The sequence below is a fragment of the Nonomuraea sp. NPDC005692 genome (genome assembly GCF_040631115.1).
Taxonomy (GTDB): Bacteria; Actinomycetota; Actinomycetes; order Streptosporangiales; family Streptosporangiaceae; genus Nonomuraea.
On the sequence record NZ_JBEXYU010000003.1, the window covers coordinates 223,747 to 281,417 of the forward strand.

Annotated in this window: 53 protein-coding genes and 1 riboswitch (2 of these 54 only partly in view); of the genes, 48 read left to right on the forward strand and 5 right to left on the reverse strand. The window is 72.4% G+C overall.

What is annotated here, in order from left to right:
- The 31 genes from ABZ459_RS09320 to ABZ459_RS09470 form a co-directional block, all read left to right on the forward strand.
- Positions 1-769, forward strand: partial view of a dihydroorotate dehydrogenase electron transfer subunit gene (locus tag ABZ459_RS09320; RefSeq protein ID WP_357968488.1) — the 3' portion only. 98 nt of this gene lie to the left of the window's left edge; the window shows 769 of its 867 coding nt (coding positions 99-867); its start codon lies beyond the left edge, outside the window; its stop codon occupies positions 767-769.
- Positions 759-1,736 carry a dihydroorotate dehydrogenase gene (locus tag ABZ459_RS09325; RefSeq protein WP_357967948.1) on the forward strand — a complete coding sequence of 326 codons (978 nt, stop codon included), beginning with the start codon at positions 759-761 and terminating at the stop codon, positions 1,734-1,736. The genes ABZ459_RS09320 and ABZ459_RS09325 overlap by 11 nt, the downstream gene beginning before the upstream one ends.
- Positions 1,733-2,431 carry an orotidine-5'-phosphate decarboxylase gene (gene pyrF, locus ABZ459_RS09330; protein WP_357967951.1) on the forward strand — a complete coding sequence of 233 codons (699 nt, stop codon included), beginning with the start codon at positions 1,733-1,735 and terminating at the stop codon, positions 2,429-2,431. Before ABZ459_RS09325 ends, pyrF begins: the two co-directional genes overlap by 4 nt.
- A gap of 716 nt (positions 2,432-3,147) precedes the next feature.
- Positions 3,148-3,471 carry an integration host factor, actinobacterial type gene (gene mihF / locus ABZ459_RS09335; protein ID WP_020541698.1) on the forward strand — a complete coding sequence of 108 codons (324 nt, stop codon included), beginning with the start codon at positions 3,148-3,150 and terminating at the stop codon, positions 3,469-3,471.
- Between the two features lie 121 nt (positions 3,472-3,592).
- A complete protein-coding gene (gmk, locus tag ABZ459_RS09340; RefSeq protein ID WP_357968491.1) occupies positions 3,593-4,180 on the forward strand; it encodes a guanylate kinase in 588 nt (195 codons plus the stop codon).
- A 5-nt stretch (positions 4,181-4,185) separates the two neighbouring features.
- The gene (gene rpoZ, locus ABZ459_RS09345; protein ID WP_043638590.1) at positions 4,186-4,455 is read left to right on the forward strand and encodes a DNA-directed RNA polymerase subunit omega; all 270 of its coding nucleotides are present in this window, start codon (positions 4,186-4,188) and stop codon (positions 4,453-4,455) included.
- Between the two features lie 8 nt (positions 4,456-4,463).
- Positions 4,464-5,657 (forward strand): bifunctional phosphopantothenoylcysteine decarboxylase/phosphopantothenate--cysteine ligase CoaBC, encoded by a 1,194-nt coding sequence (coaBC, locus tag ABZ459_RS09350; protein WP_352353182.1) that lies wholly within the window; start codon positions 4,464-4,466, stop codon positions 5,655-5,657.
- Between the two features lie 125 nt (positions 5,658-5,782).
- The gene (locus tag ABZ459_RS09355; protein ID WP_352322592.1) at positions 5,783-6,106 is read left to right on the forward strand and encodes a hypothetical protein; all 324 of its coding nucleotides are present in this window, start codon (positions 5,783-5,785) and stop codon (positions 6,104-6,106) included.
- A 152-nt stretch (positions 6,107-6,258) separates the two neighbouring features.
- Complete coding sequence (metK, locus tag ABZ459_RS09360) at positions 6,259-7,446, forward strand: methionine adenosyltransferase (protein ID WP_352322591.1); 1,188 nt, start codon at positions 6,259-6,261, stop codon at positions 7,444-7,446.
- A 630-nt stretch (positions 7,447-8,076) separates the two neighbouring features.
- On the forward strand, positions 8,077-10,575 hold the full coding sequence (locus tag ABZ459_RS09365) for a primosomal protein N' (protein ID WP_357967955.1): 2,499 nt from the start codon (positions 8,077-8,079) through the stop codon (positions 10,573-10,575).
- A gap of 49 nt (positions 10,576-10,624) precedes the next feature.
- Complete coding sequence (locus ABZ459_RS09370; RefSeq protein ID WP_357967957.1) at positions 10,625-12,094, forward strand: hypothetical protein; 1,470 nt, start codon at positions 10,625-10,627, stop codon at positions 12,092-12,094.
- A gap of 37 nt (positions 12,095-12,131) precedes the next feature.
- Entirely contained in the window at positions 12,132-13,478 is a 1,347-nt protein-coding gene (locus tag ABZ459_RS09375) for a hypothetical protein (RefSeq protein WP_357967960.1), read from the forward strand.
- A gap of 38 nt (positions 13,479-13,516) precedes the next feature.
- Positions 13,517-14,065 (forward strand): peptide deformylase, encoded by a 549-nt coding sequence (def, locus tag ABZ459_RS09380; protein ID WP_357967963.1) that lies wholly within the window; start codon positions 13,517-13,519, stop codon positions 14,063-14,065.
- A 2-nt stretch (positions 14,066-14,067) separates the two neighbouring features.
- A complete protein-coding gene (fmt, locus tag ABZ459_RS09385) occupies positions 14,068-14,997 on the forward strand; it encodes a methionyl-tRNA formyltransferase (RefSeq protein WP_357967966.1) in 930 nt (309 codons plus the stop codon).
- Positions 14,984-16,498 carry a transcription antitermination factor NusB gene (locus ABZ459_RS09390; protein ID WP_357967969.1) on the forward strand — a complete coding sequence of 505 codons (1,515 nt, stop codon included), beginning with the start codon at positions 14,984-14,986 and terminating at the stop codon, positions 16,496-16,498. Before fmt ends, ABZ459_RS09390 begins: the two co-directional genes overlap by 14 nt.
- A 94-nt stretch (positions 16,499-16,592) precedes the next feature.
- Positions 16,593-17,246, forward strand: coding sequence for a ribulose-phosphate 3-epimerase (gene rpe / locus ABZ459_RS09395; protein ID WP_352353174.1), 654 nt, complete (start codon positions 16,593-16,595; stop codon positions 17,244-17,246).
- 1,001 nt (positions 17,247-18,247) lie between these two features.
- Positions 18,248-19,225, forward strand: coding sequence for an ABC transporter permease (locus ABZ459_RS09400; protein ID WP_357967972.1), 978 nt, complete (start codon positions 18,248-18,250; stop codon positions 19,223-19,225).
- Positions 19,226-20,065, forward strand: coding sequence for an ABC transporter permease (locus ABZ459_RS09405; protein ID WP_357967975.1), 840 nt, complete (start codon positions 19,226-19,228; stop codon positions 20,063-20,065). It abuts the gene before it with no gap.
- The gene (locus tag ABZ459_RS09410; RefSeq protein ID WP_357967977.1) at positions 20,062-22,131 is read left to right on the forward strand and encodes an ABC transporter ATP-binding protein; all 2,070 of its coding nucleotides are present in this window, start codon (positions 20,062-20,064) and stop codon (positions 22,129-22,131) included. Before ABZ459_RS09405 ends, ABZ459_RS09410 begins: the two co-directional genes overlap by 4 nt.
- Positions 22,128-23,837 carry an ABC transporter family substrate-binding protein gene (locus ABZ459_RS09415; protein WP_357967979.1) on the forward strand — a complete coding sequence of 570 codons (1,710 nt, stop codon included), beginning with the start codon at positions 22,128-22,130 and terminating at the stop codon, positions 23,835-23,837. Before ABZ459_RS09410 ends, ABZ459_RS09415 begins: the two co-directional genes overlap by 4 nt.
- 88 nt (positions 23,838-23,925) lie before the next feature.
- A complete protein-coding gene (locus ABZ459_RS09420; protein WP_357967981.1) occupies positions 23,926-24,738 on the forward strand; it encodes an oxygenase MpaB family protein in 813 nt (270 codons plus the stop codon).
- A gap of 77 nt (positions 24,739-24,815) precedes the next feature.
- Positions 24,816-24,946, forward strand: a riboswitch (FMN riboswitch).
- A gap of 105 nt (positions 24,947-25,051) precedes the next feature.
- Complete coding sequence (gene ribD / locus ABZ459_RS09425; protein WP_357967983.1) at positions 25,052-26,236, forward strand: bifunctional diaminohydroxyphosphoribosylaminopyrimidine deaminase/5-amino-6-(5-phosphoribosylamino)uracil reductase RibD; 1,185 nt, start codon at positions 25,052-25,054, stop codon at positions 26,234-26,236.
- Entirely contained in the window at positions 26,236-26,826 is a 591-nt protein-coding gene (locus ABZ459_RS09430) for a riboflavin synthase (protein ID WP_357967986.1), read from the forward strand. The genes ribD and ABZ459_RS09430 overlap by 1 nt, the downstream gene beginning before the upstream one ends.
- Entirely contained in the window at positions 26,823-27,467 is a 645-nt protein-coding gene (locus ABZ459_RS09435; RefSeq protein ID WP_357967989.1) for a nicotinamide mononucleotide transporter family protein, read from the forward strand. The genes ABZ459_RS09430 and ABZ459_RS09435 overlap by 4 nt, the downstream gene beginning before the upstream one ends.
- On the forward strand, positions 27,464-28,714 hold the full coding sequence (locus ABZ459_RS09440; protein WP_357967992.1) for a bifunctional 3,4-dihydroxy-2-butanone-4-phosphate synthase/GTP cyclohydrolase II: 1,251 nt from the start codon (positions 27,464-27,466) through the stop codon (positions 28,712-28,714). Before ABZ459_RS09435 ends, ABZ459_RS09440 begins: the two co-directional genes overlap by 4 nt.
- Positions 28,711-29,178 (forward strand): 6,7-dimethyl-8-ribityllumazine synthase, encoded by a 468-nt coding sequence (gene ribH / locus ABZ459_RS09445; RefSeq protein ID WP_357967995.1) that lies wholly within the window; start codon positions 28,711-28,713, stop codon positions 29,176-29,178. The genes ABZ459_RS09440 and ribH overlap by 4 nt, the downstream gene beginning before the upstream one ends.
- A 19-nt stretch (positions 29,179-29,197) precedes the next feature.
- Positions 29,198-29,656 (forward strand): PH domain-containing protein, encoded by a 459-nt coding sequence (locus ABZ459_RS09450; RefSeq protein WP_357967998.1) that lies wholly within the window; start codon positions 29,198-29,200, stop codon positions 29,654-29,656.
- Positions 29,657-29,752: 96 nt separating this feature from the next.
- Positions 29,753-30,619 (forward strand): MoxR family ATPase, encoded by an 867-nt coding sequence (locus tag ABZ459_RS09455; RefSeq protein ID WP_357968000.1) that lies wholly within the window; start codon positions 29,753-29,755, stop codon positions 30,617-30,619.
- Positions 30,612-31,685 carry a VWA domain-containing protein gene (locus ABZ459_RS09460; RefSeq protein WP_357968003.1) on the forward strand — a complete coding sequence of 358 codons (1,074 nt, stop codon included), beginning with the start codon at positions 30,612-30,614 and terminating at the stop codon, positions 31,683-31,685. Before ABZ459_RS09455 ends, ABZ459_RS09460 begins: the two co-directional genes overlap by 8 nt.
- Positions 31,678-32,769 (forward strand): XdhC/CoxI family protein, encoded by a 1,092-nt coding sequence (locus tag ABZ459_RS09465; RefSeq protein ID WP_357968006.1) that lies wholly within the window; start codon positions 31,678-31,680, stop codon positions 32,767-32,769. Before ABZ459_RS09460 ends, ABZ459_RS09465 begins: the two co-directional genes overlap by 8 nt.
- Complete coding sequence (locus ABZ459_RS09470; protein WP_357968493.1) at positions 32,769-33,320, forward strand: nucleotidyltransferase family protein; 552 nt, start codon at positions 32,769-32,771, stop codon at positions 33,318-33,320. The genes ABZ459_RS09465 and ABZ459_RS09470 overlap by 1 nt, the downstream gene beginning before the upstream one ends.
- Here the strand turns inward: ABZ459_RS09470 and ABZ459_RS09475 are convergent.
- Positions 33,317-34,204 carry an endonuclease/exonuclease/phosphatase family protein gene (locus tag ABZ459_RS09475; protein ID WP_357968009.1) on the reverse strand — a complete coding sequence of 296 codons (888 nt, stop codon included), beginning with the start codon at positions 34,202-34,204 and terminating at the stop codon, positions 33,317-33,319. The two genes, ABZ459_RS09470 and ABZ459_RS09475, sit on opposite strands and share 4 nt — an antisense overlap.
- 93 nt (positions 34,205-34,297) lie before the next feature.
- Between ABZ459_RS09475 and ABZ459_RS09480 the strand changes: the two genes are divergently transcribed.
- Entirely contained in the window at positions 34,298-35,338 is a 1,041-nt protein-coding gene (locus ABZ459_RS09480) for an LLM class F420-dependent oxidoreductase (RefSeq protein ID WP_357968010.1), read from the forward strand.
- A gap of 252 nt (positions 35,339-35,590) precedes the next feature.
- Positions 35,591-36,892: a dicarboxylate/amino acid:cation symporter gene (locus ABZ459_RS09485; RefSeq protein ID WP_357968013.1), complete on the forward strand. Its 1,302-nt coding sequence runs from the start codon at positions 35,591-35,593 to the stop codon at positions 36,890-36,892.
- A 43-nt stretch (positions 36,893-36,935) separates the two neighbouring features.
- Here the strand turns inward: ABZ459_RS09485 and ABZ459_RS09490 are convergent, their stop codons facing one another.
- Positions 36,936-37,148, reverse strand: coding sequence for a helix-turn-helix domain-containing protein (locus tag ABZ459_RS09490; protein WP_357968496.1), 213 nt, complete (start codon positions 37,146-37,148; stop codon positions 36,936-36,938).
- A 260-nt stretch (positions 37,149-37,408) separates the two neighbouring features.
- Here ABZ459_RS09490 and ABZ459_RS09495 point away from each other — a divergent pair, with 260 nt between their 5' ends.
- From ABZ459_RS09495 to ABZ459_RS09530, 8 genes are all read left to right on the forward strand, one after another.
- A complete protein-coding gene (locus ABZ459_RS09495) occupies positions 37,409-38,983 on the forward strand; it encodes a protein kinase (protein ID WP_357968014.1) in 1,575 nt (524 codons plus the stop codon).
- A 100-nt stretch (positions 38,984-39,083) separates the two neighbouring features.
- A complete protein-coding gene (locus ABZ459_RS09500) occupies positions 39,084-40,178 on the forward strand; it encodes an aminopeptidase P family protein (RefSeq protein ID WP_357968016.1) in 1,095 nt (364 codons plus the stop codon).
- A gap of 25 nt (positions 40,179-40,203) precedes the next feature.
- Positions 40,204-40,764 carry an elongation factor P gene (efp, locus tag ABZ459_RS09505; protein WP_352326968.1) on the forward strand — a complete coding sequence of 187 codons (561 nt, stop codon included), beginning with the start codon at positions 40,204-40,206 and terminating at the stop codon, positions 40,762-40,764.
- A gap of 1 nt (position 40,765) precedes the next feature.
- Positions 40,766-41,176 (forward strand): transcription antitermination factor NusB, encoded by a 411-nt coding sequence (gene nusB, locus ABZ459_RS09510; protein WP_357968019.1) that lies wholly within the window; start codon positions 40,766-40,768, stop codon positions 41,174-41,176.
- Positions 41,177-41,387: 211 nt separating this feature from the next.
- Entirely contained in the window at positions 41,388-41,726 is a 339-nt protein-coding gene (locus ABZ459_RS09515; protein ID WP_357968021.1) for an MmcQ/YjbR family DNA-binding protein, read from the forward strand.
- Positions 41,727-41,820: 94 nt separating this feature from the next.
- Entirely contained in the window at positions 41,821-42,576 is a 756-nt protein-coding gene (locus tag ABZ459_RS09520) for a methyltransferase domain-containing protein (protein WP_357968023.1), read from the forward strand.
- Between the two features lie 32 nt (positions 42,577-42,608).
- Positions 42,609-43,850 (forward strand): DNA polymerase IV, encoded by a 1,242-nt coding sequence (gene dinB, locus ABZ459_RS09525; RefSeq protein WP_357968026.1) that lies wholly within the window; start codon positions 42,609-42,611, stop codon positions 43,848-43,850.
- Positions 43,851-44,090: 240 nt separating this feature from the next.
- Positions 44,091-44,486: a DUF3040 domain-containing protein gene (locus tag ABZ459_RS09530; RefSeq protein ID WP_357968029.1), complete on the forward strand. Its 396-nt coding sequence runs from the start codon at positions 44,091-44,093 to the stop codon at positions 44,484-44,486.
- A 93-nt stretch (positions 44,487-44,579) separates the two neighbouring features.
- On the opposite strand, the gene ABZ459_RS09535 is transcribed toward ABZ459_RS09530, so the two are convergent.
- Genes ABZ459_RS09535 through ABZ459_RS09545 form a run of 3 tightly spaced genes read right to left on the reverse strand, consistent with a single transcriptional unit; the run spans position 44,580 to position 49,239 of the window.
- Positions 44,580-47,006 (reverse strand): DUF3488 and transglutaminase-like domain-containing protein, encoded by a 2,427-nt coding sequence (locus ABZ459_RS09535; RefSeq protein WP_357968030.1) that lies wholly within the window; start codon positions 47,004-47,006, stop codon positions 44,580-44,582.
- The gene (locus ABZ459_RS09540; protein WP_357968033.1) at positions 47,003-48,265 is read right to left on the reverse strand and encodes a DUF58 domain-containing protein; all 1,263 of its coding nucleotides are present in this window, start codon (positions 48,263-48,265) and stop codon (positions 47,003-47,005) included. The genes ABZ459_RS09535 and ABZ459_RS09540 overlap by 4 nt, the downstream gene beginning before the upstream one ends.
- Positions 48,262-49,239 carry a MoxR family ATPase gene (locus ABZ459_RS09545; protein WP_352326975.1) on the reverse strand — a complete coding sequence of 326 codons (978 nt, stop codon included), beginning with the start codon at positions 49,237-49,239 and terminating at the stop codon, positions 48,262-48,264. Before ABZ459_RS09545 ends, ABZ459_RS09540 begins: the two co-directional genes overlap by 4 nt.
- 466 nt (positions 49,240-49,705) lie before the next feature.
- Between ABZ459_RS09545 and mraZ the strand changes: the two genes are divergently transcribed.
- The 7 genes from mraZ to mraY all read left to right on the forward strand — a co-directional run.
- Entirely contained in the window at positions 49,706-50,137 is a 432-nt protein-coding gene (mraZ, locus tag ABZ459_RS09550; RefSeq protein ID WP_352326976.1) for a division/cell wall cluster transcriptional repressor MraZ, read from the forward strand.
- Positions 50,138-50,357: 220 nt separating this feature from the next.
- Positions 50,358-51,323: a 16S rRNA (cytosine(1402)-N(4))-methyltransferase RsmH gene (rsmH, locus tag ABZ459_RS09555; RefSeq protein WP_357968036.1), complete on the forward strand. Its 966-nt coding sequence runs from the start codon at positions 50,358-50,360 to the stop codon at positions 51,321-51,323.
- On the forward strand, positions 51,313-51,804 hold the full coding sequence (locus ABZ459_RS09560) for a hypothetical protein (RefSeq protein ID WP_357968039.1): 492 nt from the start codon (positions 51,313-51,315) through the stop codon (positions 51,802-51,804). The genes rsmH and ABZ459_RS09560 overlap by 11 nt, the downstream gene beginning before the upstream one ends.
- Positions 51,801-54,467 carry a penicillin-binding transpeptidase domain-containing protein gene (locus tag ABZ459_RS09565; protein WP_357968041.1) on the forward strand — a complete coding sequence of 889 codons (2,667 nt, stop codon included), beginning with the start codon at positions 51,801-51,803 and terminating at the stop codon, positions 54,465-54,467. Before ABZ459_RS09560 ends, ABZ459_RS09565 begins: the two co-directional genes overlap by 4 nt.
- A 40-nt stretch (positions 54,468-54,507) precedes the next feature.
- Complete coding sequence (locus ABZ459_RS09570; RefSeq protein ID WP_357968498.1) at positions 54,508-56,040, forward strand: UDP-N-acetylmuramoyl-L-alanyl-D-glutamate--2,6-diaminopimelate ligase; 1,533 nt, start codon at positions 54,508-54,510, stop codon at positions 56,038-56,040.
- Positions 56,037-57,467: a UDP-N-acetylmuramoyl-tripeptide--D-alanyl-D-alanine ligase gene (gene murF / locus ABZ459_RS09575; RefSeq protein ID WP_357968043.1), complete on the forward strand. Its 1,431-nt coding sequence runs from the start codon at positions 56,037-56,039 to the stop codon at positions 57,465-57,467. Before ABZ459_RS09570 ends, murF begins: the two co-directional genes overlap by 4 nt.
- Positions 57,464-57,671, forward strand: the 5' end (the start) of a protein-coding gene (gene mraY, locus ABZ459_RS09580) for a phospho-N-acetylmuramoyl-pentapeptide-transferase (protein ID WP_352325068.1). The gene runs 851 nt beyond the window's last position; only the first 208 of its 1,059 coding nucleotides appear in the window; the start codon lies at positions 57,464-57,466; its stop codon lies off the right edge, out of view. The genes murF and mraY overlap by 4 nt, the downstream gene beginning before the upstream one ends.

The window sequence follows — 57,671 nt, forward strand, 5'->3', positions numbered from 1 at the left end:
GCGTTACCGTCCCGGCCACTTCGTCTCCGTGGCGGTCGGCGGGGCCCACACGTCGATGGTGACGCGCCGCGCGCTGTCCATCCATGACGTCAAGTCCGACTACGGCGGCACGGTCGAGCTCGTCTTCACCGCCGCCGGGCCGGGCACGTCCTGGCTGGCCGAGCGGCGCGCCCGCGACACGCTCGACCTGGTCGGGCCGCTCGGCCGGCCCTTCCCGCTGCCGCGCGACCCGGTCAACTGCGTGCTGGTCGGCGCCGAGTACGGCTCGGCCGTGCTGTTCCCGCTGGCCGACGCGCTGCTGGCGCGCGGCTGCCGGGTCGACTTCGTGCTCGGCGGCGCCGGGGCCGACCGCGTCTTCGGCGCCATGCGGGCCCGCCGCATCGCCGAGACGACGACCCTGACCACCGAGGACGGCTCGCTCGGCCTGCGCGGCAAGGTCACCGACGCGCTGCCCTCGGTGATCGCCGACACCCGGGCCGACGCCGTCTACGCCTGCGCGCCCATGCCGGCGCTGCGGGCGGTGACGGCGGTGGCGATGGAGTTCGACATCCCGGTGCAGGTGGCCGTCGAGGAGTCGATGGCCTGCGGCATCGGGGTGTGCATGACGTGCGTCATCCCCGTCATCGGCGACGACGGCGCGACCAGGATGGTCCGCGCGTGCGCGGAGGGACCGGTGTTCCGGGGGGAGCGGGTGCGCTTCGAGGACGTGGGAACGATCCCGTTCGACGCGCTCGGCGCCCCCGGAGGCGGTGCACGACATGTCAGTTGATATGCGTACGTTTCTGGCGCACGTCGAGCTGGCGAACCCCGTCACCACGGCCGCCGGCTGCGCGGGCTCCGGACGCGAGCTCGCCCAGTTCTTCGACCTCCACCGGCTCGGCGCGCTGACCACCCGGTCCATCACCATGGCCCCCCGGGCGGGCCGGCCGACGCCGCGCATGGCCGAGACGCCCTCCGGCATGCTCAACGCCGTCGGGCTCCAGGGGCCGGGCATCGAGGCGTTCCTGGAGCGCGAGCTGCCCTGGCTGGCCCAGCGCGGCATCAAGACCATCGTCTCGATCGGCGGCGGCACCGTCGCCGAATACTCCGAGCTGGCCCGCAGGCTCGCCGACGCGCCCGGCGTGACCGCGCTGGAGGTCAACCTTTCTTGCCCGAACATGGAGGACAGGGGGCGTGTCTTCGCGCGCGAGGGCAGCGCCGCGGCCGAGGTGATCGCCTCGGTGCGCTCCATCATGCGCTACGACGTCCCCGTGGTGGCCAAGCTGGCGCCCGACGTGGCCGACATCGTCTCGGTCGCGCGCGCCTGCGTGGACGCCGGGGCGGACGCCCTGTCCATGATCAACAACCCGCTCGGCATGGCCATCGACACCGAGGCGCTGCGCCCGTCGCTGGCCGCCGTCACCGGAGGGCTGTCGGGGCCCGCCATCCTGCCCCTGGCCGTCCGGTGCGTGTGGCAGGTGCACGCGGCCCTGCCCGGGGTGCCGCTGATCGGCATGGGCGGCGTGATGACCGGCAGGGACGCCTTCCAGCTCATCCTGGCGGGCGCCTGCCTGGTCGGGGTGGGCACCGCGCTGTTCCACGACCCCTACGCGTGCCTGCGCATCGAGCGCGAGCTTGAGGACCTGCTGCGGGCACGCGGCTTCCAACGCCTCGCCGACGCCGTCGGCCTGGCCCACCGGCCGCCGGGGAGCGCTCCCCGGCACCTTCCAGTCGACTCCGAGGAGAGCTCCCCTTGACGCCCGCACCCATCGCCGTCGCCCTCGACGCCCCCGACCTGGAGACCGCCGCCAGGTGGGCGAGCCTGGTGACGCCGCACGTCAGCACCATCAAGGTGGGCCTGGAGCTGTACCTGCGCTACGGCCCCGACGTGATCGCCTCCGTGCGCGGCGCCAGCGGCGTCCAGATCTTCCTCGACCTCAAGCTGCACGACATCCCCAACACCGTCGCGGGCGCCGCCAAGGCCGTCGCCCGCCTGCGTCCGGCCATCCTGACCGTGCACGCGGCCGGCGGCGCGGCCATGATCCGGGCCGCGGTCGAGTCCGCCCCGCAGACCAAGATCGCCGCTGTGACGATCCTCACCTCGCTGAACGAGTCCGACCTCGACCGCATGGGCCTGGCCGGACCGGCCGACGAGGCCGTGCGCCGCCTGGCGGCCCTGTCGGTCGAGGCCGGGGCCACGGCGCTGGTGTGCTCGCCCAACGAGGTCGCGGCGGTGCGGGCCGAGGTGGGGCCCGGCATCACCCTCATCACGCCGGGCGTGCGCCCCCAGGGGGCCGACGTCCAGGACCAGGTGCGCGTGGCGACGCCCGAGCAGGCGCTGGCCGACGGCGCCGACCTGCTGGTCATCGGCCGTCCGATCACGGGCGCGGCGGACCCGGGAGCGGCCGCCGCCGCCATCGCCGCCTCACTGCGCCGCACGACCGCCTCCTGAACCGCCGCACGACCGTTGCCTGAACCCGCGCCCGGGGCACCCCCCTCGGGCGCCCGTCTGCGGCCCGCGGGAGGCGGGGGCAGGTTCTCCGCGCGTGGAGACGTGCCTTCCCGCGCGGGCCGAGGCCGGCTTCTGGGGCGCGCGGAGGTGAGCCTGCCCGCATGGGCGGGACACGCGCCGTGCGTACGCGGAGATGCGCCTGTCCGCGTGGGCGGAGGCGCGCTTCCGGCACGCGCGAAGGTGAGCTTCTCCGCGCGGGCAGAGACGCTTCCGGCATGCGGCGGAGGTGTTCTTCTCCGCGGGCGGGGACAAACTCTTCGCGTGCGCGGAGGTGTTCTTCTCCGTGCGGGCGTGGGCATGGCGGCAGGTGTCGCCGGACCGTTCGCGCAGCCCTCGCTCACAAGATCGTAATGCATCCGCCGGACGTTCGCGCACGCTTCGCGATTCTGGTTTCGGTCCTGGTCCGGCCCTGGTTTCGGACATCGTCCGGGGCCGCGCGGGCGATCTTCGCCCTGCTCCGGGACGCCGTCTGGGGCGGACCCGCGAAGCGGGAAGTGAGGGCGATTTGATCAGCAGTGTGTAATTTTACGCTCACGGACAGTGATGAAGTGGATTTTGTGAGGAGAGAAACCGCTCTTGACGTTGCTTAGGGGGCGATGACCAGCTAGTTTCCCTTCCCGTCCGAGTACATCGACAGAAATTCGAGGTGACCCGGCGTGGCTCTTCCTCCCCTGACCCCTGAGCAGCGCGCCGCAGCCCTTGAGAAGGCTGCCAAGGCCCGTAAAGAGCGTGCCGAGGTCAAGAACCGGCTCAAGCATGGCGCGGTTTCTCTGGCTGAGGTGCTCAAGGATGGGCAGACCGACGACGTCATCGGCAAGATGAAGGTGTCGGCCCTGTTGGAATCGCTCCCCGGCGTGGGCAAGGTCCGCGCCAAGCAGCTCATGGAGCGGCTTGCCATCGCCGAGTCCCGCCGCGTGCGGGGTCTCGGCGCGAACCAGAGGGCTTCCCTCGAGCGCGAGTTCGGTGGCAACGAGAGCTAATCTCTGTTCCACAAGAAAGCGCAGGTTCAACGGGGGGTAGGAAGTGACCGACAGGTCCTGGTCCGGCGAAGCAAGGGCCCACGAGGCAGTCGGATCGGGAGCGAAGGTCGGCTTCCTCCCCCTGAGCAGGAGGCGTCTGACGGTCCTGTCAGGGCCGTCGGGCGTCGGCAAGTCCACGGTCGTCGCCGAGCTCCGGCGGGCACACCCCGAGGTGTGGCTGTCGGTCTCGGTGACCACCAGGAGGCCCCGTCCCGGCGAGGTCAACGGGGTCCACTACTTCTTCGTCGACGGCGAGGAGTTCGACCGGCTGGTCGAGGCCGGCGAGCTGCTGGAGTGGGCCGAGTTCGCGGGCAACCGCTACGGCACCCCGCGCGAGCCGGTGCTGGACAAGCTCGCCCAGGGCGTGCCGACCGTCCTGGAGATCGACCTGGAAGGCGCCAGGCAGGTGCGCACCACCATGCCGGACGCCCTGCTGGTGTTCCTGGCCCCCCCGACGTGGGAGGAGCTGGAGAAGCGGCTGCGCGGCCGCGGCACCGAGCCGGAGGACGTCATCGAGCGCCGGCTGCAGGCCGGGCGGGTCGAGATGGCGGCCGAGTCGGAGTTCGACCTCACGCTGGTGAACACGAGTGTCCATGAAGTGTGCCACCGGCTGATAGCCTTGATGACTGACCCTCAGGGGGTCACCACCACCATCAACCGAGAGGTCTGACAATCGTGGCAGGCACCACCCCGGCCGCGGAGGGCATCACCAACCCGCCGATCGACGCGCTGCTCGACATCGTCGACAGCAAGTACTCCCTGGTGATCATGGGCGCCAAGCGCGCCCGCCAGATCAACGCCTACTACTCCCAGCTCGGCGAGGGCCTGCTGGAATACGTCGGGCCGCTGGTCGAGACGCACGCTCAGGAGAAGCCGCTGTCCATCGCGCTGCGCGAGGTCTCCGAGGGCCTGCTCAACGCCGAGCCCATCGAAGGCGCGGTCTGACCCCTTCGATGAAGGTCGTCCTCGGCGTCAGCGGCGGCATCGCCGCGTACAAGGCATGTGAGCTGCTGCGGCTGTTCACCGAGTCAGGTCACGAGGTGCGGGTCGTGCCGACCCGCGAGGTCCTGCGTTTCGTGGGCGAGCCCACGTGGGCCGCCCTGTCGGGCAACCCCGTGACCGCCGACGTCTGGGACGACGTTCACGAGGTGCCCCACGTCCGCATCGGCCAGCGCGCCGATCTCGTCGTGGTGGCGCCGGCGACCGCCAACACCCTGGCCAAGGCGGCCCACGGGCTCGCCGACGACCTGCTGACCAACACGCTGCTGACGGCGCGCTGCCCGGTCGTGTTCGCCCCGGCCATGCACACCGAGATGTGGCAACATCCGGCCACCCGCGCCAACGTCGCGACCCTGCGCGAGCGTGGGGCCGTCGTCATCGACCCGGCCGTGGGGCGCCTCACCGGCGCCGACACCGGCCCCGGCCGCCTGCCCGACCCCGCCGAGATCTTCCAGGTCTGCCTGCGCGTGCTGCGCGGCAGGCCGCGCGACCTGGCCGGGCGCAAGGTGGTGATCTCCGCCGGGGGCACCCGCGAGGCGATCGACCCGGTGCGCTACATCGGCAACCGCTCGTCCGGCCTCCAGGGGTACGCCCTGGCCCGCACGGCGGTCGCGCGCGGCGCCGAGGTGACCCTCGTGGCGGCCAACGTCGCACTCCCCGATCCCGCGGGGGCCGCCGTGGTGCGGGTGGGGTCCACGGCCGAGCTGCGCGAGGCGGTGCTGGCCGCCACGGAGAAGGCCGACGCCGTCGTCATGGCGGCCGCGGTGGCCGACTTCCGCCCGGCGTCCCGGCACGAGACGAAGATCAAGAAGACCGACGGCGAGCCCGACCCCATCCACCTGACGAAGAACCCCGACATCCTGGCCGAGCTGGGCCGGCTGCGGCGCGAGGGCGGCGCGGGTCCCCGGGTGATCGTCGGGTTCGCGGCCGAGACCGACGACGTGCTCGCCAACGGGCAGGCCAAGCTGGCCAGGAAGGGCTGCGACCTGCTGGTCGTCAACCAGGTGGGGGAGGGGCTGGCGTTCGGCACGCCCGACAACGCCGCCACCGTCCTCGTCGCCGGCGGCGAGCCGGTCGAGGTGCCGCGCGGCCCCAAGGACGACGTCGCCGACGCCGTCTGGGACCTGGTCGCGCCCCGCCTGTCCTGACGCGCGTTTCGCGCAAGAACGATTACCTGATCGCCAGTTGCGGCACCCCGGACGCCTACCGATACTTGGGGGCAAAGGGGGACGGAATGCCGGTGGGTTCCGCTGTCAGGGATCGTTGCAGGAGATTGCTGGAAGATCAGGGAGGTATCCGTTACGTCTTCCCCGCGTTGTCCGTGGGGCCGACGGGAACGGGCCACTTCCTCATCGTCGTCACCGATTCGTCCGTCTCGGTGCTCACCACCAGGACCCTCAGGAGCGACCGGCCGGTCGCGGTGTTCGCCACGTACCCGCGGCACACCAGGCTCGGCCCGATCCTGCCCGGTCCGTTCATCGAGCTCGGCAACACCGTGTTCGAGTTCGACGAGGAGTACGCGGCGGTGGTGTCCGCCGCCGACGCCGAGGTCTTCGCACCGGAGACGCTGCCGCCGGATCCCCTTCCCGACCTGTGACCGGAGACGTGGCCGGACACGTGACCGGACACGGACACCGGACGGTTTCGCGACCGGACGCCGGGTGGGGCTAGACTTCGGCGAGGCCCTGGCGTGTTCTTCCGTCCCGGGCCCAACATCCGTCAGCAGCCGCTGCATGAGGAGCCACTGAGTTGTCACGTCGCCTGTTCACCTCCGAGTCGGTCACCGAAGGCCACCCGGACAAGATCGCCGACCAGATCAGTGACGCGATTCTCGACGCCATGCTCAAGGACGACCCCAAGAGCCGGGTCGCCGTCGAGACGCTGATCACTACCGGCCAGGTCCATGTCGCAGGCGAGGTCACGACCGAGACCTACGTCGACATCCCCGGCGTCATCCGGGAGAAGATCCTGGAGATCGGCTACGACGCTTCCCACAAGGGCTTCGACGGCGCCTCCTGCGGCGTGTCGGTGTCCATCGGCGCGCAGTCGCCCGACATCGCCCAGGGTGTCGACGACGCCTACGAGCACCGCGTGGGCGGCGACGCCGACGAGCTCGACCGCCAGGGCGCCGGCGACCAGGGCCTGATGTTCGGCTACGCCTGCCGCGAGACGCCGGAGCTGATGCCGCTGCCGATCACGCTCGCGCACCGGCTCGCCCAGCGCCTGTCCGAGGTCCGCAAGACCGGCAAGGTTCCCTACCTGCGCCCCGACGGCAAGACCCAGGTCACCATCGAGTACGACGGCGACAAGCCCGTACGCCTCGACACCGTGGTCGTCTCCACCCAGCACGCGGCCGAGATCGACCTCAAGGAGATGCTCGCCCCCGACATCAAGGAGCACGTGGTCGACCCCGTGCTCGACGGGCTGGAGATCGAGACCGAGGGCTACCGGCTGCTGGTCAACCCGACCGGCCGCTTCGAGATCGGCGGCCCGATGGGCGACGCCGGCCTGACCGGCCGCAAGATCATCATCGACACCTACGGCGGCATGGCACGCCACGGCGGCGGCGCGTTCTCGGGCAAGGACCCGTCCAAGGTCGACCGCTCGGCGGCCTACGCGATGCGCTGGGTGGCCAAGAACGTCGTCGCGGCCGGGCTGGCCGATCGGTGCGAGGTGCAGGTCGCGTACGCGATCGGCAAGGCGCAGCCGGTGGGTCTGTTCGTCGAGTGCTTCGGCACCGAGAAGCTGCCGGTGGAGCAGATCCAGGCCGCCGTGCTGCGGGTCTTCGACCTGCGTCCGGCCGCGATCATCCGCGACCTCGACCTGCTGCGCCCGATCTACTCCGAGACCGCCGCCTACGGGCACTTCGGCCGTGAGGGCTTCTCCTGGGAGTCCACCGACCGCGCCGAGGCTCTTCGGACGGCTGCCGGTCTCTGACCTACCCGGTCTCCGGTTTCTTGCAGGTGCCGCATCCGGCCCGTTGAGGGTCGGGTGCGGCACTTGTCGTCGGCTAGGGTGGTTCGGTGCGGGCGTTGGGCTGATCTCTCGGGGGTCCCAGGCTCGCCGGCGACTGTCGGCTGATCTCTTGGGGTCCCGGGCTCGCCGGCGACTGTCGGGCTGACTTGCTCTTCCGTCGCGCCTGGGGCTCGGGGGCGATGCCGGGCTGGTTCCTTGGGCGTCGGAGCCGGTGGGCGGGCGTCAGGGTTCGTCGGCGGTGGTCGGTGTGGGGCGAGGGGAAGGCGGCTTCTGGTGGGGGCCTCGCTTCTTCGGTGAGGTGGGCTGGTCCGCCTTCGCGAGGTCGTGGCCGTCGGTGGGCGCGGTTCTGCGTGCTTGGCCCGTCCTGTGCGCTGTCGGCCCGCGGGGGCGGTGTTCCTGGCGGGGAGCGCCTTGGCGTGCGGCAGGCCCCCTTGGGTGATCTCCGAGGGGTTCGTGTGGTGGGCGTTGTCCGGGGCGTTCGGGCTGGTGGGCTGCTCGGGTGGCCGGTGGGGGCCGGTCGCCGGGGTGATGCGGGGCCGTGCGCCGGTGGTGTGGGGATGGCGGGGCGCGGGGTCTGGTAGACGTTAGTGCGTGACCCACTCCGACGACGCCCTCCTGCCGCTCGACGCCGTGCGGCCTCCTGCGTCGTCCAAGGACACCAAGGGGGCGGTGGTCGCGGCGCCCGAGCGGCCCGTGGCGCGGGTGGTCGTCGACAGCCCGCTGCCGCACCTCGACCGGCCCTTCGACTACCTGGTGCCCGCCGCCATGCACGAGGCGGCCCGGCCGGGGGTGCGGGTGCGGGTGCGGTTCGCGGGCAAGCTGATCGACGCGTTCCTGCTGGAGCGGGTGGACGAGAGCGATCACGAGGGCAAGCTGACGCCGCTCGAACGGGTGGTCTCTCCCGAGCAGGTGCTCACGCCGGAGATCGCCGGTCTGGCGCGGGCGGTGGCCGACCGTTACGCCGGCACCCTCACCGACGTGCTGCGCCTGGCCGTTCCGCCACGCCACGCCAAGGCCGAGGCCGAGGTCCCGCCCCCCGCTGACCCGGCCCCGCCGCCCGCCCCCTCCGGCGAGGCGGCGCAGAGTGCTTCCGCCACCGTGGCGCCGGCCGTTGGCAGCGAATCTCCTGCCGTGACCCACGCCGGCGGGAGCGGGTCTCCCGCCGTCGCGGTCGCGCAGGTCGCTCCGGGCGCGCCTGCTGAGGACGGGGGAGCGCAGGGCGTGGCGGGCTCGTCCTTCCCGGGACGGGTGCCGGAGCCCGCGGCGTCGCCTCCGGTGAACGAGCTGGCCGAGCAGGACGGCGCCCGGCAGGCGGCGACCCGCGCGGACGGCCGGGCGGCGGCCGGTCCGGCCCACGTGAACGGGGACGCCCCCGAGCGGGCGGCAGAGGGCCGCAAGAGCGCCTGGGACGCCTACCCGACCGGCCCCTCGTTCCTGGACGCGCTGCGCCACGGCCGCGCCCCCCGGGCCGTGTGGTCGGCGCTGCCCGGCGCCACGGGATGGGCCGGGGCCATGGCGGAGGCGGTGCTCGCCACCCTCGACGGCGGGCGGGGAGCGGTCCTCGTGGTGCCCGACGGCAAGGACGTCGCGCTGGCGGACGCCGAGTTCGAGCGGCTGCTCGGCCCCGGCAGGCACGTGGCGCTCACGGCCGACCTCGGACCGGCCGAGCGGTACAGGCGATGGCTGAAGGTCCTCAGAGGCCAGGTGCGCGCCGTCGTGGGCACCCGGGCCGCCATGTTCGCCCCCGTCGCGGAGCTCGGCCTGGTGGCCATCTGGGACGACGGCGACGACCTGCACGCCGAACGCCTGGCCCCCTACCCCCACGCCAGGGAGGTCCTCGGCCTGCGCGCCCACCGGACGGGCGCGGCCATGCTGATCGGCGGCTACGCGCGTACGGCCGAGGCCACCCAGCTCATCGCGGCGCGCTGGGCCAGGCCGATCGTGGCCGCCCGCACCATGATCAGGAGTTTGGCCCCGCGGGTGCGTCCCGCCGGTGAGGACGCCGAGCTGGCCAAGGACCAGGCGGCCCGGCAGGCGAGGCTGCCCAGCCTGGCCTGGCGGGCGCTGCGCCAGGGGCTGGAGAGCGGGCCGGTGCTGGTGCAGGTGCCCAGACGCGGTTACCTGCCGGCGCTGGCCTGCCGCCACTGCCGTGCCCCGGCGCGCTGCGTCCTGCCGCCCACCAGAGTCGCCCCGCACCTGGCCGCACCGCCGGCCCTGGTCGAGGCGGGAGCACGCGCCGAGGCGGAGCCGGAGGCCGGGACCCTGGCCACCGCCACGGACGCACCGGGCGCGACGCCGGAAGGACACGGGAGCGGGGAGTCGCAGTGCCACGGGCCGCTCGCGCTCAGGGCCGGGCACGCCGCCCCCTACTGCCGCTGGTGCGGCCGGGTCGACGCCGACTGGCGGTGCCCGTCCTGCGGCAGCCCCCGGTTGCGTGCGGTCGTCACCGGCGCCAGGCGCACCGCCGAAGAGCTGGGCCGGGCCTTCCCGTCGGTGCAGGTGCGCACCTCGGGCCGCGACGGCGTGCTGGCCGGTGTGCCGGCCGCGCGCGCCCTCGTGGTCGCCACGCCCGGCGCCGAGCCGGTGGCCGAGGGCGGCTACGCGGCGGCCGTGCTGCTCGACGGATGGGCGCTGCTCGGCCGGGCCGACCTGCGGGCGGGGGAGGAGACGCTGCGCCGGTGGATGAACGCCGCCGCGCTGCTGCGGCCGTCCGCCGAGCTGGTGGTGCTCGGGGACGCCGGGCTGCCGGCCGTGCAGGCGCTGCTGCGGTGGGACCCGATCACGCACGCCGAGCGCGAACTGGGCGACCGGGCCGAGCTGGGGTTCCCGCCCGCGGTGCGGATGGCGACGCTGACGGGTTCGGCGAGCGCCGTCCGGCAGATGCTCGACGAGGTGCGCCTGCCGCCGGACGCCCAGGTGCTCGGCCCCGTCCCGGTGGACGAGTCGGGCCTCGAACGGGCCATGATCCGGGTACGGCGCGGCGGCGGGGCGGCGTTGTCGGCCGCGCTCAAGGGGGCCAGTGGGGTGCGTGCGGCGCGTAAGACACCAGATGTCGTGAGGGTGAGTGTCGACCCACTCGACCTGATTTAGACCGTTTCCCCGATTCGCTCATCTGTTGGTCAGCCGTTAGCGTGCCCCTGTGTCGATCGAATGGGTGAACCAGGCCATCGACGACCTGCGCGCATGGGGGCGCGCGCGGGAAGTCGAAGTGGACGCGGACGAGGTCCGCCTGCTCTGCGACTACGCCAGCGACTATCTCAACGTCAACGAACTGCGCGACTTCACGCCGGAGACCTTCGACGAGCTGCTGCTGTCCATCTACCCGCGCAAGGTGATCGCGCCGCCGGAGAGCGCGCCCGAGACCGTGGCGGCCGCCCGCACTCTGGTGGACTACCTCGGCGAGGCCGGCCACGTCAGCCCGGCCACCGTGGCCGGCATGCGGGCCCGGCTCGACGACATCGGCCCCCGCATGCCCGAGGCCCTGGCCGACCCGGCCAACTTCGGCATGGCCAAGAGCCTGTTCAGCTCGATCGGGCCCGAATCGCTCGAACAGGCGGTGCCGATCCCGTCCGGGGAGCTGCCCGACCTGGGCGAGGCGCCCTGCGACTGTCCGGGCTGCACCCCGCTGCCCGCCGTCCGGCTGGCCTCGGAGGAGGAGCTGGCCGAGGCGCTGCGGACCGTTCCGAAGCTGGCCGGCGGCCCGCCACCGGGCGACGGCGAGCCGCTGGGCGCCTGGGCCGAGACCGTGGCCCGCCTGCTGGAGGACGACACCGGCGGCGAGATCACCGGCCACGCCGAGCTCGACGAGGGCCTCTACGACCTGTTCGACATGCTCTACCGCCTCCAGGCGCCGGTGCCGCTCCAGGTCGTCGCCGACTACCTGGAGGAGGTCTCGGGCGAGGGCGGCATCGACGTGGCAGGGGCGCTCGACCGGCTGGCCGGGTGGGGCATGGTCCGCCTCGACGGCAAGGCGGCCGAGCTGACGCCCCTGGCGGTCTGGGGGCTGCGCGAGCACTACCTCTCGCTCGGCCTCGACGCCCCGATCGCCCCCGACCTGGGCGAGGCCGACGCGCGCGGCCTCATCGAGGGGCTGCTCGAAGGGCTGCCCGCCGAGCTGGCCGAGCAGGACATCACCCGCTGGCTGTCCGGCCGCGCGCCGGGGGAGGCCGCGGCCGAGCTGCTGACCGCCGCCTCCGGCGCGCCCGCCGTGGCCCGCGGCATCGCGATCACCATCGTCGACCGGCTGGGCGCCGAGGCCGAGCCGCAGGTGCGCGACCACCTCGACGACCAGGAGCTGCGCCCGCACGTCATACACTGGCTGGCCGCACGTGGTCTGGGCGCGCCGCCGCTCACCCAGGACGAACTGCTCTGGGTCAGCGTCGACATGCTCGCCCTGGCGATGCCGGCCGCGCGGGAGGATCCGGAGATCTTCGCCGAGAACATGGCGGCGTCCGGTCCGCCGGCCCATCTCATCGAGGAGATGTGGCGGGTCGACCACCCCGACGTCGTCGAGGTTCTGGAGCTGCTCGGACGCTCCATCCCCGACGACACGGTGGCCAAGGCGGCGCGCAAGGCGGCGTTCAAGGCGCGCTCCCGGGCCATCCGTTGAGTACGCCCTTGTGACTGCTGTGCAGTAAGTTTCCTGGGTGGCAAACAATGTCTTCGACCTCGCCGAGCTGCGCAAGCTGATCGATGAGCAGGCCGCCGTGCCTCCACGGCCACCTGAGGAGACCTCCGTGGAGCACGAGGCGCTGACCTTCCCGCCCGTCCTGCTGGCGAGCGACGCCGAGCTGGCCCGCGCGGTGCCCGCGGTGCCGCTCGTCGCCGACGCCATCCGCCTGACCGCCTGGACGGGCAGCCGCGAGGTGGGCGCCGACGGCATGCTCGGCGAGTCCGACGCCAGGGCCGCCGCGGAAGAGCTGGGGCTCCAGGAGTCCCGGCTGCCGCTGATCTGGATCGTCGCGGTCAACACCGGCCTGCTGCGCATCCTCGGCGGCCGGGCCTCGCGCGGCCCGCTGTCGATGCAGCTCACGGTCGAGGCCACGCTGGAGTTCTGGGACGGCGTGGTGATGGACGTCCTCGACCGCGCCGACGAGGGCCTGACCGGCTCCTCCGTGGTCGACGACCACTTGGCCGAGATGCTGGCCACGATCTACTCGGTGCGCTCCGGCGTCGCCGTGGGCAACCTGGCCAGGGGTATCCTGCAGTCGCACGAGGTCGCCTGCGCGCCGGGCCAGGTCGAGATGCGCAGGCTGGCCGCCGCGCTGCCGGCCGAGCTGCTGGAGGCGGTCTCGCTGCTGACGTACTGCGGGCTGGTGGAGCAGACCGAGGCCGGGCGCACGGCGCTCACCCCGCTCGGGGTCTGGGCCGTCCGGCGCGACCTGCTGCGCGAGGGCCACGACGCGCCCACCGCCGCCGAGGTGCAGGTCTTCGCCGACCTGTCGGCCGCCGAGCTGGTCGAGGCGCTGGTGAAGGGCACCGCCACGCAGAGCGCCGTGGCGGGCTGGCTGGAGCGGCGGCCCCCCGAGGCGGCCGCCCGCGAGCTGATCGAGATCGCCGCCTCCGGCACCGCCGGGCAGCGCGGCGCGGTCGGCGCCATCCTGGAGGAGCTGGGCCCCGAGGCCGAGCAGCCCGTGCGGCAGGCGCTCGACCACCCGCTCACGCGCCGCTACGCCGCCTCCTGGCTGCACATCCGCGACCTGGAGGCCCCGCCGCTCAGCCCCGAGGACCACACCTGGATCGCGGTCGACAACCTCGCCGCGCTCATGCACCTGTCCGGCCCGGCCGCGGGCCGCCTCGACATGCCCGAGCCGGGCGAAGACCTGATCAAGCTCGTCGGCGAGATGCCCGCGGTCGGCCACCCCGACACGCTGGCCGTGCTCGACATGCTCGCCGGCACCCACGACGACCGGGCGGTGGCCAAGGCGGCGCGCAAGGCCGCCATGAAGGCCCGCTCCCTGCGCCACGACCGGCCGCCGGCCCACCGCCGGTAAACTGGGCTGATCCACGTTCGAGAACAGGAGTGAGCCCCTTGGCGATCCAGTCGATCCGGCTGTTCGGAGATCCGGTGCTGCGCACCCCGGCGGCCCCGGTCGTCGACTTCGACAAGGAGCTGCGCAAGCTGGTCAAGGACCTCACCGACACGATGATGGACGCCCCGGGCGCGGGCCTGGCGGCCCCGCAGATCGGCGTCGGCCTGCGGGTGTTCACCTACTACGTCGACGACCGGCTCGGCCACCTCATCAACCCCGACCTCGACCTGTCCGCCGACCTCGACGAGGAGGGCGAGGAGGGCTGCCTGTCCTTCCCCGGCCTGTCCTACCCGACGCCGCGGGCCGTCCGCGCCGTGGCCAAGGGCTTCGACATGCACGGTGAGCCGGTCACGCTGGAGGGCACCGACCTGATGGCCCGCTGCTTCCAGCACGAGACCGACCACCTCGACGGCATCCTGTTCATCGACCGCATGGACCCCAAGCAGCGCAAGCTGGCCATGAAGGCCATCCGCGAGGCCGAGTGGAGCGGCCTGTCCGCCCCCGTGATCAAGATGTCGCCGCACGCCACCGGCGGAAGGGCGCTCTGACGATGCGGCTGGTCTTCGCGGGCACACCCGAGACGGCGCTGCCGTCGCTGCGCATGCTGATCGACTCACCGCGGCACGAGGTCGTGGCCGTCATCACCCGTCCCGACGCCCAGTCAGGGCGGGGGCGCAAGGTCCACCCCTCGCCGGTGGCCGAGCTCGCGGAGGAGGCCGGCATCGAGGTGCTGCGCCCGGCCAAGGTCGGCGACCCCGCCTTCCTCGACACGCTGCGCGCGCTGGAGCCCGACTGCTGCCCGGTGGTGGCCTTCGGCGCGCTGTTGCCGCAGTCGGCCCTCGACGTGCCCCGTCACGGCTGGATCAACCTGCACTTCTCGGTCCTGCCCGCCTGGCGCGGGGCGGCGCCCGTCCAGCACGCGGTGCTGCACGGCGACGAGATCACCGGCGCGACGACGTTCCAGATCGTCAAGGAGCTCGACGCGGGCCCGGTCTACGGGGTCGTCACCGAGGAGATCCTGACCCACGACACCAGCGGCGCCCTCCTCGAACGCCTGTCGGTCTCCGGCGCCGGCCTGCTGGCCGCCACGCTCGACGGCGTCGAGGACGGCGCGCTGGAGGCCCGTCCCCAGCCGCTCGACGGCGTGACGATCGCGCCCAAGATCAACGTCGCCGACGCGCGGGTCGACTGGTCCAAGCCCGCCATGCGGGTCGACCGCCTGATCCGCGCCTGCACCCCCAGCCCGGGGGCATGGAGCGAGTTCAGGGGCCAGCGGGTGAAGCTCGGCCCGGCCAAGGTCGCCGTCCAGGCCGACCGGCTCGCGCCCGGCCGGATCCTGGCCACGAAGAGCCACGTGCTCGTCGGCACCGCCACCGACCCGGTCGAGCTGGGCGAGGTGCAGCCGCAGGGCAAGCGGGCGATGGGCGCCGTCGAGTGGGCGCGCGGCGTCCGGCTTGCGGGTGACGATGTCTTCGCGTGATCCCCGGCGGTTGCCGGGCGGGCCCACGGGCACCAAGCCGCGCGGCGCCGGCCGTCCGCGCCGACCGGCCCGCGACCACGCCCGCAACGCCGCCTTCGACCTCCTGCGGGCCGTCGACGAGCGCGACGCCTACGCCAACCTGCTCCTGCCGCGAATGCTGCGCGAGCGTGACATCCGGGGGCGCGACGCGGCGCTGGCCACCGAGCTGGCCTACGGCACGCTGCGCGGCCTCGGCACCTACGACGCCATCATCGAGATGTGCAGCGACCGCGCGCCCGACCCGGCCGTGCGCGACGCCCTGCGGCTGGGGGCCCACCAGCTCCTGCGCATGCGCGTCCCGCCGCACGCCGCCGTCGGCACCACCGTCGATCTCGTACGCCTGCGCATCGGGCAGGGCGCGGCCAAGTTCGTCAACGCGGTGCTGCGCAAGATCGGCTCGCGCGAGCTGGAGGACTGGATCCCCATCGTCGCGCCCGACTCCGACCAGGACCCGGTCGGCCATCTGGCCGTCGCCTACGGGCATCCCCGGTGGATCGTCTCGGCCTTCCGCGACGCGCTGGGCGGTGGCGGGGAGCTGGCCGATCTGCTCGACGCCGACAACGTCCGGCCGCTGGTGACGCTGGTCGCCCGGCCGGGGCGCAGCTCGGTGGCGGAGCTGGCCGAGGCCGGTGCCGCGCCCGGCCGTTACTCGCCGTACGCGGCCTACCTGCGCGAGGGCGACCCCGGGCAGATCGAGGCCGTGGCCGAGACCCGCGCGGCCGTCCAGGACGAAGCCAGCCAGCTCGTGGCGCTCGCCCTGACCCGCGTGCCGCTCGACGGCGAGGACGAGCTCTGGCTGGACATGTGCGCCGGGCCGGGCGGCAAGGCGGGCCTGCTCGACGCCGTCGCCACGTACGGCGACCTGGCCGGCCTCGACGGCGAGCGCCGCACAGGCGACGGCCCGGCGGCGGGCGACGGCGGTGCGGCGGGCAGTGGTGCGGCGGGCGACGGCCTGGTGGCGTTCCCCGGCGGGGCGCGGGTGCTGGCCGCCGACGTGCAGTACCACCGGGCGCGGCTGGTCTGGCAGACCACCAGGAGCGCCTCGGTCGTCACCGCCGACGGCACCGAACCCGCCTGGCGGCCCGGGGTGTTCGACCGGGTCATGCTCGACGCCCCCTGCACGGGACTGGGCGCGCTGCGGCGGCGTCCGGAGGCCCGGTGGCGGCGCGACCCGGCCAGCATCGCCGAGCTGGGCGCGTTGCAGCGGCGGCTGCTCGGCACGGCCCTCGACGCCGTGCGCCCGGGTGGGGTGGTGGCGTACGTGACCTGCTCGCCACACCTGGCCGAGACGCGCGTCGTGGTCGGCGACGTCATGGGCCGCAGGGACGACGTGGAGCAGCTCGACGCGCGCGACTACCTGCCTGAGGTCGACGGGCTCGGCGACGGCCCGCACGCGCAGTTCTGGCCCCACCGCCACGGTACGGACGCCATGTTCCTCGCCCTCCTCCGCAAACGTCCCTGACCGCCTCCTCGCCCGCGTGCCCGTGTGGTGGCGGGGGCGAGGCGGTGGGAGGGGGCGTCGAGGGGGAGCGGGCGGTTCAATAGACTGGCGCATCATGGCCGTACAGATCTCGCCCAGCATCCTCGCCGCCGACTTCGCGCGGCTGGCCGACGAGGCCGCCGCCGTGCCGAACGCCGACTGGCTGCACGTGGATGTCATGGACTACCACTTCGTGCCCAATCTCACCCTCGGGCTGCCCGTGGTGGAGTCCCTGCGCAAAGCCACCCAGACACCCCTCGACTGCCACCTCATGATCGCCGACCCCGACCGCTGGGCCCCCCAGTACGCCGAGGCCGGGGCGGGCAGCGTGACCATCCACGCGGAGGCGTCCAAGGCGCCGGTGCGGACGCTGCGCGAGATCCGGTCGCTCGGCGCCAGGGCGGGGCTCGCGCTCAATCCGGCCACGGCGGTGGAGCCGTTCGAGGGGCTGTTCGGTGAGATCGACATGCTGCTGCTGATGACGGTCGAGCCGGGGTTCGGGGGGCAGAAGTTCCTCGACATGGTGCTGCCGAAGGTGCGGGCGGCGCGGGCGATGATCGAGCGGCACGGCGGGTCGGTCTGGCTGCAGGTCGACGGGGGTGTGACGGCCGAGACGATCGAGCGCTGCGCGGAGGCGGGCGCCGACGTGTTCGTGGCCGGCAGCGCCGTCTACGGGGCCGCAGACCCGGTGGCGGCCATCGACGCCCTCCGCGCCGCCGCCACCCGTTGACCGTCCCCCGCCATCCGCCGACCTTTCCCCACCACCGTTGACCCTTCCCGCCACGGGCGTGCCTCGCGCGCTCCCGTGGCCCCTCCACCCCTCGGTGAGGTGTCCTCCGCGCAGGGCCGTTGCTCCATCGCCTCTCCAGGAGGCGTGCCCGCGCGCTGGTGCGGAGCCTTTGCGAGGTGCTCGGGCACTCCCGTGGCCTGTCCGTGAGGTGCGCACCGCAGCCCTGCCGCAGCGCCTCGGCCCCCGTCTGTCAGGTGCGGGTCCATCGGGGTGCGGGCCCGTTGCGGGCGCGGGCCCAGGGAGGGTGCAGGTCCGCTCGGGGTGCGCGCTCACTGGGGGCGCGGGCTCACTGAAGGTGCGAGTCCGCTGGGGGTGCGCGCTCACTGGGGGGTGGGTCCGCTGGAGGGGCGGGCTCACTTGGGGGAGGCGGGCCTGCTGGGAGTGTGAGGTCCGCTCGGGGTGCGGGGCTCGGCGGGTGGGAGGCGAGCTTCCGTGGAGGGATGGCGGAGGGGCGGGGCCGGGGTGGTGAGCGGAGCGTGAGCGTGGGGTGATCGTCCCGGGGACGCCTTCGGGGCGGGCGGCAGCGTGCCCTCGGACCGATCCACTTCGGTCACCCGCCTGAGATCAAAAGCCGCGACGTCGCGAAATATCAATCCCCGACCTATTGATCAGTATGACGTGCGTCACTTTGAGATTGGGTTATTTTTTGTCAGGATTCTGTGACATACGCTGATCCGATAGCGCCGGTTACCGATCTTGATAGCGCACGTTCCCCCTGGTCAACCCCCATATAGGGCCATGATCGACGGCCGGGTGCCGCAGCGCTTAGTGACCTTACCGTTATGTCGAACTATTGCTGACTGTGATGTTTGGCTAGATATCCTGCGTTTTGATCGCCGTTCCGCGTCATGACTTTTCGCGGCGTAAGACGGTCTTTTTCCATTGCGGGGGTCTTCTCCTACCGGGGTTTCCGGGCCCTCGTTCAGTGCGAACGGAGGGTAATGGGCAAGTACCTGCTCCGCAGGTTGGCGATCAATCTGATCTTGGTCGCGATCGCGGCCAGCTTGGCTTACATGCTCGCCGCGACGACCATGAACCCCCGCGGCGCGTATGAAGGCCGCCAACCTCCCGTCGCCGAGGAAGTCATCGACGCCACCCTCGACAGCTACAACCTCAACGACAAGACGCCCGTCCTGGAGCGCTACGGGACCTGGGTCAAGGGCGTCGTCACGGGGGACTTCGGCAAGACCTGGAACGGCGGTTCGGTCAACGACGAGATGGGCCGGCGGATCTTCGTCAGCCTCCGGCTGCTGCTGGTGGGCACGATCCTCGGGTTCGTGTTCGGAGTGGCGCTCGGCGCCCTGTCGGCGATCAAGCAATATCGGGTGACCGACCGGGTGATCGGCGTCGGCTCGTTCGTGATCATGGCGATTCCGGTGTTCGTGCTGGCCACGCTGCTGGCGATCAGCGCCTACAACCTCAACCGCGGCCTCGGCTTCACGCTGATCGAGTTCACCGGCGAGTACAACCCCAAGCTGTCCGGCTGGGACCAGTTCGCCAACCGGCTGAACCACCTGATCCTGCCGACCATCTCGCTGAGCCTCGGCTCGATCGCCTTCTACAGCCGCATCCAGCGCAACATGATGCTCGACGTGCTCGGCCAGGACTTCGTCCGCACCGCGATGGCCAAGGGCCTGCGGCGCAGGACGGCGCTGGTCAAGCACGCGCTGCGCACCGCGCTGATCCCGGCGGCCACGTACTTCGCCTTCGCCTTCGGCACGATGCTCACCGGCGCCACCTTCACCGAGAAGATCTTCGCCTGGAACGGCATGGGCGCCTGGCTGGTCGACTCGATCAACCAGAACGACGTGAACTCGGTCGCCGCGGTCAGCATGTTCGCCTCCGTCTGCGTCCTGTTCGCCGGCTTCCTGTCGGACCTGCTGGTGGCGGCCCTCGACCCACGAGTGCGGGTGAGCTAAGTGCGTTCCAAGGTTGTTCTCGGGCGGATGCTGCGTAACCGGCAGGCCCGCTACGGCTTCATCGCCCTCCTGCTGCTGGTGGCGCTGGCCTACATCGGCCCCTTCTTCGGCGCCTACGACTGGACGGACAAGGACTTCCTGTCCTTCCTGTCGGCCCCCTCGTCCGACCACTGGTGGGGCACCACCACGATCGGCCAGGACATGTACGCCGTCACCCTGCGCGGCATGCAGAAGTCGATCATCATCGGCCTGCTCGTGGCGCTCATCTCGACCGGTCTGGCCGCCATGGTCGGCGCCTTCGCCGGGTACTTCGGCGGCTGGGTGGACCGCGTCCTCATGTGGGGCGTGGACCTGCTCCTCGTCCTGCCCAGCTTCCTGATCATCGCGATCGCCTCGCCGCGCCTGCGCGGCGCCTCCTGGCTCTGGTTCGTGGTCCTGCTGGCGGCGTTCGCCTGGATGATCACCTCCAGGGTGGTGCGCAGCATGACGCTCTCGCTCCGTGAGCGCGAGTACGTGCAGGCGGCCGTCTACATGGGCATCCCCCGCTGGAAGATCATTTTCCGGCACATCGTGCCGAACCTGTCCTCCTTGCTGATCATCGACGCCACCCTCAACGTGAGTGGCGCGGTCATCGGCGAGGCCGCGCTGTCCTTCTTCGGCTTCGGCATCCAGCCGCCCGACGTCTCGCTCGGCACGCTGATCGCCGAGGGCTCCCGCAACGCCACCGGCTACCCCTGGCTGTTCGCCTTCCCCGCCGGGCTCCTGGTGCTGCTGGTCCTGAGCATCAACCTCATCGGAGACGGCCTGCGCGACGCACTCGACCCGGGGAGCAACTCATGAGCATCCTGGAGGTTCAAGACCTCACCGTGACGTTCCCCGGCGGCATCGAGGCCGTGCGCGGCGTCAGCTACGAGGTGGCCCGCGGCGAGGTCCTGGGCATCGTGGGCGAGTCCGGTTCGGGCAAGTCCGTCACGTCCCTGGCGATCATGGGCCTGCTGCCGCGCAACGCCCAGATCAGCGGCTCGGTCAAGCTCCACGGCCAGGAGCTGATCGGGATGAAGGAAGACGACCTGGTCAAGGTCCGCGGCAAGTCGATGAGCATGATCTTCCAGGATCCGCTGTCGGCCTTCACGCCCGTCTACACGATCGGCGACCAGATCTCCGAGGCGCTGCGCGTCCACCAGAAGCTGAACAAGGACAAGGCCGCCAAGCGCGCGGTCGAACTGCTCGACCTGGTCGGCATCCCGCACCCGGACGTCCGGGCCAAGGCGTTCCCGCACGAGTTCTCCGGCGGCATGCGCCAGCGCGCGATGATCGCGATGGCCATCGCCAACGACCCCGACCTGCTGATCTGCGACGAGCCGACCACCGCGCTCGACGTGACCATCCAGGCCCAGGTGCTGGAGGTGCTCAAGACCGCCCAGCGCGAGACGGGCGCCGGCATCGTCATGATCACGCACGACCTGGGCGTCGTCGCGGGCATGGCCGACCGGGTGCTGGTCATGTACGCCGGCAAGCCGGTCGAGCAGGGCAACGTCGACGACATCTACTACCGGCCGCGGATGCCGTACACGATGGGACTGCTCGCCTCGATCCCCAGGATCGACGGCGAGGAGGGGCCGCTGGTGCCGATCGAGGGCAACCCGCCCTCCCCGGCGGCGCTGCCGCCGGGCTGCCCGTTCGCGCCGCGCTGCCCGATGAAGATCGACTCGTGCGACGACGAGGAGCCCCCGCTCACCGACGTCGGCGGCGGCAGGCACGTCGCCTGCATCCGCTCCCGCGAGATCGAGTACAAGGGCCTGACCGGCACGGACGTGTTCCCGGTCCCGGTCATCCCGGTCAGCGAGGTGGTCCGCGTGCCGCGCGAGCAGCGCGCGACGGTGCTGGAGCTGGACAACCTCATCCGGCACTACCCGCTGATGAAGGGCGCGGTGTTCAAGCGCCGCGTCGGCACCGTGCACGCCGTGGACGGCATCAGCTTCGACATCGCCGAGGGCGAGACGCTGGCCCTGGTCGGCGAGTCGGGCTGCGGCAAGACCACGACCCTGCAGCAGATCATGCAGCTCGCCCCGCCGCAGAGCGGCCGGATCGTCGTGCTCGGCCAGGACAGCGCCAAGCTTGGCCCGTCCGGGCGCAAGGCGCTCAGGGGCGACCTGCAGATCGTCTTCCAGGACCCGATGGCGGCGCTCGACCCGCGCATGCCGGTGGGCGACATCATCGCCGAGCCGCTGCGCGCCCACGGGCGCAAGAACGTCAAGCAGCGGGTCGCCGAGCTGCTCGAACTGGTGGGCCTGGCGCCCGAGTACGCCGAGCGCTACCCGCAGAGCTTCTCCGGCGGCCAGCGCCAGCGCATCGGCATCGCCCGCGCGCTGGCCCTGGAGCCCAAGCTGCTCGTCCTGGACGAGCCGGTCTCGGCACTGGACGTGTCCATCCAGGCCGGCGTCATCAACCTGCTGGACGAGCTGAAGAACACCCTGGGGCTGTCGTACCTGTTCGTGGCGCACGACCTGGCCGTGGTCCGGCATCTGGCCGACCGCGTCGCGGTCATGTACCTCGGCAGGATCGCCGAGATCGGCACGGTCGAGGAGGTCTACGACCGCCCCGCGCACCCCTACACGCAGGCGCTGCTGTCAGCGATCCCGCTGCCCGACCCCGAGATGGAGCGCACGCGCAAGCGGATCCTGCTCGAAGGCGACCTGCCCAGCCCGGCCGACCCGCCATCGGGTTGCCGGTTCCGCACGCGCTGCCCCAAGTTCGCCCTCCTCACCGAGGCCGAACGCCGGCGCTGCGTGGACGAAGAGCCCTCGGTTGCCCGGCTCGCGACCGCCGTGGACCACGGCGCCGCCTGCCACTACGCGGAGGAAGTCGAGGTCATCACGGCCTCGGACGATCAGGAGGAAAAGTGAAGGTTCGTTACCGGGCGGCGGCGGGAATCGCCGTCCTCGCCATGGCCGCGGCGGCTTGTGGCGGTGGTGGCGGCGAGGCCAAGAAGCCGAGCGCCGAGCAGTCGCAGCAGGCTCAGCAGCAGATGTCGCAGACCCCTGGCATCTCGATCAACCCCGTCGCGTACGAGCAGGTCAAGGACGGCGGCACGCTCACCCTCTCGGTCGGCCAGTGGCCGAGCCAGTGGAACGGCAACCACGTCGACGGCAACCAGCGCGACACGGCGGACATGCTGGACTCGCTGATGCCGCAGCTGATGGTCGCCGACTCCGAGGCCAACTTCAAGGCGAACCCCGACTACCTCACCGACGTCAAGATGGACCTGTCGTCGGGCAAGCAGGTCGTCACCTACACGCTGAACGAGAAGGCCCAGTGGTCGGACGGCACGCCGATCACCTGGAAGGACCTCGAGGCGGCGTGGAAGGCCAACAGCGGCAAGGACAAGAAGTTCAAGCCGGCCTCCACCGACGGCTGGGACCGCATCGAGTCGGTCACCAAGGGTGACAGCGACAAGGTCGCCATCGTGACGTACGGGAAGAACTACCCCGAGTGGATGGGGCAGTTCTCGCGCTCGCCGCACCTGTACCCGGCCTCCCACATGGAGACCCCGGAGAAGTACGAGAAGGACTACCTGCAGAAGATCCCGGTCACCGCCGGGCCCTTCAAGGTCGAGAGCATCAACGAGGGCACCAAGACCCTGACCGTGGTGCGCGACGACAAGTGGTGGGGCAGGAAGGCCAAGCTCGACAAGGTCATCTTCCGTACCATCGAGACCCCCGCCGCGCAGGTCAACGCCTTCGCCAACGGTGAGCTCGACGCGGTGGAGATCCCGCCGGGCAGCCCGGCCGACCTCAAGCGGGCCAAGGAGGTCCCGAACGTCGACGTCCGCAAGGCGCTCAGCCCGAACTGGCGGCACATCACCGTCAACAACCAGAGCGAGTTCCTGAAGGACAAGTCGGTCCGCCAGGCCGTCGCGTACGCGATCAACCGTGACGTGATCACGCAGTCCGACCTCAAGGACATGGACTGGCCGCTGCAGACGCTCGGCAACCACGTCTTCATGAACAACCACAAGGCGTACGTCGACAACTCCGGCGAACTGGGCAAGTACAACCTGCCCAAGGCCAAGGAGCTGCTCGACGCGGCCGGCTGGAAGCAGGAAGGCGACGTCCGCAAGAAGGACGGCAAGGAGTTCTCGCTGAACTTCGTCGTCCCGGCGGGCCTGCCCTACGCCAAGACCGAGGGCGAGCTCACCCAGGCCATGCTCAAGGAGGCCGGGATCAAGCTGACGATCCGCCCGGTCCCCGATGACAAGTTCTTCACCGACTTCATCATCAAGGGCGACTTCGACCTGGTGCCGTTCTCCTGGATCGGCACGCCGCTGCCCCTCGGCGGCCTGCCCCAGATCTACAAGACCGGCTCCGAGTCGAACTTCCCCAAGGGCAGCGACCCGGCGCTGGACGCCGCGATCGACGCCGCGGTCAGCGAGATGGACCCGACCAAGGCCTACGAGCTGGCCAACGCGGCCGACAAGCTGATCTGGGACCAGGTGCACACCATCCCGCTGTACCAGCGTCCTGACATCCAGGCCACCAAGAAGACGCTGGCCAACTACGGCGCCTTCGGCTACCAGGCCGCCGACTACACGGCGATCGGCTTCACCGGCTGATCTCCGTAGCCTCGTCGAAAACCCCTGGCCGGTTCCCGGCTGGGGGTTTTTGGCATGGTTTGTCGTCCCACTGGGTAACTGTTCACTTATGGACGACGACTATGGGATCTTCGGCCCCGAGTCGGTGACCTGGCGGGTGATGGGGGAGCCGATCCAGCTCGTCGGCGGCTTCCGGGCGCTGCTGATGCAGGGGCTGCACCCCAGGGCGATGCGCGGCGTGCTGCAGAACTCGGCGCTGCTCGACCCGGCCGAGGCGTGGTCGCGCTTCCTGCGGACCAGCGAGTTCGTCCGGGTGCGCACGTACGGCACGCGCGCGGAGGTCGAGCGGGCCGGCCGCCGGGTGCGCAAGATCCACGCCACGCTGACCGCCCGCGACCCCGACACCGGCGAGACCTACCATCTCGACGACCCCGAAGCGCTGCGCTGGGTGCACGTCGGCGAGGTCGACTCCTACCTGACGGTGGCCCGCCGCGCCGGCGTGCGGCTGTCCGACGCCGACGCCGACCGGTTCGTCGCCGAGTGGCGGGGCGCCGCCGAGGTCGTGGGCCTGGACCGGGACGACGTGCCCGGCTCGGTGGCCGAGCTGCGCGACTACATCGACGGCCGGCGTCCGGGGCTGCGGCTCGTGCCCGAGGCCGCCCATCCGCTGCGGTTGTCGCTGCACACGCCGCTGCCCGGCGCGCTGTCCGCGCTGCGGCCCGCCGTGCCCGCGCTGACCGTGCTGGCCCTGGCCACGCTGCCGCGCTGGGCCCGCCGTCTGTACGGCCTGCCCGCCACGCCCGTCGGCGACCTGTGGGCCTCGGCCACGCTGCGCGCCCTGCACACCGGCATCGGCCTGGTCCCCGAGCAGGTCCGCTACGCGCCCTCGGCCCGCCGGGCGCGCAAGCTGATGGCTGCCTGAGCGAGCGCTTGTTCAAAAAGCGCGGGGGCGGTCGCGCTTTCCGTAATCGGCATGGCAAACTGGTACAAGAAGAGAGCTAGCGTGCTCCGGGGTCGGTGAAAGTCCGAACCGGCGGTTACAGTCCGCGACCCGGCCGATGCCATCGGCCGGTTGACCTGGTGAAATTCCAGGACCGACGGTTAAAGTCCGGATGGGAGGAAGCGCGCGAGGTGTCCGGCGTCCCAGCCGGGCTCCTGACGTGGTGCCGTGACGGCACCAGAAAACCCCCCGGGGCCCGCCGTGGCTTGAAGCTACTGGCGAGTAGGAGACCCGGGTGGACATCTCAGCCGCCGACGCCGCGCACATGGCGCGCGCCGTCGAGCTGGCCGCGCGAGGACACGGCGGCACCAGCCCGAACCCCGTCGTCGGCTGCGTCGTGCTGTCGGCCGCCGGGCAGGTCGTCGGCGAGGGCTTCCACGCGTACGCGGGCGGGCCGCACGCCGAGGTCGTGGCGCTGGCGCAGGCGGGCGAACAGGCGCGGGGCGGCACGGCGTACGTTACGCTGGAGCCCTGCGACCACACCGGCCGCACCGGGCCGTGCAGCCGGGCGCTGCTGGCCGCGGGCGTGGCCCGGGTGGTCGTCGCCGTGGCCGACCCCAACCCCAAGGCCGCCGGCGGCGCGGCGCGGCTGCGCGCGGCCGGGGTGAGCGTGACGCAGGGGGTGCTGGCCGAGGCGGCCGAGCGGGTCAACGAGGAATGGCTCACCTATGCCCGGCTCGGCAGGCCGCACGTGACCTGGAAGTTCGCCGCGACCCTCGACGGCAGGTCGGCCGCCGCCGACGGCACCAGCCAGTGGATCACCTCGCCGCAGGCGCGGGCCGACGTGCACCGGCTGCGCGCCGCCTCCGACGCGATCGTGGCCGGGATCGGCACCGTGCTCGCCGACGACCCCCACCTCACCGTCCGCCTGCCCGAGGACGTCGCGGCGGGCACCGGGGCGAACGTGGCGGAGGGCGACGCGGGGGCGCTGCTGGCCGGCAGCCCGCCGCTGGCCGGCCGGCCCCTGGGCGCCCGGCCGCCGCTGCGGGTCGTCGTGGACACCGAGGGCAGGACGCCGCCCGCGGCCCGCGTCCTCGACGACGAGGCCCCCACGCTGGTCGCCGTCGCCGACGACGCCGTGACGGGGCTCAAGGCCGGCCTGCTGCGCCTGCCCCGGCACGCGGAGGGCGGCCTCGACCTGCACGCCCTCCTGCGCGAGCTGGGCGCCCGCGAGGTGGTCGGCGTGTTCCTGGAAGGCGGTCCTGCCCTGGCCGGCGCGTTCCTGCGGCAGGGCCTCATCGACCGCGTGATCGCCTACCTCGCCCCCGCCCTCCTCGGCGAGGGCAGGGCCGCGCTCGGCCCGGCGGGCGTCGGCACGATCAGCGGCGCCCACCGCCTCACCTTCGACGAGTTTTCCCCCATCGGGCCGGATCTGCGGCTGACCGCGCGGCCCGCTCCGCATCAAGGCAGGGAGAAGTGATGTTCACCGGAATCATCGAGGAGAAGGGCGAAGTCGTCGCCATCGAGCCGGCGGGCGGCGGCGCCCGCCTGTCCGTACGCGGCCCGCTCGTCACCTCCGACGCCGCCCACGGGGACTCGATCGCCGTCAACGGCGTCTGCCTGACGGTCGTCGAGGTCAAGGACGACGTGTTCACCGTCGACGTCATCAGGGAGTCGCTCGACCGCAGCTCGCTCGGCGGCCTCACCGCCGGCTCGGCGGTCAACCTCGAACGGTCCGTACGCGCCGACCAGCGCCTCGGCGGCCACATCGTCCAGGGCCACGTCGACGGCACCGCCCGCCTGCTGTCCCGCGCCCCCGGCGAGAACTGGGACGACCTGCGCTTCTCCCTGCCCGGCCCGCTCAGCCGGTACGTGGCCGAGAAGGGCTCGATCGCCATCGACGGAATCAGCCTGACCGTCACGACGGTTGACGACGACAGCTTCGGCGTGAGCCTCATCCCGACCACGCTGAAGCTGACCACCATGGGCGACCGCCAGGTGGGCGACGTGGTGAACCTCGAGGTCGACGTGATCGCCAAGTATGTGGAGAGGCTGGTGGGCACCCGATGAGCTGGGTGGACGCATCGATTGACATCTTCGGTCTGCCGGTGAAGTGGACCGACCTGCTGGGCAACGTGTTCGCCCTCGCCACGGTGGCGTTCGCGATGCGCAAGTCCATGTGGACCTGGCCCGTGCAGTTCACCGGCTCGGTGCTGCTGTTCCTCGCCTCGATCAGCGCGCACGTCACCGGCAACGCGCTCAAGCAGGCCCTGTTCGCCGTGCTGGCCGTCTACGGGTGGTGGAAGTGGCGGCAGGGCACCCAGGAGCACGCCCTGTCCGTCCGGCCCGCCACGGGCGGCGAGCGGTGGCGGATGCTGGCGGCGCTCGCGGTGGGCACCGCGGTGGTGACGGTCCTGTTCAAGGCGTTCGACCTGTCGTGGTACCCGGGCGCGCCGGTGGCCGTCGTGGCCTCCGACGCCTACATCTTCGTCGGCGGCGCGGTCGCCACCTGGGCGCAGGGCCGCGCGCTGGTCGACTTCTGGATCGTCTGGGTGCTGGTCGACCTGGTGGGCGTGCCGGTGGCGTTCAACTCCGGCCTCTACGTCTCCGGCGCCGTCTACGCCGTGTTCTTCGTCATGGTCCTCACGGGCTTCGCCAAGTGGCTGCGCGAGTACCGCGCCGCCCGTCCGGAACTGGTGGCAGCGGCATGAGCGAGTTCAAGCTCGACCCGATCGAGCGGGCCATCGAGGACATCCGCAACGGCCGACCCGTCGTGGTCGTCGACGACGAGAACCGCGAGAACGAGGGCGACCTGATCTTCGCCGCCCAGAAGGCCACGCCGGAGCTGTGCACGTTCCTGATCCGGCACACCAGCGGCATGATCTGCGTGGCCATGGACGGCAAGGAGCTCGACCGGCTCGGGCTGCCGCTCATGGTGGCCCAGAACCGCGAACGCCTGCGCACCGCGTACACGGTCACCGTGGACGCCCGTGACGGCGTCACCACCGGCATCTCCGCCGCCGACCGCGCGAGGACCATCCGCACCCTCGCCGACTCGGCCACCGAGCCCAACGAGCTGGTCCGGCCCGGCCACGTCTTCCCGCTGCGCTACCGTGAGGGCGGCGTGCTGGCCCGGCGCGGCCACACCGAGGCGGCCGTCGACCTGGCCAAGCTCGCCGGGCTCTCGCCGGCCGGTGCGCTGGCCGAGGTGGTCAACGACGACGGCACCATGGCCAGGCTGCCCCAGCTGCGCCGCTTCGCCGACGAGCACGACCTGGCGCTGGTCTCCATCGAGCAGCTCGTCGACCACCGCCGCCGCGCCGAGAGCATGGTCACCAGGGTCGCCGAGACCCGGCTGCCCAACGCGTACGGCATGTGGCGGGCCTACGGCTACGCCAGCGCCCTCGACGGCGGCGAGCACGTCGCGCTGGTCTACGGAGACCTCGGCGGCGGCGACAACATCCTGGTCAGGGCCCATTCCGAGTGCCTGACCGGCGACGTGTTCGGTTCGCTGCGCTGCGACTGCGGCGTGCAGCTCGACCACGCCATGGGCGCCATCGCGCAGGAGGGCCGCGGCGTCGTCGTCTACCTGCGCGGCCACGAGGGCCGGGGCATCGGCCTGCTGGCCAAGCTCAAGGCCTACAGCCTCCAGGACAACGGCAGCGACACCGTCGACGCCAACGTCGAGCTGGGGCTGCCGGTGGACGCCCGCGAGTTCTCCAACGCCGGGCAGATCCTGGCCGACCTGGGCGTGCGCTCGGTGCGGCTGCTCACCAACAACCCGGCCAAGCTCAAGGGCATGGACGGCTACGGCATCAAGGTGCTCGGCCGCGAGCCCATGCCCGTGGCCCTGAACCCGCACAACGAGCGTTACCTGGAGGCCAAGCGCGAGCGGCTCGGCCATGACATCGCGGACATCGCGGCGGGCGTCCCGCACGACATCTCGGAGGCATCATGAGTGGCGAAGGCCGTCCCGGCGTGGCCGTGGTGGACGCGGCGGGCCTGGTCGTGGGCGTGGTGGCGGCCAGCTGGCACGCCAAGATCACCGACCAGCTCGTGGCGCGGGCCGTGCAGGCGTGCGACGACAGCGGCGCCACCGCGACCGTGGTCCGCGTGGCCGGCTCGCTGGAGATCCCCGTCGTGGCCCAGGCCCTGGCCCGGCGTTGTGACGCGGTGGTCGCCCTCGGCGCGGTCATCAAGGGCGAGACCGCCCATTTCGACTACGTCTGCGACTCGGTCACCAGCGGCCTGACCCGCGTCTCGCTCGACGAGGAGACACCCGTCGGCAACGGCGTGCTCACCTGCGAGACGATGGATCAGGCGCTCGACCGCTCCGGGCTGCCCGGCAGCAAGGAGGACAAGGGCTACGAGTCGGCCCTGGCCGCCCTGGAGACCGCCCTCCTCCTGAGGGACCTCCACTGACCTGCGGTAGGTTTCCCTCGTGCCCGAGCCCGTGACCCCGCCGCCCCTGCCCGTGACCTGGCGTCCCCGCCGGGGCCGGATCGTGCCCTACGCCTTCGCCCTGGTGGTGGTGGCGGGGGCGGTTCTCATGGCGGTCTTCATCGCCGACCCGTTCAAGCTGCCCGACCGGGTGGCGATCGTGGGCTTCGGCCTGGCGGTGGCGTACGTGCTGCACCTGCTGGGCCGGGTCCGGGTGGAGGCCGACGAGAAGGGCCTGACCGTCGTCAACGCCCTGCGCGTCCACCGCTACACCTGGCCCGAGGTCATCGACGTGACCCTCCTGGTGGGCGACCCGTGGCCGAAGATCGACTTCTCCGACGGCCGGACGATCGGCGCCATGGGCATCCAGGGCTCGGAGAAGGCCCGCGCCCGCCGGGCCACGGCCGAGCTGGCCGCGCTGATCCACGAGCGCGGCGAGGCGTCCGAGTCCGGCGACTGAACCGCGCGACTGAAACCCGTTCCGAGGGCGAGCCGATATCGCCGGAGCGGGGTTGCGACGTAGCCTGAAGGCGTGCTGCGGCGGACAATCAGGGCAATGGACATCGAGTCGCCGGACAAGCTCATCGAGCTGCTCGACCGGCACGACTACCTGGCCGACCGGGGGCTGGCCACGGCCGCCTTCCTGGCGCTGCGGATGGGGCGGCCGCTGTTCCTGGAGGGGGAGGCGGGCGTCGGCAAGACCGAGCTGGCCAAGACCCTCGGGACGCTGCTCAAGGCCCCGCTGATCCGGCTGCAGTGCTACGAGGGACTCGACGCGTCCCAGGCGCTGTACGACTGGGACTTCGCCCGCCAGCTCCTCCACCTCAAGGCCGCCGAGGCCGCCGGGATCACCGACGCCGCCCGGCTGGAGGGGGAGATCTACGACCGCCGCTTCCTGATCGCCCGTCCGCTGCTGAAGGCCGTGGAGACCCAGCCGAGCGTGCTGCTGGTGGACGAGATCGACCGGGCCGACGACGAGTTCGAGGCGTTCCTGCTCGAAGTGCTCTCCGACTTCACCGTCTCCATCCCCGAGCTGGGCACGATCAGGGCCGCGACGCCGCCGGTCGTCGTGGTGACCTCCAACCGCACCCGCGAGGTGCACGACGCGCTCAAGCGGCGCTGCCTCTACCACTGGCTGGAGCACCCGAGCTTCGACCGCGAGGTCGCGATCCTGCTGCGCCGCCTGCCCGGCTGCACCGAGGAGCTGGCTTTGCAGGTGGCACGGGCGGCCGAGCGGCTGCGCCGGGCCGACCTGGTCAAGCCGCCGGGCGTGGCCGAGACGCTCGACTGGACCGAGGCGCTGCTCACGCTCGGGGCCAGGGAGCTCGACCCCGACCTGGCCGCGGCCACCCTGGGCGCCGCGCTGAAGTACCGCGAGGACGTCGCCGCCGTCCTGGCCGACGGGCTGCTGTCCGGTGGATGAGCTGGTCCGGACCGTGACGGGCTTCGTCAGGACCTTGCGCGCGGCGGGCGTGGACGCCGACCACGAGCGGACGCGCAGCCTGCTGCAGGCCCTCGGCCACCTCGACGCCGGTGACCGGGACGCGTTCTACTGGGCCGGCCGGCTCACCCTGTGCGCCACGCCCGACGACCTGCCCCGCTACGACCGCTGCTTCGCCGCCTACTTCGGCGGGCGGCGGGCGGCGCCGGCCCGTACCGGGACGACCAGCGTCACCCGGCACCTGGCGGCCGGCGACGGTGAGGAGGCGGGCGCGGGCGAGGACGCCGCCGCCCCGGCCACGGCCAGCCGCGCCGAGGTGCTGCGGCACCGGGACGTCGCCCGGCTCACCGAGGCCGAACGGGCCGAGGTGCACCGCATGCTGGCCCTGCTCGGCCGCGGCCGGGCCGCGCGCCGGTCACGCCGTTTCGAGCGGGCCCACCGGGGCAGGCTGGACCAGCGTCGCACCGTGCGCGAGGCGCTGCGCAACGGCGAGGTGGCCCGGCTCCGCCGCCGCCGGCACACGACCAGGCCCCGGCAGGTGGTGCTGTTCGTGGACGTCAGCGGGTCGATGGCCCCCTACGCCGAGACCCTGCTGCGCTTCGCCCACGCGCTGGTCAGGAGCGAGCCGCGGGCCACGAGGGTCTACTCGGTCGGCACCCGGCTCACCGAGGTCACCGCCGAGCTGCGCCACCGCGACCCGGGTACGGCGCTGAACGCGGCGTCCGCGGCCATCCCCGACTGGAGCGGCGGGACCCGGCTCGGAGAGGAGTTCAAGGAGTACCTGATCCGTCACAGCGCCCGGGGGGCGATCGTGGTCATCGCCTCCGACGGCTGGGAACGCGGTGACCCCGCGCTCCTGGGCGCCCAGCTCGCCAGGCTGGCCCGGCAGGCGTACCGGCTCATCTGGGTCAATCCGCACAAGGGATATGAGGATTACCAGCCGCTGACCGGAGGCATGCGGGCCGCCCTGCCGTATCTGGACGATCTGGTGGCCGGGCACAGCCTGGCCGCCTACGAGGAACTCAGCGAAAGGCTCGCCCATGCGTGACGTGCTCCCGGAGATCATGCGGTGGTGGAGGTCGGGGCTCAGGTTCGGGCTGGCGACCGTGGTGAGCACGTTCAGCAGCGCGCCACGCCCGCCGGGCGCGGCGATGGCGGTGCGCGGCGACGAGGTGGTGGGCAGCGTCTCGGGCGGGTGCGTCGAGGGGGCGGTCTTCGAGCTGGCCTCGGAGGCCGACACCCCCGTCCTGCAGCGGTACGGCGTCAGCGACGACGACGCCTTCGCCGTCGGGCTGACCTGCGGCGGCATCATCGACATCCTGGTCGAGCCGGTCTCCATCGAGACCTTCCCCGAGCTGGGCGAGATCTTCGCCTCGGTCGAGGCGCACCAGCCGGTCGCCGTCGCCACCATCGTCGCCGGCCCCGGCCCGATCGGCGCCCGCCGGATCGTCTGGCCCGGCCGCTCCTCGGGCACCCTGGGCCTCGACCGCCTCGACGAGGCCGTGGACGACGACGCCCGCGGCATGCTCGCCCAGGGCCTGACCGGCATCAGGCACTACGGCGGGCACGGCGAGCGGCGGCTGGACGACCTGTCGGTGTTCGTCCAGTCGTTCGCGCCGCCGCCGCGCATGCTGGTCTTCGGCGCGATCGACTTCGCCGCGGCCGTCGCCAAGGTGGGCAAGTTCCTCGGCTACCACGTCACCGTCTGCGACGCCCGGCCGGTCTTCGCCACCCCCAAGCGGTTCCCCGAGGCCGACGAGGTGGTGGTCAAGTGGCCGCACGACTACCTGGCCTCGGTGCAGGTGGACGAGCGCACGGTGATCTGCGTGCTGACCCACGACCCCAAGTTCGACGTGCCGCTGCTGGAGGTGGCCCTGCGGACCGGGGCGGGCTACATCGGGGCCATGGGCTCGCGCCGTACGCACGAGGACCGGCTGGCCCGCCTGCGCGAGTCGGGGCTCACCGAGGCCGAGCTGGCCCGGCTGAGATCGCCCATCGGCCTCGACCTGGGCGCCCGCACGCCGGAGGAGACGGCCGTGTCGATCGCCGCCGAGCTGATCCAGCTGCGGTGGGGCGGCTCGGGCCGGCCCCTGTCGCAGACCGGCGGGCGCATCCACGGGGAGCCGGCGTGATCGCCGGGCTGCTGCTCGCCGCGGGGGAGGGCACCCGGCTGGGCACGCCCAAGGCGCTCGTGGAGTTCGGCGGTGAACGGCTGGTCGACCGCGGGGTGCGCCTGCTGGCGGAGGGCGGCTGCCATCCGGTGGTGGTCGTGCTGGGCGCGGCGACCGTACAGGTGCGCGGGGCGGTCAGCGTGCGCAACCCGGACTGGCGCACCGGCATGGGGTCCTCGCTGCGCGCCGGGCTGGCCGCGCTGCCGCCGGAGGCGACGGCCGTGGTGGTCGCGCTGGTGGACCAGCCCCTCGTCCGGGCCGGCGCGGTGCGGGCGCTGGCCGGCTCGGAGGCCGGGCTGGCGGTGGCCACGTACGGCGGGCGGCGGGCGAACCCGGTGCTGATCGCGCGCGAGCACTTCGCCGGGGTGGCGGAGCTGGCGGTGGGCGACGTGGGGGCGCGGGCGTTCATGAAGGCGCATCCCGGGCTGGTCACCGAGGTCGCCTGCGACGAGCACGGCGACCCGGCCGACATCGACACGCCGCGGGACCTGGAGCTGCTGGAAGGCCGCTAGAAACGCAGCGAGGCGATCGCCGCGCGGTGGTCGCTGCCGGTCGCCGGGGCCACCCCCGCCCTGGTCGCCGTCATGCCCCTGAACAGGATGTGGTCGGGCCGGGTGATCGGGAACTCGGCCGGCCAGGTGAACCCGAACCCGTCGCCGGCCACGCTCTGGGCGTCGGTCAGCGGCGGGGTCAGCCCGCGCATGCCGCGGTCGGTGGTGGCGGTGTTGAGGTCGCCGAGCAGCAGGACGCGCTTGCTGGGGTCGGCGTCGACGAGCCGGCGGGCGTGGGCCAGGGAGGCGTCGCGGGAGGCGGTGTGGCCGGGCCTGGCCGAGGCCAGGTGCATGACGTAGACGGTGACCTTGCCCTTGGGGGTGCTCACCACCGCGCGCAGCGCCCGCGGCCAGCCCATGCCGACGTCGAGCGGGCGGGTCTCGCTGATCGGGTAGCGGCTCCACAGGCCGACCGTGCTGACCGGGTAGTGGTAGCGGAACATCTTGTTGAGCTGCTTGGCCGCGGGCCCGCCGGGGGTCAGCTCCTGGGCGGCCAGCAGGTCGAGCTCTTCGGCGATGGCCTTGACCGCCTCGCCGGACGCGCTGTTGCGCACGCCCACGTTGACCGTGCCGACGGCCAGGTCGCTGGGGCCGCCGGGCGGCGCGGCGAGCAGCGTGGAGCCGAACATCGCCGCCCACACCAGGCCGGGCGCCAGCGCCGCGAGCGCGGCCGCCCTGGACCGCGCCAGCAGGGCGAGGAGCAGCAGCAGCGGCACCGCCACCCCCATCCAGGGCAGCAGGCTCTCCAGGACGGGCGTGAACCCGCCGAGCGCCGGGATCAGCGAATGACCCGCCAGGGCCAGGGCGACCACTGCGGAGGCGATGACGACGACCCGGCTCAGCACCCGAACCAGGCTAGTGCTTCGCCGTGCGACACGCCGACACGCTAACCTGTTGACGTCGCAACGGAACAACATTCGGTTCATCGGGAGCCCGGCATGCGCATCGGTATGGCACTCAACTACTCGGGCGGTTTCAAGGAGACGGTCGCCGAGCTGGCCGACTACGAGAAGGCGGGCCTCGACATCGTCTTCGTGGCCGAGGCGTACAGCTTCGACGCCGTCAGCCAGATGGGGTACATCGCGGCCAAGACCGAGCGGGTGCAGATCGCCTCGGGCATCCTGCCGATCTACTCCCGTACGCCGACGTTGCTGGCCATGACCGCCGCGGGCATGGACTTCGTCTCCGACGGGCGCTTCACGCTGGGCATCGGGACGTCGGGGCCGCAGGTCATCGAGGGCTTCCACGGGGTGCCGTACACCGCGCCGATCGGGCGTACCAGGGAGGTCATCGAGATCTGCCGCAAGGTGTGGCGGCGCGAGCGGCTGGAGCACGCGGGCCGCAACTACCAGGTGCCGCTGCCCGCCGGGGAGGGCACCGGCCTGGGCAAGCCGCTGAAGATCATCAACCACCCGGTGCGCCCGCGCATCCCGATCGTGGTCGCCGCCATCGGCCCCAAGAACGTGGAGATGACCGCCGAGCTGGCCGAGGGCTGGGAGCCGATCTTCTACTACCCGGAGAAGGCCGCCGACGTGTGGGGCCCCTCGCTGGCCGCCGGCCGGGCGAAGCGCGACCCCGAGCTGGGCGAGCTCGACGTGATCGCCCAGGCGGCGCTGGCCATCGGCGACGACGTGGCCGGGCTGCGCGAGTTCGGCCGGGCGATGGCGGCCCTGTACATCGGCGGCATGGGCGCCAAGGGCAAGAACTTCTACAACGACCTGGCCCGGCGCTACGGCTACGAGAAGGAGGCCGAGCAGATCCAGGACCTCTACCTGGAGGGCAAGAAGGACGAGGCCGCCGCGCTGGTGCCCGCCGAGCTGCTGGAGAACATGTCGCTGATCGGCAGCGAGGGCTTCGTCCGCGACCGGATCGCGGCGCTGAAGGAGTCGGGGGTGACGACGCTCAACGTCGCGCCGCTCGGCCGTACCCACGAGGAGCGCGTCCGTCTGCTGGAGAAGGTCAAGGAGCTGGCCACCTGATCGGACGGGCTCCGGAGGGGGTGTGACGCACGTCACAATGCCGGGCGGGAATATGCCCCGTTTCGCATGGTGTTGTACGTCCTCGTGAGGTTCTCTGTGGTCATCGTGCGGCTCGTCGAGCGTCTGCACGTGGATCTGTGCCGTCTGCACGGATCCCTCTGTCGCTGATCGGCGCGTCCCCCAGACTCCCCCCTTCCTCACCCGCATGCCCCCCTCTGCTGTGGCATGCCCGACTTCCGGAGCCTTCCTCCCGTGAAGAGATTCACCTTCTCCCTTCAGCTGCTGCTCGGCCTCGCGGCCGGCGTCGCCCTGGGGTTCGTCGCCAAGATCTGGGACGTGGCCTGGCTGGCCGAGACGCTGACCCAGGTCGGCAAGATCTTCGTCCAGCTCCTCAAGCTGGCCGTGCCGCCGCTGGTGTTCACCGCCGTGCTGGTCAGCGTGGCCAACCTGCGCAACGTCAACGGCGCCGCCCGCCTGGCCTCCAAGACCCTGCTGTGGTTCCTGATCACCGCGTTCGTCTCGGTGGCCTTCGCCATCGCGCTCGGCCTGATCATCAACCCGGGCCAGGGCGTCACCCTCGACACCGGCGCGGCCAAGGCCGTCGACACCGAGGGCGCCGGCACCTGGCTCGACTTCGTCACCGGCATCCTGCCCACCAACATCGTCACGGCCTTCACCGAGGTGAACGTCCTCCAGATCGTCTTCCTGGGGGTCGTCCTCGGCGCGGCGGCCCTGGCGGTGGGCGAGAAGGCCGAGCCGTTCCTCAACCTCAGCCGTTCGGTGCTCGAACTGGTGCAGAAGGCCCTGTGGTGGGTCATCCGCCTGGCCCCGATCGGCACCGCCGGCCTCATCGGCAAGGCCGTCTCCACGTACGGCTGGGACCTGCTGGCCCCGCTGGCCAAGTTCAGCGTCGGCGTGTACGTCGGCTGCTTCATCGTCCTGCTGGCCGTGTACCCGACGCTGCTCGCGGTCTGGGGCAAGGTCAACCCGATCACGTTCTTCCGCAACGCCTGGCCCGCCATCGAGCTGGCCTTCGTCTCCCGTTCCTCGGTCGGCACGCTGCCCCTGACCCAGCGCGTCACCGTCGAGCGCAACGGCGTGGACCGTGACTACGCCTCCTTCGCGGTGCCCTTCGGCGCCACCACCAAGATGGACGGCTGCGCCTCGGTCTACCCGGCGCTCGCCGCGATCTTCGTGGCCCAGGTGTTCGGCGTGCACCTCGGTGTGGGGGACTACCTGCTGATCGCGTTCGTCTCGGTCGTCGGCTCGGCCGCCACCGCCGGTCTGACCGGCGCGATCGTCATGCTGACGCTCACGCTGAGCACGCTGGGCCTGCCGCTCGAAGGCGTCGGCCTGCTGCTGGCGATCGACCCGATCCTCGACATGATCCGCACCGCGACCAACGTGGCCGGCCAGATGGTCGTCCCGGTCCTGGTGGCCCGCTCGGAGGGCCGCCTGGACGACGCGGTCTTCAACGCGCCGCCGCAGCCGCTCGACGACGCCCCGGCCGCGGCCGCCCGCACGCCGCGCGCGCCGGAGCCCGCGACGGCCTGACCGGAACTGCGCTGAGGGCGGGTGGCCGTACGGCCACCCGCCCTCAGCCGTAGGTGAGCAGGTCCCCGGGCTGACAGCCCAGGGCCTCGCACAGCCGGGTCAGCGTGGCGAAGCGGATGGCCTTGGCGTGGCCGTTCTTGCGTATCGACAGGTTGACGACGGTGATCTCGACCTCGTCGAGCCGGGCCACGCCCCGGCGGCCTGCGCCGCCGTGCCGAGCCCGGCCGACACGAGCGAACCGGCGATCAGGATCCAGCCCGGCCGCCGCAGGTGCCCGGCCGTCACCGCGGAGAACAGCGCCCGGTCGCCCGACCGAGCCCTGTGCAACGCGCGGACCACGGTGTACGGCGCGAGCACGCCGTTGGCCGTGCCGAACACGGCGATCAGGACGGTGGCGCCCGCGGCGGTGCGAAGTGTGGATCATGGGGCGGGGAGGGGCTGGAGGGCCCTATGGTGGGTCGGAAATAGCCCACTTTTCGAGTTTTTGGCGGGGATATGTCCGACGCTACGCCTTCGATGGTCGCCGACCGGTACCGGCTTGACGAGCTCATCGGCAGCGGTCCGATGGGTGAGGTGTGGCGGGCCTACGACACCCGCGCCGACTGGGTCGTTGCCGTGAAGATCCTGGGCGCCGGCGCGGCCGGCGAGGCCGCCAGGGAGGCGCTGAAGCAGCACGCCCAGGCGGTGGCCAGGGTGATCCACCCCAACGTGGCCATGGTCCTCGACGTGGGCGACCAGGAGGGCGCCCCCTTCCTGGTGACCGAGTTCCTCACCGGGACCAGCGTGGGGGAGGACCTGGCGGCCGAGGGGCCCATGCCGATCGTCGAGGTGTGCGACCTGGTCGGCCAGGCGGCCGCGGGGCTGGACGCCGCGCACCGCGCCGGGGTGTTCCACGGGCAGATCGACTCCGGCAGCTTCCGGCGGGCGGCCAGCGGCGTGCTGAAGGTCGTCGGGTTCGGGTTGCCGGATGAGGAGCCGTCCCAGGCCGAACGCCGCTACCTCGCCCCTGAGCGGGCCTCCGGCCGTCCCGCCACGGCCGCCGCCGACCTGTACGCCCTCGGCGCCGTCTGCTACGAGCTCCTCTGCGGCCGCCCGCCGGCCGCCACCCCTGACATTCCGGTAACCGGCATGCGCGCCACCCCGCCGCCCTCCGCTGCGTCCCCCGGCGCGTCCCCCGAAGCCGGGGTCCCTGGAGCCGAGGCCCCCGGAAGTGCGGGCGCCGGGCAGGGGGTCGTCCCGCCCAGCGCGATCCGGCCCGAGATCCCCGCCGAGCTGGACCGGCTCGTCCTCGCGATGCTCGCGCCCGACCCCGCCAGGCGGCCCTCGGGCGGCGAGCCCGTCCGCCGGGCACTGGCCGCCATCGCCCGGCCCGGCGCGGCTCCGGGAGCGGCCCCCACGGCCCCGAACCCCGCCGCCGCGAACCCCGCCGGAGCCCCGGCGGGCCGGCCGGGCGACACCCGGGTCTACGACTTCAACGGAGTTCCGCGGGCCGGCGACACCGCCGTCTACGAGTCGGCCGAGCTGGACTCGGCGCCGCCGCGTACCGGCAACAAGCTGCTGATCCAGATGGGGATCGCCGTCGCGGTCATCGCGGTGGTGACCGTCGCCATGGTGTTGTGGGCCGGCTCCCGCAAGGAGACCCCGGTGGCCGAGCCGAGCGCCAGCGCGCCCCCCACCCCCGTCCTGTCCCCGGACGCCACGTTGACCGCCGGCCCGACCCCCGGACTCACCGAGGCCAGTCCCACCGACCTCACCCCGGGCGACACGCCCACCGGCCTGGTCCAGACCGTCGGCCCCAAGGTGACCCTGGGCCGGGGGCAGACCCCGGCGGGCGGCTGGGACCACTGGCTGGTGAAGTTCGACGAGGCGGTGACGGCCCAGGAGGACATCGGCGACATCAACCCCCGCGTCGCCGAGAAGGTCCACGACAAGCTCAGGAAGGCCGCCAAGAAGCTCCAGGACGGCCATTTCGAGCCCGCCCGCGGCCAGATCGCCGGCGTCTACCAGGACCTGCGCAACGCCCAGGCGAAGGGCGACGCCCCCCTGTCGGGCCCGCTCGCCTCCTTCCTGAACGACTTCGCCCTCTCCTGACCGGCGCGGGGGAGGGAGACGCGACGCGGGGGGACGGCGCGCACTTTCCCCTCCCTGACCGGGGGTGGGGGAGGGGGTGGGGCGCGCGTACATTGGCGGGATGACCATCGACCACGCGGCGCGCCGGGCACGCCTGGCCGCCGCGCTGCCCGCCCACAAGGTCCCCGCGCTCCTCGTCACCTCCCCCGTCAACGTCCGCTATCTCACCGGGCTGGTCAGCTCGAACGCGGCCGTCCTGGTCAGGGCGGACGGCTCGGCGCTGCTGGCGACCGACAACCGCTACATCGACAAGACCCGCGCCCTCGACGTGCCCGCGGTCGAGGCGTCCGACGTGGCCGGCCGGCTGGCCGCGCCGGGCGTGGGCATCGAGGCCGCCGCCATGACCGTGGCCACCTTCCGCCGCCTGGAGGCGGGCCTGGGCGAGGGCGGCAAGGGCGAGGGGCGCGAAGGCGGCGAGGGCGAGGGCGGGGGCCTGGTGCCGCTCGGCCCGGTGGTCGAGGAGCTGCGCGCGGTCAAGGACGAGGCGGAGCTGGAGCTCATCCGCACCGCCTGCGCCCTGACCGACCAGGCCTTCGCCGACGTGCTCCCGCTGATCGCGCCGGGCCTCACCGAACGCGCCCTGGCCCGCCTCCTGGACAACCGCATGACCGAGCTGGGCGCCGACAAGCCGGCGTTCGACACGATCGTCGCCGCCGGCGAGAACGGCGCGATCCCGCACCACGCCCCCACCGACCGCGAGCTGCGCGCCGGCGACCTGGTCACGATGGACTTCGGCGCCCGCTACCACGGCTACCACGCCGACATGACCAGGACGGTCTGCCTGGGCACGCCCGCCGCGTGGCAGCACGACCTGTACGACCTGGTCAGGCGCGCCCAGCGGGCCGGCCGGCACGCCCTCGCCCCGGGGGCCGCGGCCAAGGACGTCGACGCCGCCGCCCGCGGCCTGATCGAGGCGGCGGGCCACGGCGAGCACTTCCGGCACGGCCTGGGCCACGGCGTCGGCCTGGAGATCCACGAGGACCCGTTCCTGGGCCCCTCCAGGACCGGTAGACTAGAGGATCGAGTTCCGATCACCGTCGAGCCTGGGATCTACCTCCCCGAGCGGGGCGGGGTTCGCATCGAGGACACCCTCGTGACCCGTGAGGGCGGGCCGGAACTTTTCACCAAGACCACCAAGGAGCTGCTCGTCCTTTAGAGCGGCCACACGCGGGAGAGAACGAGTGGCGACGACCAACGACCTCAAGAACGGCATGGTGCTGAAGCTCGAGGGCGGTGAGCTCTGGAGCGTTGTCGAGTTCCAGCACGTCAAGCCGGGCAAGGGCGGCGCGTTCGTGCGTACCAAGCTCAAGAACGTCCTCTCCGGCAAGGTCGTCGACAAGACCTTCAACGCCGGCGTGAAGGTCGACGTGGCCAACGTCGACAAGCGCGAGATGCAGTACTCCTACAAGGATGGCGACGACTTCGTCTTCATGGACACCGAGACCTACGACATGGTCAACGTGCCCGCCCGCACCGTCGGCACCGCCGCCAACTACATGCTGGAGAACACCCTCGCCACGATCGCCTTCAACGAGGGCTCGGCGCTCTACGTCGACCTGCCCGCCGCCGTCGAGCTGCTGATCTCCAACACCGAGCCCGGCCTGCAGGGCGACCGCTCCACCGGCGGCACCAAGCCCGCCACGCTGGAGACCGGCGCCGAGATCAAGGTGCCGCTGTTCATCACCACCGGCGAGAAGGTCAAGGTCGACACCCGCAGCGGCGAATACCTCGGCCGGGCCTGAGGTGTCTGCACGCGGCAAAGCACGCAGGCGCGCCCTTGACATCCTCTTCGAGGCCGAGCTGCGCTCGGAGGATCCGCTGAGGATCCTCGCCGAGCGCGTCGAGCGGCAGGAGCCGCCGGTCAACGAGTACACCTCGACCATCGTCGAGGGCGTCGCCCGCCACCATGCCCGTATCGACGAGTTGATCACCACCTACTCCGAGGGCTGGACGCTCGACCGCATGCCCGCGGTCGACCGCAACCTGCTGCGCGGCGGCACGTACGAGCTGCTGTGGATGCCCGACGTGCCGGAGGGCGTGGTCATCAGCGAGTGGGTGCACCTGGCGGGCGAGCTGTCGACCGACGAGTCGCCGCAGTTCATCAACGGCCTGCTGGCCCGGTTCAAGCAACTCAAGCCAAGCCTCACCCTTTAGACAAAGGCCGCGAAGGCCGTTTCGGGGTACGTTCCACTCACACGGTCCGTACGACTCGCGAAGAGGCGGCGGAAGGCGCGCCGGCGCGCGGCCTTCCGGTGCGGCCCCGGCCTGTTCCGCGGGGCCGTGAGCCGGTCCGGAGAAGTGGCGCGTCACCAGCCGCGACGCGCCCTTTTCCGGCCGTCGGGCGCCCTGTGTGAGCATCGGTCCCATGACGACCGAAGACGAGGTGCGCGCCCTCGCCCTGGCGCTGCCCGAGACCACCGAGAAACCCATGTACGGCACGCCCGCCTTCTACGTGCGCGGCAGGTGGTTCGCCCGGATCACGCAGGAGGGCGGCGTGCTCGCCGTGCCGGTGGGCGGCGAGGAGCTCAAGCACGAGCTGATCGCCGCCGTCCCCGGCACGTTCTTCTCCACACCCCACTACGACGGGCACGCCGTGGTGCTGGTGCGCCTGGCGGCCGTGGCGGCCGGCGAGCTGGCCGAGCTGCTGACCGACGCCTGGCGGCTGCGGGCGCCGAAGAGGGTGGCCGCGGCCTTCGACGGTTAGGGTCCGGCCTGCGGGCGACGGCGCGTACGGCGTAGGCTGGGCCCGTCCGCACAGGGCGAGGGCCGCCCGCGGAGGAGAGAGAGGCGAGCCGACGTTGCGAGCAGAAGGCGTCACCACGAAGACCCCGGCGGTGCGCACCGCCGTCGTGTGGGGCGCGTTGCGATCGGTGCTGGCCGAGCGTGCCGAGGCCGTCGGCCGTGACAGGCTCGACATCGTCGACGCCGGCGGAGGCACCGGCGGGTTCGCCGTGCCGCTGGCCGAGCTCGGCCACACCGTCACCGTCGTCGACCCCAGCCCCGACTCGCTGGCCGCGCTGGAGCGCCGGGCCAAGGAGAAGGGCGTGGGCGTGCGCGGCCTGCAGGGCGACACCGCCGACCTCGGCGACCTGCTCGACCGCGACAGCGCCGACCTGGTCCTGTGCCACAGCGTCCTGGAGTACGTCGACGACCCCACCGGCGCGCTGGCCGCCGTCGCCGGGCTGCTGCGCCCGGGTGGCGCCGTCAGCGTGCTGGCCGCCAACCCCGTGGCCAGCGCGATCCACCGGGCGCTGGCCGGGCAGTTCGACGAGGCCAGGGCCGTGCTGGCCGACCCGCGTGGCACGTGGGGCGACCGCGACCCCACGCCGCGGCGTTTCACCGCCGAGATCCTGGCGCAGCTGCTGACCGCCACGGGCTTCACCGTCGGCGCGGTCCACGGCGTGCGGGTCTTCGCCGACCTGGTGCCCAGCCGGCTCGTCGACGGCGAGCCCGGCGCGGCCGACGCGCTCGCGGCGCTGGAGCAGGCCGCCGCCGTCCACCCTGTGCTGCGGGACATCGCCACCCAGGTGCACATCCTCGGCCACCGCCCCTAGTCTGGAACGTCTGTTCGGATAGACTCGCAGGCGTGTCCCGCAAGCAGATCACAGGCATCGGCCCCGCGCCGCGGACCGGGGTCGATGACAGCGGCTGCCCGATTCTCCACGTCGACATGGACGCCTTCTTCGCCAGCGTCGAGCTGCTGGAGCGGCCGGAGCTGCGGGGCCGCCCGGTGATCGTCGGCTCGCCGGCCGGGCGCGGCGTGGTGCTCAGCGCCACCTACGAGGCCAGGGCGTTCGGCGTGCACTCGGCGATGCCGATGAGCAGGGCGCGCCGGATGTGCCCGCAGGCCACGATCATCCCGCCCAGCCACGGCAAGTACTCCGAGGTCTCCCGGGGCGTCATGGAGATCTTCCACTCGATCACCCCGCTGGTCGAGCCGATCGCCTCCGACGAGGCGTTCCTCGACGTCGGCGGCGCCCGGCGGCGGCTCGGCCCGCCCGCGGCGATCGCCGCCATGATCAGGGAGCAGGTCCTCGACCGCTACGGCATCACCTGCTCGGTGGGGGTGGCCTCCAGCAAATTCGTGGCAAAGCTGGCCTCCAAGCAGTGCAAGCCCGACGGGCTGCTGGTGGTGCCCGAAGGGCAGGTGGTCGACTTCCTCCACCCGCTGCCGGTCTCGGCGTTGTGGGGCGTGGGGGAGCGCACCGAGCAGTCCCTCGTACGGCTCGGCATCCGCACCGTCGGCGACCTGGCCAGGGTGCCCCTGAACACGCTCCAGCGCGAGCTCGGGCAGGCCGTCGGCGGCCACCTGGCGACGCTGGCCTGGGGGCGCGACGAGCGTCCGGTGACCGCGCACGTGCCCGACAAGAGCATCGGCAACGAGGAGACCTTCGCGGCCGACGTCGACGATCCCGAGGTGATCCGGCGCGAGCTGCTGCGCCTGGCCGAGCGCGTGGCGGCCCGGATGCGTAAGGGCGGACACGTGGGCAGAACTGTAAGTGTGAAGCTGCGCCGGGCCGATTTCACCACGATCACCCGGTCGCGCACCCTGCGGGAGCCGACCGACGTGGCCCAGGTGATCTACGCCACCGCCTGCGAGCTGTTCGAGGCCGCCGGTCTCCAGCGGGTGCGCCTGCGCCTGGTCGGGGTCCGGATGGAGAACCTCCGCCCGGCCGGCGAGGCCACCCACCAGCTCGGTCTGGGCGAGCGCGAGACCGGCTGGCGCGAGGCCGAACAGGCGATGGACAAGGCGATCCGGAGATTTGGCCCCGATGCGGTGCTCCCAGCGTCGCTGGTACGTGGCAAGCTTGATGAAATAGAGACATGACGCCCATGTCCTACTTGATCGGTCAGTCGGGTAGGAGAAGGATGTCGCGATTTTGGGGGAAGGGGTGCGAGATGGTCCACAATGGAGCCATGACGTCACCTCCGGTTTGGTCTGCGTTGGACGTTTGCTTTCGCCTACGTCTACAGCCTCGTATTCTGGGGATAACCGACCGCGAGGTTCGGACACCCCGTGTCGTCCGTTGCCGTCTTCCCCGTCCTGGGGCTGTCCTTGGGAGGCGCCGTGCCGCTCTCTGAGCACGAGCAGCGCTTGCTCGACCAGATCGAGCAGGCCCTCTACGCCGAGGACCCGAAGTGGGCCAACACCGTAAGGATCAGTGACCCGCGCAGCCATTACAAGCGTCGCCTGATCAAAGCCTCCATCGGCTTTGCCCTCGGCGTCGTGATCATGATGGTCGGCGTGGTCATGAGTCAGATCCCGCTCGGCGTCGGCGGTTTCGTGGTCATGCTCGCCGCGTGTCTGTGGGGTCTGTCCAGCTGGAAGCGCATGAACGGATTCGGCGACTCGCCGCCGGCTCCGGGCGCGGGCGGCGCGGGCAGGCAGGTCCGGCGCGCCAACCGGGGCACCTTCATGGAGCGCATGGAAGAGCGCTGGCGCCGTCGTCACGACGAGCGCTGACCTCCTCCCCGGCGCCGAACCTCCCGCCATACGCGAACGTGCGGCCGTTCCCCTTCCGGGGAGCGACCGCACGCTCGGTCCTGGGCGGGCGGCTCAGGCGCCCTTGTGGGCCGCCGTCCGCCGCAGCCTGATGTTCTCCAGCAGGTCGAAGCCGTCCAGCAGGCGCTCGCCCAGCGTCCGCAGCCGCCGCAGCGTCGAGGGCGGCAGCAGCACCGCCCGCATCCGCCTTCCCCGCGACACCGTCGCCGCCAGGGCCTGCCGCACCTTGCGCAGGTCCTTCTTCATGGGCCCGATCGTGCCCGGGTCCCTGGCGAACAGCACCCGCTCAACCGTCGTCGCGATGGCCGTCATGGCGGCCGCCGACTCGGCGTCGAACTCGTACTGCCGGCTCAGCCGTCTGGCCAGCGCCCTCGGGGTCTCGCTGGCGCCGCGGGTCATGCCGTAGTCGCACAGCACGTCGTCCAGCTCGGCCCACACGGCCGCGATCGACGGGTGGTGGGCGGTCGCGATCCTGGCCGTCAGGTCGTCGGCCGGTCGCGAGACCTTCCAGCCCAGCGCACGCACCCGCCGGTTCCTGGTGAGCAGCCGCAGCGCCGCCGGGACCAGCAGGAGCAGCAGCAGCGCGCCCGCGCCGATGCCGATCTTGCCGATCAGCGGCATCGAGTCGTCCGGCGGCAGGCCGCCCGTGGCGATCAGGCCCTCACGGTCGAGCTCGCGCGGGTTGCGCCGGGTGGAGGGGTTGATCGGGTCGTCGGCGCCGGACTCGGTCGCGCCGCTGCTCGGCGAGGTGGACGGCGTCGTCGAAGGCGCCGGCGGAACCGTGTAGTCCGGCACCCGCGCGCTGCCCTGTCCCAGCGTCCCCGACGGCGTCGGCTCGAACGGCAGCCAGCCCACGCCCTCGAAGTACAGCTCGGGCCAGGAGTGCGAGTCACCGGTCGTGACCGTCCAGTTGTCGCCGACCTTCGTGCCGCCGGTGTAGCCGATCGCCACCCGCGACGGGATGCCGACGATCCTGGCCAGCACCGCCATCGAGGCCGCGAACTGCTCGCAGTAGCCCGTACGGTCGCGCAGCAGGAAGTCCCGCAGCGCGGAGTTGCCGTGCCCCTGCGTCCGCAGGTCGTAGCGGAAGTCGCCGTCCTTGGTGAAGAACTGCTGGAGCTTCACCGCCGCCTCGTAGTTGGAGTTGGTCTGCGCGGTCAGCGAACGCGCCAGCCGGACGATCTCCGGCGGCATGTTGTCCGGCAGCTTCAGGTACCGCCGGTCCACGCTCGGCTGGACGCCCTCCAGCGACTCCAGCAGCTCCGGCGTGGCGGCCGGCTCGCTGGTGGCGACCTCGTACTCCAGGCCGGCCGCCTCGTCGGGGATGGAGAAGACCATCAGCGTGCCCACGTCGGCGCGCCAGTCGCCGTCCACCCGGATCTGCCGCGGCGGGTACGGCAGCGGCAGGAACTGCAGCCGCTCGATCTCGTCGCTCATCCGGATCGTGGTGACGACGTTGCCGACCTTCGTGCTCGCGCTCAGCCCGGGAGGCGGCGGCAGCGGGCCGTTCTCCGTCCTGTTGTCCGGCGAGCCCTTCGGCTCGGTCATGCCGAACTGCTGGCCGTCGAAGGTGTCCAGCGCGTAGATCCGCAGGTACCTGGGCTTGTTGTCGTTGTTGTTGTAGGTGAGCACCACGCGCCGCTCGGGCAGTTCGAGCTGCCCGCGCAGGCTGGCGATCGGGCTCGCGATGCTGATCGAGTTGCCCTTGCCGCCGCCCCGGCCGCCCACGCCGAACTGGAAGAAGGAGACCGGCTCCATCACCGGCAGCGCCGCGGGCAGCAGCACGGCCAGCGCGATGGCGGCGAACCCGATGCGCTTGCCCGACAGCCGCAGGCCGCTGGTGTCGGCCCTGGCCCCGCCGGTCTCCGGCCGCGGCCCGGTCGCCACCCTGGTCCGGCGGACGAGCACCGCCCGTCCCCAGTGGCCCACCCGCTCGCGCCCGTCGGCGATCAGCAGGCTGACGAAGCCGAGCGCGGCGATGATGAAGGCGGGCCAGCTGATCGGCTCGGCCAGAATCGTCGCCGGGACCGTGGCCAGCGCCAGCAGCGGCAGCCCGGCCAGCGCCGCCCGCCGCAGCCGCGCGGCGAGCAGGTCCACGGCGATCGCGATGACGCCCACGCCGCCCGCGGTCAGCAGCGTGATGCCGTCCGTGGACGGCACGGGCGCGGCGTAACGCTGGATGTCGGCCCAGCCGACGCCCAGCAGCCGGCCCAGCTCCCACACCGACTCCTTGGTCGGGATCACCAGCGCCCACGCCTTGCCGGAGGCGAAGACCACGGTCAGGAAGATCCACAACGCGGCCAGCCCGGCCAGGGGGGCGGCCCAGGCGGGCAGCGACAGGCGGGAGCCGATCAGCCCGGCGGCCATCACGGCCAGCACCGCGCCGAGCGACGTCCAGAACCAGGCGCCGCCCTGGAAGAGCGGATAGAGCAGGATCGCCGCGGCGAACGCGGCCACACCCGAGGCGGCCGTCAGCCTCATGCCGCACCTCCCGTGGGGTTGAGCGCGTACCTGCCGCGGTTGGCGGCGTCCGGCCAGACCGAGGCGATGGAGGTGCCGGCGGGCAGGCGGACGATCCGCCAGCCGTAACCGGCCAGGACGCCCTGCACGGCGTCGAAGTTCTCGTGCGAGCCCCGGCCGGCGCCCTCCCAGGTGCCGGCGTCGAGCAGGACCGCGACGCCGGTGACGCCGCTGTGCCGCAGCCTGGCCAGCTCCCTGGCCTCCTCGGGGTCGAGCGCGCCGAGCACGGCCACGATCAGGCCGTCGCCGCCGCCCTGGCGCAGGGCCGAGACGCCCATCTCCAGCGAGCGGGCCGAGCTGTGCCGCACCACGGCGAGCGTGTCCAGCAGCGAGTAGCTGAGCCCCTGGTCGGTCAGGTGCTCGGCGCCCTGGTCGGTCACCAGCCGCAGGCCCAGGCCCTCGTGGGCGAGGTGCACGCCGATCGAGGCCGCGGCCGAGACCGCCACCTCGAAGGAGGAGCGCGGGCCCTCGCCGCGGTGGGCGTGCCTGCGGGTGTCCAGCAGGAGCGCGCCGCGGCTCTGCCACTGCTGCTCCTCGCGGCGCACCATCAGCTCGCCGTACCGGGCGGTCGAGCGCCAGTGCACCCGGCGCAGGTCGTCGCCCTGCCGGTACTCGCGCGGCGCCACGTCGTCGTCGCCGGCCGCGGCCACGCTCCGGGTGCGGCTGTCGCCGCCGCCCGTCCACTCGCCCGACAGCCGTACGTGCGGTAACGCCACCACCTGCGGCGTCACCACGAGCGTGTCGCTGATCGTGAACGCCCGCGTCAGCTCCACCAGCCCGAACGGGTCGGCGATGCGCACCGACAGCGGCCCGATCGTGTACCTGCCGCGCAGGTCGGACCGGACCCGGTAGTCGATCTCACGCACCCCCTTGGACTCGACCCGGTCGAGCACGAACCGCGGCCGCACGCCCAGCGCGTACGGCACGGTGTCCTCGATCAGCAGCAGCCCGGTCGGCAGCCTGGTCACGTTCTCCAGGCGCAACGTCACCGTGGCCTCCCCGCCCACCTCCGCCCTGGGCGGGTCCAGCCTCCGCGCGCAGCTCAGCCGGTACCTGGTACGTGCCACCACCAGCGCGGCCAGCAGCGGCAGCGCCGTGACCAGCACGCCGATCCTGAACAGGTCGTTCTCGCCCAGGATCAGCGCCATCAGCAGCGCCGCGATCCCCGAGGCCAGGAACGACCTGCCGCGGGAGGTCAGCGCCCGCAGTCCGGCCCTCACGACGCTCGCGTCTCCGGCACCGGCACACGCCTGACGAGGTCGGTCACCACCTGCTCGGGCAGACGGCGCTGGCCCTGGGCCTCGACGCTGGGCAGCAGCCGGTGCGCCAGCACGGGCACGGCCAGGTCCTGCAGGTCGTCGGGGATGACGTAGTCGCGGCCGGCCAGCGCCGCGTGCGCCCTGGCCGCGCGGACGAGCTGCAGCGTGGACCGGGGGGAGGCGCCCAGCCGCAGGTCGGGGGAGTGGCGGGTGGCCACGACGAGGTCGATGGCGTACTTCTTGACCGGCTGCGAGACGTACACGCCGCGCACGGCCTCGATCAGGGCGCGCACCTCGGCGGTCGTGGCGACCGGCTCCAGCTTGTCCAGCGGCGAGGTGCTGCCGTGCACGTCGAGCATCTCCAGCTCGGCCGTCGGCTCCGGGTAGCCCATGGCGACCCTGGCGGTGAACCGGTCGCGCTGGGCCTCGGGGAGGGGATAGGTGCCCTCCATCTCGATCGGGTTCTGGGTGGCGATCACCATGAAGGGGGCGTCCAGGGGGTAGGTCACGCCGTCCACGGTGACCTGGTGCTCCTCCATGCACTCCAGCAACGCCGACTGTGTCTTGGGGGAGGCGCGGTTGATCTCGTCGCCCACCACGATGTTGGCGAACACCGGTCCGGGCTTGAACTCGAACTCACGCGTCTGCTGGTTGTAGGCGCTTACCCCGGTGATGTCACTGGGCAACAGGTCGGGCGTGAACTGCACGCGGCGCACCGGGCAGTCGATGGACCGCGCCAGCGCCTTGGCGAGCATCGTCTTGCCGACCCCCGGCACGTCCTCGATCAAAAGGTGGCCCTCGGCGAGCAGGACGGTCAGCGTGAGCCGGACGGCGTCGCTCTTTCCCTCGATCACCGACTCGATGGCCTGCCGGATTCGGTGGGCGGTGGAGACCAGCTCGTCAAGCTGGGGAGGGACGTCATGGGTTAGTGCCACCAGGCCTCCATAGTGCGACGGCTGTCCCGCACGGTGCCATTACGGGAGCCATGCCATTCCTTTTCCATTGTCTGTACGACCCTACGACGCTGCGGGTTCTTGAGCGACATTTGTGGATATTCCAGGGAACCCCGCTGATGTTCCTGTTCTTGTCGCATAGCAGTGCGAATCCCGTGACACTGACCCCCTCGGCCGCCCCACTTGCCTCCACCCCCGCCTTCGCGCCCGCCGGGAGCCCCTATATCGCCAGTCTTTTGAACCCTCGACACGCCCATGAGGGTTGGCCCGCCCCCCGGCGCCCCCCACCCCCGCTCCACCCCGCTGACCTGCGGTAACGCAACGGAAACTGATGATGAAGACGGTTCGAATCAGTTGACGGTGGGGAGAAGTGGAGTATGGTGGTGCGCAGTGGAGGGCCCGGTGCACCAGCGCTGAGCGCTTCGCTGAGGCACGGGAGGTGGCGCCGATGTTCCTCGGCACCCATCAACCGCGTCTTGACGACAAGGGACGGCTGTTCCTGCCGGCTAAGTACCGTGAGGAGCTGGCGGAGGGTCTTGTGATCACCAAAGGCCAGGAGCGATGCCTCTACGTCTTTCCAGTAGAGGAGTTCCAGCGCATAACCGAGGCTCTCAGCACCGCCCCGGTCACCGCCAAGGCGGTGCGTGACTACAGCCGCGTCTTCTTCGCCAGCGCGTCCGACGAGAAACCAGACAAGCAGGGACGCGTCACGATCCCGCAGAGCCTGCGCCAGTACGCCGGCCTGGAGCGTGACTGCGTCGTCATCGGGGCCAACACCCGCCTGGAGATCTGGGACTCGCAGGCTTGGGACACCTATCTCAACGCGCAGGAGCAGGCGTTCGCCGATCTGTCGGAGGAGGTGCTGCCAGGGATCTTGTAGTGACCACGGTCGATCCGTCGGTGATGTCGTTCGGCGAGGTCTCCACCCGCAACCACTGCCTGCCAACTGATGCACCTTCCCCGGTGTCAGAGGGCGGGCGTCCACGAAGAGGGTGCGGATGGGGACCTGGCCGGGCGGCGCCGGGTGGGGACCCAGGAATGACTGACGATTGATCGATACGCGTCATCCGCGAGCAGGACGCGAGAGGGGGGGGTTGGAGATGGACGACAACGTAGGCACGGGCGGTCACGTTCCGGTGATGCTCGAGCGCGTACTGGAGCTGCTGGGCCCGGCGCTGTCGGGGCCGGAGCCGGTCGTCGTCGACGCCAACCTCGGGCTCGGCGGCCACTCCGAGGCCCTGCTCGCCGCCTTCCCCTCCCTGCACCTCATCGGGATCGACCGCGACCCGTTCGCGATCGACTTCTCCACCCGCAGGCTCGCCCCCTACGCGGGCCGCACCACCCTGGTCCACGCCTCCTCCGGCGATCTGGCCCAGATCGTCGACGAGGCCGGGCATCCCACGGTCCACGGCGTGCTGTTCGACCTCGGCGTCTCCTCGCCGCAGCTCGACGAGGCCGAGCGCGGCTTCGCCTACTCCTACGACGCCCCGCTCGACATGCGCATGGACACCGAGCAGGAGCTGACGGCCGAGCGGGTGGTCAACACCTATCCGGCCGCCGACCTGGCACGAATCCTGCGCGACTACGGCGAGGAACGTTTCGCGCCGAGGGTCGCGGGGCTTATCGTCAAGGAACGCGCCAAGGAGCCCATCACCTCCACCAAGAGACTCGCCGACATCGTGCGCGACGCGATCCCCGCGGCGACCAGGCGCACCGGCGGCAACCCCGCCAAGAGGACTTTCCAGGCGCTGCGCATCGAGGTCAACGCGGAGCTGTCCGCCCTGGAGGCGGCGCTGCCCGCGGCGCTCGACGCGCTGGCGCTGGGTGGGCGGGTCGTCGTGCTCTCCTACCACTCCCTTGAGGACCGGCTCACCAAGCAGGCCCTCACGGCGCGAACCAAGGACACCAGCCCGCCAGGGCTGCCTGTCCCGCTACCGGCACACCAGCCGAGGTTCCGCCTGCTGACGAGGGGAGCCGAGCTCCCCAGCGATGAAGAGCTCGCCCGCAACCCGCGGGCGGCCTCGGCCCGGCTACGGGCGGCAGAGAGGATCCGCGTTGACGATTGAGCAGGAGACCGGCCGGGTCGCGCCCGTCCGCCGCGCCATGCCCAAGCCGGGCACGCGCAGGCCGGGCGTCTCTCACCAGACCAAGCCGCGGCCCCGTCCTGACACCGACGGCCGGCGGCCGGCCGACGCGCGTCCCGGCGAGAGCGCCGCGCCCGCGCGCCGTCCCGCCGCGCGGCGACCCTCGACCAAGCGGCAGCGGGCGCCGTTCGTGCTGCTCGTCGTCGGGTTGATGTGCGGCGGCCTGGTGAGCCTGCTGCTGCTCAACATCATGCTCAACCGCGACGCCATCACCGACGCCAAGCTGCGCGACGAGATCGCGGTGGCCCGGCAGGAGAAGGAAGCGCTCCAGCAGAAGCTCGACAGCAAGATGCAGCCCCAGAACCTCGCCGATCGTGCCGAGGCGCAGGGCGACCACCTGGACAAGAGCCTGCGGCCCTACAACGCGGGCGACCCGACTGCTCAGGCGGTCCCGGAGCGGTGAGGGATTCAGGCGGCAGGGGACAGGGTCCCGGCCGCGGCGCTGGCGGCGCCGGCTCTCCTGGAGGGCCCGGCGCCGCTCGTCGTACGCCGGGCGGTCCGGGGCGGGCAGGGCGAGGGGGCTCTGCCCGTTCTGAGGGGGCGGGCCGCCCGCCGTCGCCGGACGACCCGCCGCGCAAGCGTCCGCCCGACCCGTTCGACCTGCCGTTCGACGACGACCTGAGGGGCCGGCGGCCCCAGGACCCCGGCGACGACGCGCGCGGCAGCGCCCGACGCGACTCCGCGGGCGGCTCCCGCGGCCGGCAGCGCCGCGACGACGGCGACCGCGCGCGGCCGCGCGACGACGACGAGGGCACACGCTCGCGCCGCGATCCGGGCGACGGGCCCCGCCGCCGTCCCCGCGACGACTCCCGCGGCCGCCCCGCCTCCCAGGGGCGCGACGACGACGACCGCCCGCGCGGGCGCACTCCGCAGAGCCGCGACGGCGACGACCGTCCGCGTGGCCGTGCTGCCCAGGGGCGGGACGAGAGCGACCGGGCACGCGGGCGCGCGTCCCAGGGGCGCGACGACGGCGCCCGGGACAGGGCGCCGCAGGAGGGCCCGCGCCGTCGCGGCGACGGTCCCGGCCCCGACCAGGCCCGCGGCTCGAGAGCCGACCAGGGGCGCGGCTCCCGGCCGGACCCGGCGCGCGGCTCGCGGTCCGAGCAGGCGCGGCCCGGCTCAGGGCCGGGCCAGAGCCGGGGCTCCCGGCCCGATCAGGGGCGCGGCGCCAGGCCCGGCCAGACCCGCGGTCCGGCCTCCGGCCAGGCGCGCGCCTCCGGGCTGGACCAGGCGCGCGGGCGTGAGCACGGCATGTTGCGCCGGGGCGCGGACGTGCCGCCCCCCAGGGGCCCGCGCCGCCCGCCCACCCCGCCGCGCCCGCCGCGGCCCCCGCTGGTGCTGCGCCTGGGCAGCCCGCGCCGGCGCATCAACATCGGCCTGATCGGCATGACGTTCATCCTGTCGATCTTCGCCGGCCGGCTGATCCAGATGCAGGGCCTCGACTCCAAGGTCTACGAGGCCGCCGCCGTCGGCCAGCGCCAGCACGTCGAGGAGATCCCCGCCAAGCGCGGCACGATCACCGACGTCAACGGCAACGCGCTGGCCCGTACGTCGGAGGCCCGCGAGGTGTCCATCGACCCCTCCAAGGTCCCCGAGGCCGCCCGCGCCAACGTGGCCGCGATCCTGGCCAGGCAGCTCGGCAAGCCCGTGGAGGAGATGACCGCCAAGCTGTCCAGGACCGGCAGCCGCTACCAGCTCCTGGCCAGAGACGTCGACCCGGTCGTGGCCACCCGCCTGCTGCAGGCCCGCGTGCCCGCGCTCAGCGCGAAGAAGACCTACCGCCGCGACTACCCGGCCGGCGACCTGGCCGGCAGCCTCATCGGCTTCGTCGGTGACGAGGGCAACGGCCTGGGCGGCATGGAGCAGGCCAGGAACACGATCCTGGCCGGCCGCGACGGCAAGCAGCGGGTCGAGACCGGCCGCGACGGCCTGCGCATCCCCATGACCAGCAGCGAGCGCACCGCGCCCGTCAACGGCCAGGACGTACGGCTCACCATCGACCGCGACATCCAGTGGGCCGCCCAGAAGGCGGTCGCCGACCAGGTACGCGAGTCGGGCGCGAGCAGCGGCGCGGTCATCGTCATGGACGTCAGGACCGCCCAGATCATCGCCATGGCCAACGCGCCCGAGCTCGACCTGGGCAACTGGCGCAGGGCGCCCGCGTCCTCCTACGTCAACAAGGCCGCCGCGGACGTGTTCGAGCCCGGCAGCACCAACAAGGTGATCACCGCCGCCGCCGCGCTGGAGGCCAAGGAGGTCACCCCCGACACGGTGTTCCAGGTGCCCGACAACATCAGGTGCGCCGACCGGGTGCTGCGCGACGCCCACGCCCACAAGCCCGAGGCGATGACCTTCCGGCAGGCCATGGCCCAGTCCAGCAACGTGGCCACGATCATGGCCGCCCGCAAGGTGGGCAGCGAGCGCCTGTACGCGATGCTCAGGGCGTTCGGGTTCGGCACCACCCCGGCGGGCGGCGTGCCCAACGCCGAGGCGGGCCTGCTGCCCAACTACAAGAACTGGTCGGGCAGCCAGAGCTGCACGGTCGCCTACGGCCAGGGCGTGTCGGTGACCGCCCTGCAGACGGCCAGCGTCTACCAGACCATCGCCAACGGCGGCGTCCGCGTCGATCCGCAGATCGTGGCGGGCACCACCGACGCGAACGGCAGATTCGTCCCGGCTCCCGCGGGCAGGCAGACCAGAGTGGTGAGCGAGACGACGGCCAAGGAGATCACGACGATGCTGGAGACCGCGGTGAGCGCCGAGGGCACCGGCGCGCTGGCCGCCATCCCCGGCTACCGGGTGGCGGGCAAGACCGGCACGGCCGACCGCTACGACGCCGAGCTGGGCCGCTACGACGGTTACACGGCCTCCTTCGTCGGGTTCGCGCCCGCCGACGCGCCCCGGCTGGTGGTGCTCTCGGTGCTCCAGAACCCCAAGAACGGCCATTTCGGCGGCCAGCTCGCGGCCCCCGTGTTCAAGGATGTGATGACGTTCGCCATCAAGAGCAGGAAGATTCCTCCCACAGGCTCGGACGCGCCGCCGGTGCGTACGCGCGCGGGACAGTGAGCAGGGAAGGTACGCTCTCGCCGTGCGTCCCCCGTCGTCTATGCGTCCCAAGACCAGCCCGCCCCGTCCGCTGACCGGGCTCGCGACCATGCTCGACGCCGATTCCGGCACGTCGAGGTCGCCCCATGCCGCCCTGACCGGCGTCACCATCGATTCCCGCGCCGTGCAGCGCGGCGATCTCTACGTGGCGCTGCCGGGCAACCGCGTGCACGGCGCGACCTTCGCCGCCGAGGCGATGGCGCGCGGAGCCGTGGCCGTCCTCACCGACCCGGCCGGGCGGGAGGCCGCCGTGGCCACCGGCCTGCCGGTGCTGATCGTGCCCGACCCGCGCGCGCTGCTCGGGCAGGTCTCCTCCTGGGTCTACGGCCAGCCGGCCCACGACGTCCAGGTGATCGGGGTGACCGGCACGAGCGGCAAGTCCACCACCACCTTCATGGTGGAGGCCGGCCTCCGGGCGGCCGGCCACACGACGGGCCTGGTCGGCGGCGTCGAGATCGCCGCCGGAGACCTCCGCTTCGAGCCCACGCTGACCACGCCGGAGGCCCCGCAGCTGCACGCCCTGTTCGCGCTGATGCGCGAGCAGGGGGTCACCGCGGCCACCATGGAGGTCTCCAGCCACGCGCTGGCGCTCGGCCGGGTCGACGGCATCTTCTACGACGTCGCGCTGTTCACCAACCTCTCCCAGGACCACCTCGACTTCCACAAGGACTTCGAGGACTACTTCGCCACCAAGGTCAGGCTGTTCCAGCCCGAGCTGAGCCGCGTCGGCGTGACCAACATCGACGACCCGCACGGCCGGGAGCTGCTGCACCGGGCCAAGGTGCCGATGACCACGTTCTCGGCGCTCGGCGACCCGGAGGCGGAGTGGCGGGCGCTGGAGGTCCGGCTCGGCGCCGACGGCAGCGCGTTCCGGGTGGCCGGCCCCGGCGGGGTCGAGGCCGACGCGCAGATCTCGCTGCCCGGCCCCTTCAACGTCGCCAACGCGCTCGGCGCGATCGTCTGCCTGGTGGAGTCGGGGGTGCCGCTCCAGACCGCCGTGCACGGCGTGGGCAGCCTCACCGGGGTGCCCGGGCGCATGCAGCGCATCACCTCCGCCGAGGAGGAGTTCCAGGCGCTCGTGGACTACTCCCACAAGCCGGGCGCCGTGGAGTCGGTGCTGCGCTCGCTGCGGGAGGTGACCGCGGGCACGCTGACGATCGTCCTGGGCTGCGGCGGCGACCGCGACACCGGCAAACGCCCGATCATGGGCGAGATCGCCGCCCGGCTGGCCGATGTGGCGATTTTCACCAACGACAACCCGCGCTCGGAGGATCCGCTCGCCATCCTGGCCGCGATGATGGAGGGAGCGCTCGGCGTTCCGCCCCGCGACCGCGCCCATGTGATCATTGAGCCCGACCGTGCGGCCGCGATCGACCTGGCCGTCGGCCGGGCCGGCCGCGGCGACGTGATCGTCGTCGCGGGCAAGGGTCACGAGCAGGGCCAGTACGTCTCAGGCGAAGTGATCCCGTTCGACGACCGTGAAGTGGTCGCCGAAGCGATCGACGCACGCAAGGAAAGCAGGAAGCACCGATGATCCCGTTGCCGCTGGCCAGGATCGCCGAGATAACCTCGGGCGCCCTGTCGGGCATGGCAGACCCCCGCGCCGTCGTGCGTGGGCCCGTAGTGATCGACTCACGCGCGGTGGAGCCGGGATCGCTGTTCGTCGCCCTCGCCGGCGAGCGGGTCGACGGCCACGACTACGCCGCGCAGGCGATCCGGGCCGGCGCGGTCGCCGTCCTGGCCTCCAGGCCGGTCGACGCGCCGGCGGTGATCGTCCCCGACGCCGCGGTCGCGCTGGCCGAGCTGGCCGCCGCGCAGACCGCCGCGCTGCCGCAGGCCACCGTGATCGGCGTGACCGGCTCGGCGGGCAAGACCAGCACCAAAGACCTGCTGGCCAGGCTGGCCGGCCGGATGGGCCCGACCATCGCGCCCGTGGGCAGCTTCAACAACGAGCTCGGCCACCCGCTGACCGTGCTGCGCGCCGACGTCGACACCCGGTTCATGGTGCTCGAACTGGCCGCCCGCAACATCGGCCACATCAAGGACCTCACCCGCATCGCGCCGCCCACGATCGGCGTGGTGCTCAACGTCGGCACCGCGCACCTCGGCGTGTTCGGCGGCAAGGAGGCCATCGCCAAGGCCAAGGGCGAGCTGGTGGAGGCGCTGCCGCGCACCGGGGTGGCGGTGCTCAACGCCGACGACCCGCTGGTGTCGCAGATGGCCTCGCGCACCGACGCGCGCGTCACGTACTTCGGGCGCGGCGAGGGCGCGGCCATCAGGGCCGAGCAGGAGACGGTCGACGGGCGCGGGCGGGCCTCGTTCACGTTGCGCACCCCGTCCGGGGCCGCGCCGGTCACGCTCCAGCTCTACGGCGCGCACGCCGTGGAGAACGCCCTGGCCGCCGCAGCCGCGGCCTACGAGCTGGGCCTGCCGGTCGCCACGATCGCCGAGGAGCTGTCGGAGGCCACGCCGCGCAGCCGCTGGCGCATGGAGGTCACCGACCGGCCCGACGGCGTCACGGTGGTCAACGACGCCTACAACGCCAACCCCGACTCGATGCGGGCCGCGTTCGACATGTTCGGCGTGATGGGGCAGGAGCGGCGGCGGTTCGCGGTCATCGCGGCGCTGCGCGAGCTGGGCGAGGAGAGCGCGGCGCTCAACGCCGAGCTGGGGCGGCTGGCGGGCGGTTCCGGCCTGACGGGCCTGGTCGTCGTCGGCCCCGACGCGGGCCCGGTGCTGGAGGGCGCGAACGAGGCGGCCTCGGCCGCCGCGGGACCGCCAGGTGGCGGAGGGCCATATGCTCCCCAGATGACCCGGATCGTACACGTCCCTGATGCCGAGGCAGCGGCGGCCGCACTGGCCGGCCTGCTGCGCCCCGGCGACGCGGTGCTCGTCAAGGGCCCCCGCGCGATGGGCCTGGAACGCACGGCGGAGCTCCTTCTCGGAGGTGCCGCTCAGTGATCAACATCGTCATCGCCGGCGCGGTGGGCCTGGTCCTGTCGATGCTGGGGACCCCCTTGGCGATCAGGCTTTTCTCGCGGCGCGGCTACGGCCAGGAGATCCGCGAGGAGGGTGTCCAGGCCCACCTGGGCAAGCGCGGCACCCCCACCATGGGCGGCATCGTCTTCGTGCTGGCCGCGCTGCTCGCCTACGGCGGCTCCCACC

Bases quoted from the DNA above. Each gene is read 5' to 3' on its own strand.
- ABZ459_RS09325 (WP_357967948.1), top strand. From the start codon at position 759: ATGTCAGTTGATATGCGTACGTTTCTGGCGCACGTCGAGCTGGCGAAC.
- coaBC (WP_352353182.1), top strand. From the start codon at position 4,464: ATGAAGGTCGTCCTCGGCGTCAGCGGCGGCATCGCCGCGTACAAGGCA.
- fmt (WP_357967966.1), top strand. From the start codon at position 14,068: ATGCGGCTGGTCTTCGCGGGCACACCCGAGACGGCGCTGCCGTCGCTG.
- ABZ459_RS09390 (WP_357967969.1), top strand. From the start codon at position 14,984: ATGTCTTCGCGTGATCCCCGGCGGTTGCCGGGCGGGCCCACGGGCACC.
- rpe (WP_352353174.1), top strand. From the start codon at position 16,593: ATGGCCGTACAGATCTCGCCCAGCATCCTCGCCGCCGACTTCGCGCGG.
- ABZ459_RS09400 (WP_357967972.1), top strand. From the start codon at position 18,248: ATGGGCAAGTACCTGCTCCGCAGGTTGGCGATCAATCTGATCTTGGTC.
- ABZ459_RS09410 (WP_357967977.1), top strand. From the start codon at position 20,062: ATGAGCATCCTGGAGGTTCAAGACCTCACCGTGACGTTCCCCGGCGGC.
- ABZ459_RS09420 (WP_357967981.1), top strand. From the start codon at position 23,926: ATGGACGACGACTATGGGATCTTCGGCCCCGAGTCGGTGACCTGGCGG.
- ABZ459_RS09430 (WP_357967986.1), top strand. From the start codon at position 26,236: ATGTTCACCGGAATCATCGAGGAGAAGGGCGAAGTCGTCGCCATCGAG.
- ABZ459_RS09435 (WP_357967989.1), top strand. From the start codon at position 26,823: ATGAGCTGGGTGGACGCATCGATTGACATCTTCGGTCTGCCGGTGAAG.
- ABZ459_RS09440 (WP_357967992.1), top strand. From the start codon at position 27,464: ATGAGCGAGTTCAAGCTCGACCCGATCGAGCGGGCCATCGAGGACATC.
- ribH (WP_357967995.1), top strand. From the start codon at position 28,711: ATGAGTGGCGAAGGCCGTCCCGGCGTGGCCGTGGTGGACGCGGCGGGC.
- ABZ459_RS09455 (WP_357968000.1), top strand. From the start codon at position 29,753: ATGGACATCGAGTCGCCGGACAAGCTCATCGAGCTGCTCGACCGGCAC.
- ABZ459_RS09465 (WP_357968006.1), top strand. From the start codon at position 31,678: ATGCGTGACGTGCTCCCGGAGATCATGCGGTGGTGGAGGTCGGGGCTC.
- ABZ459_RS09480 (WP_357968010.1), top strand. From the start codon at position 34,298: ATGCGCATCGGTATGGCACTCAACTACTCGGGCGGTTTCAAGGAGACG.
- ABZ459_RS09495 (WP_357968014.1), top strand. From the start codon at position 37,409: ATGGTCGCCGACCGGTACCGGCTTGACGAGCTCATCGGCAGCGGTCCG.
- ABZ459_RS09500 (WP_357968016.1), top strand. From the start codon at position 39,084: ATGACCATCGACCACGCGGCGCGCCGGGCACGCCTGGCCGCCGCGCTG.
- ABZ459_RS09515 (WP_357968021.1), top strand. From the start codon at position 41,388: ATGACGACCGAAGACGAGGTGCGCGCCCTCGCCCTGGCGCTGCCCGAG.
- ABZ459_RS09535 (WP_357968030.1), bottom strand. From the start codon at position 47,006: ATGAGGCTGACGGCCGCCTCGGGTGTGGCCGCGTTCGCCGCGGCGATC.
- mraZ (WP_352326976.1), top strand. From the start codon at position 49,706: ATGTTCCTCGGCACCCATCAACCGCGTCTTGACGACAAGGGACGGCTG.
- rsmH (WP_357968036.1), top strand. From the start codon at position 50,358: ATGGACGACAACGTAGGCACGGGCGGTCACGTTCCGGTGATGCTCGAG.
- ABZ459_RS09570 (WP_357968498.1), top strand. From the start codon at position 54,508: ATGCGTCCCAAGACCAGCCCGCCCCGTCCGCTGACCGGGCTCGCGACC.
- murF (WP_357968043.1), top strand. From the start codon at position 56,037: ATGATCCCGTTGCCGCTGGCCAGGATCGCCGAGATAACCTCGGGCGCC.